Below are 57,671 nucleotides of genomic sequence, written 5' to 3'. Positions count from 1 at the left end.
TATCAACTTCAGGTATGGAGAGAGCACCTTTAATAGTTTCCGGTGTTTCATTATGTTTATTCTGTAAATTGGATATGATATGCTCGTTTAAGGTCTGGTCTTTAACTAAATTATCTATATAAATAATAGTAATATTGGGTGGAATTGATTTAATGATTAAATCAAATGGATTGTTAGTAGCATCTTTTATCTGCTGAATAAAACCATCCTTTGAAGGAGTAATCATTTTTCCATCTACAATAGATTCTTCTACTATTATTGGCATTTGCTTCTTATTGAAAGGTAGTTTAAATTTCATCCTGAATATTAGTCTCCTTCCATTTGTTTACTTTCTTTATAGAATAGGCTTTAATGGGTTAATCTATACTTTTGTCATTAACTTTTAATATTTCTGGATTTATTGAATAACGCTAATATAAAAAACCAAACGCTTGAGGCATCTAAAAAATACCTCAAGCGTTTTTTGTTCTTTTATATAATGTTTATTTACACAATTCCTCTGCATACGTTAACTGCAATAAAAAAATAACGAAAACCAATAATAATATATTGATAAACGATAAATTTTTTGTTATTATAAAAATTATATTAAATGTAGGAGGTACTTTTTATGAAACGAGGATCAACAATTTTCTTAAAGTTAGCTGTTATTCTTATGGGAATCCCCGTTCTTGCTATGTGTATTTTTTTATTGCCTCAAATAGCTGGTGAAGCACATGAAGCAATAGAGAAGGGATCAAAATTAGCTTATGTCGTATACGGACTTTTAACGGTAATGTACATTTCGGCAATCCCATTTTACTTAGCTTTATATCAATCTTTTAAACTTTTAAGCTTTATTGACAAGAACCAAGCTTTCTCAGAGTTATCAGTCAGAACTCTGAAGAAAATTAAAACATATGCAATCATCATTAGTGGCTTATATGTAGTTGCTCTACCATTTGTAGCTATCATGGCGGAAGTAGATGATGCCCCTGGGTTAATAATAGTCGGAATGATCCCTATTTTTGCTTCCTTGGTGATAGCTGTATTTGCGGCTGTTCTTCAAAGACTTTTGAAAGAAGCTATAGATATAAAAGAAGAAAATGATTTAATAGTCTGAGCTGAGGTGAATAATATGGCAATTATAATCAATATTGACGTGATGCTCGCTAAGCGAAAAATGAGTGTAACGGAACTTTCAGAAAGAGTTGGAATAACGATGGCCAATCTTTCAATCTTAAAAAATGGAAAGGCAAAAGCGTTGCGATTATCCACATTAGAGGCAATATGCAAGGCTTTAGAATGCCAACCTGGTGATCTGTTAGAATACAGAAATGAGGAAGATAACCAGGAATAATTCAGTGGCTAAAATTATTATCTAAAGAGATTTAAGGTGTGGATTATGATCAGAGAAAAAACGGTTTATCTCCTTTTAACTGATACAGGTACTATTTTAACAAGGATAATTAAAACCTATACTAAAAAACCCTATAACCATGCTTCCATAACTTTTGATGATGAATTGATCGAGACATATAGTTTTGGTAGAAAAACAGCTAAAAATCCTTTTATCGGAGGATTCGTTAGAGAAGATATTCATTCTGTATTATTTAATCAAGCATACTGTGCCATCTATTCCTTAACTATAACGAATGATGAATATCAAAAGATGTATCAATATATCCAAGAAATATCTGCCAAAAGGGAATATTATCGCTATAATTTTATAGGATTATTTGGTGTAATGTTTAATAAACCAATAAATAGGAAGAATGCATTCTTCTGCTCCCAGTTTGTTGCATCAGTTCTTAAGGAAAGTCAAATCATTGGTTTTGAAATAGACCTTTCACTGGTGGAGCCTTATGACTTGCCACATTCCGCAAATTTTCAATTGATTTATGAAGGAAGACTAAGTGATTATAAAGATAGTATTAAGAACAAAAAAGTACATGTGCCTTATCCAATAGTCACTAGTTAAATTAGAAAACTACGAGTTATTATATTCAAATGCTTTATCAAAGTAAAAGTCCAATTTCTCCTTTGTAGGATAGAGAAATTGGGCTTTTTATGTAGAGAATTTTATCTGCATGCTAAATTGAAATTGAGTGAGTCAATTTCATAATTACTAGTTTCATTTAAAAATACGAATGTTTACTTAATATCGATATATATTATTCGTTTTATTAAAGTGACTCCGTTGATTGGAGTGGTAGCGGCGACTCCACCGGGAACAGCGCGAGCTGAAAGCCCCGCGGGTACGTAGTGACGAGGAGATAGAAGCCGTGCCCGCGGAAAGCGTCCCCCTAGACCGGAAATCAGCTTGTTCGGATTTAACTATATAGTATTCTTTATGAAATTGATTCAAGTAAGCAAAAATATAAAATAGAGTATTTGAGTTATTTTTAACATTGTCTGATCAACGTAAAAGTGGGAGCGAATTAATATTATAAGCATTATTAAATACAATTAAAGGAAAAGGTGCAGTTAGAGGTTTTATAAAGAAAGTAAATGAAATAAATATCGAATATCAGTGGTATACTTATTAGAACAATTGATATAAACAATTTGCTATAGAATAATTTCAGAATAATGAATCAAATTTTATCGAATAGTCAATATGTCTGGCAAGTAGCGCTTTAGTTTCAAACTCCACTAACATAACAATACTAAATAGAAAGAATGGATAGGATATCATAATATGAAAATAAAACAATTGATTGCAAACAATATCAATAACTTAAATTCACTACTACCAGTAGATAAATCATTAGGAATTGCTGGTTTATCTGGTTCTGGTAAAACAACTTTTTGCCAAACAATTGGGGAGGAATCCAAGAAACGTCTCGTTTCATTATTACCAAAGGCTGAATATCAGTATTTATTCCCTACTATTATGGAAACCAATTTTAGTGCCATCAAGATGGAAGAAATGCCTTTGGTCCTTTTTCTCGGAAAGTCATCCATTTCATCCAATCCACGTTCTACCATTGGCACTCATACTGGTGTGTTTAAAGAGATTCGAGATACTCTTGCTGAGCAATTTAATGTATCTCCAGAAGTTTTTTCATTTAATAATGAATTAGGCTGGTGTACCGCATGTAAAGGACGTGGTACTACCAAAAACATTGTATGTAAAAAGTGTGATGGTATGCGCTACAATTCAGAAATTCTTCAAAAAAGAATAGTATTATTGGATCAACCCCACAATATTTCAGACATTAACAACTTAAGTATCGAAACGATTCTTGCATTATCTAAAGATTTACAAATTAGTGAAGCGAAACAACATATTCTTAAGAATATTATTAATATGAACATTGGTTACTTGACATTAAATCGTATAATGGGCACATTGTCAGGCGGGGAATTAACACGTCTTTACTTAGCAGAATTTATGGCAGCAAGTGAAAATACCGTCATAATTATAGATGAAATCTCCGTAGGGCTTGACCAACAAACACTATTGAAAATTTTAGAACAGATTAAACAATTGGGTTATAAAAATCAAATTTGGCTTATTGATCACTCAGATACAGTGCTCGACACAACCGATGAGCAGTTGTACTTTGGACCTGGGAGTGGAAAATACGGCGGAAAAATTGTTCAAGAATCTCCGCGTCCTGAGCCAATCACTCGTGAACGAAATGAAGAAATGCCAACAAAATTCTATCATTTTCACGATCTATATAGTCGTAATATACAAATGGCTGAAATCCAAATTCCACAAAATCGAATTGTTACTTTTACGGGAGAGTCAGGGTGTGGTAAATCTACACTGGTTAATGAATGTATAGCCAAAGATTTTGTAAAGCGATATCCAAAAGATAAACTTGTAATGGTGGGGCAAAATCGAAACCAATCAATTACAAGTCGGTCAACAGTTGCGACTTTTCTTGATATAAAAAGAAAACTTACAAAATATAGTGAAGATATCGATGATATTTTTCTGCGCTCGATTGAAGATATTATTGATGAACTGCCAAATGAAGATATCGTTCATAAAAGATTGAGCTTATTGATCAAGCTTGGTCTTGGTTATTTGACGTTGGAAAGAAAAACACAGTCCTTATCGAATGGTGAATTTCAATGTGTTCATTTAGTTTCTGAGCTGTTTGCCAATACAAGAAACCCACATACGCTTTTCATATTTGACGAGCCTTCAAAAGGATTATCACAGAATATATTAAATCAATTCATTGATAGCGTTAGGATCATCCTTGATGACGAGTCTGTTTCTATCATAATGATAGAACATAACTCGTACATGCTTGATAACTCAGATTTTATCGTGGATTTTGGTAAAAGACAGCATTCACCTGTAGAACATCTTGCTGTTGAGAGTAATGATGAATACTATCTTAAGCAAAACAATGAAGATAGCATTGATTCATTACACATTGCTTCTAAGGTCCATCAACAAACTGGGATTAACTACTTAAACGAAAATCAAATCGCTTATTTTAAAGATGCTGAAAACGTCTATAAGGGAGGAATATTAAAAAGCCTATCCTCAATGGCACGTTTGATATACGGTGAGTACGAATCTGATAAAATTGCACCGGTCATCGCCATTGATCTAGAACGTCATTTATATAGCCAATATAGTTTCCTTTATGAAATTGGGGGACTGATCAACCATATAGTAGCATCACATCCCACCAATAAAGATACGAGAAGTTTCGATTTTTATTATCAAGACAATCATTGCCCGAGTTGCTCGGGACGCGGGGCAATAGAAGAATTTGATTTTGATGTGGTTATTCAGGATAAAACAGTGCCATTCTGGGAGGGCCAATTGCATCCTGATGTAATGGAAGTATTAAAATACTACCAATACCCAAAATTAGAGTTTTTATTTGGAGAGATAAAAAATGAACTTGGTCATGATATAAGTAAAAGTTATAATGACATGTCAGAACAAGAAAAGCATACATTTTTGTACGGATACTGGGACAAGTCATTTTATGATAAAGCAGGCAAGACACAAAGAACATGGCAAGGCTTTAATAACATAATTGGGATGTATATGTTCATTTCGAAATCGATTATAAAAGAGCATATGAAAGCATCTAAAGAAATGATTACTTGTCCTATCTGCAAAGGCTCTATACTTAAACATCATAAACAGCTCAAATTTGGCGATGTGGACATTAGAGAGATTATTAAACAACCGCTTAACAAAGTTATAAAAACAGTAGGAGAACTACCTGAACTAGTAAAATTAAAAGCTATTGTTGGAAGCGAAATGATTTTGACAGAAGATGTCTCAATGTTGCCTAGAGAAACACAAGTATCCCTTAAAATGCTTGAATTAGAACTTGCAAGCTTTGCTGGTTATGAAATTGTACTACAAAATGTATTACCATTCTGGAACAGCATTAAGGACAATATTGAATCTATTAGTAACAATAATAAGGTAACCATCTGTGATTTTGACAATATTAATGAAACTAGAGAAACTATCATTGATAAGTATTTCACTAATGGAAAATACAAAAAACTAACTTATGTATACGAAGCATTCGGATACAAAAAACTTGTTACCCAAACTAATAAGATAAAGAAAAGTCATCCATGTCCATTCTGTAAAGGAAAGAAAGTCATAGCTGAAGATAATCTACATGACGGCGTGCATAAATTAACGATACCTTGTGTAAGTTGTAATGCTACTGGTATCAATGTTGAGGGACTAGAGGAAGTTGTGGAAGGAGTATCAGTTAAGACTTGGCTTACCGGAAAAGTTAGTGATGTTGTTAATGAAAGTACAAGTCTTAAATCTGTTACAGATCTTTTAATTTTCAAGCGTATTCGCGAGTTAAACAAAAAGGAAATGATGGCAATTTACCAATACCTTGAGCAAAATAATTAAATTGGGACAAAAATTTATAGCTAGTGATAAAACTCATTTGCATTAATTGCGAATGAGTTTTTATGTTATTCAGGAGACGGTCTTCTGTTAAAATGTTGTTAAGTATGTTTTAACAGAACATGTTAATTGAGGAATAATTATGTTTATTAATATCTTAATATTTCGTTTTTTAATTATAAGAAAACTTTATTATAGGAGGAATTATTAGTGACTATTATTTTTAATAAGTTTTGCAAAGAAGAATTAACGATTAGTGATATACAAGATGCAATGGAAAAAGGGGACCTAACATCAAAAGAATTGGTTATGTATTACCTATATAGAATCGCAAAGTATGACCAAGATGAACCAAACATAAACTCAGTACTTGAGATAAACCCAGATGCTATTTTCATAGCTGAAGCAATGGATCATGAAAGAAAAATAAAAGGTATTCGAGGACCATTGCACGGAATTCCTATATTGTTAAAAGATAATATTGAAACATGTGACTCAATGCATACGAGTGCAGGTACTCTTGCTTTAGAGAATTATACTGCAAGCAAAGATGCATTTCTTGTTGAAAAGCTTCGTGAAGCAGGAGCAGTCATTTTAGGTAAAACTAATATGACGGAGCTAGCTAACGGTATGTCAAGTAAAATGTGGGCAGGTTACAGTTCAAGAGGTGGACAGGTATTAAATCCTTATGGAGATTCAGACCTTTTTGTTGGCGGTTCTAGCTCTGGGTCTGCAGTCGCTGTTGCTGCAAATTTCACTGTTTTATCCGTTGGTACAGAGACAGATGCTTCCATTCTTAGTCCGGCAGTTCAAAACTCAGTTATAGGTATTAAACCAACAGTAGGCTTAATTAGTCGAAGAGGAATTATTCCTTTTACATACTCTCAGGACACAGCAGGCCCATTTGCAAGGACCGTTAGGGATGCTACGATTTTACTTACGGCTCTATCTGGTATGGATAGGTTTGATTCTGCAACATATAAAAGTGAAGGTAGAGTCGAACAGGACTATTCTATTTATCTAGACTCCAATGGTCTTAGAGGAGCTAAGATAGGTGTATTTAATAACGCAACTAGTGATTTTCTTAACTCAGATGAGTACGATGATGAATTATTTAATAATGTTATAGATTCGATTCGTGACCAAGGAGCTGAAATATTTAAAGATATTGATATTCCATCATTTCATAGAAATTGGAAGTGGGGAGTAACTCTATATGAGATGAAACATAGTTTAAATAATTTCCTTTCACAGCTACCACCTAGTCTACCTGTTCACTCAATTACTGAGTTAATTGAATTCAATAAAGGTATAAAAGATAAAGCACTTAAATATGGACAGAATAAATTAGAACAAAGAGAACCTCTCTCTAATACACTAAGAAGTCCAGAATATTTATTAGCAAAATTGGAAGATATATATTATTCACAGGAACAGGGAATCGATCTTACTTTGAAAAAATATGACCTCGACGCCATTCTTTTTCCGTCTTATATAGGATCAACAATTTGTGCAAAAGCAGGATACCCATCTATTGCTCTGCCTGCTGGATATATGAAAAATGGAAGACCTTTTGGCATCACATTTGCAGGTACTGCATTTAGCGAAGGAAAATTAATTAAACTAGCATATGCATTTGAGCAGGCGACAAAACTAAGACTAAGTCCGATATTGCCATATGCTTAATACTTATACTTCAAGTGAATTGTTTTTATCTATGAAAATCAAACATATTTATCCAAACTCACCATTTTTCAGGTAAAAGTGTTATACTCAAAATATATTTATTAAAGGAAAGAGAGGGGTTCTAATGGCTTCTACAACTCTAATGAATCTAAGTAGCACTGCTTTATATATATCTTTTATATTATATTTAATCGCTATCCTTCCTTTTGGACTATCTATTAAGTCAAAAACAAAATCTTTTGTTTATACTGGAATAAGCTTAACATCGTTAGGTTTTATATTTCAGATTTTCTACTTTATTTCCAGGTGGTATGTAATTGGCCATGCTCCGGTAAGTAATTTATATGAATTTATGACTTTCTTCGGCATAATGCTTATTGCAAGTTTCCTCATTTTGTTCTATATGTACCGCCAATCTATTATCGGTCTTTTTACTCTCCCAGTCGTACTATTAACTTTAGGCTTTGCAAATACATTTTCGAGTGACGTAACACCATTAATACCAGCATTACAAAGTGAATGGTTAACGATTCATGTGCTAACTGTAGCCTTTTCAAGCGCGGTATTATCTATTTCTTTTGTTACCGGTATAATTTATCTTTTAAAAGTAATTGCTCTAAATGAAAAAAGTATACGAGCATTCTTTTTAGAATTAGTTATGTATTTTTTAGTTACAGTCTTTGGTTTTATAATAATTACAGGTATATTTAGTTTTACGGATTACACTAAAACAATTACATTTGAGGATACTAACTCAATTCAAGAAACATTAGAATACAATTTGCCTATAATAGTTGCTCCATCAAATATAATAACAGAACAGGAAGGACTTACTGACGTTCCACTTTGGGTAAATGCAAAAAAACTAAATACAATTCTATGGTCATTCTTTGTAGGAACTGTACTCTATTTAATAATACGTCTTGTTACACGCAAAAGAATTATCTCACTTTTAAAACCACTCACAAATAAAGTAAATATTGACTTGATGGATGAGATTACGTATCGAGCTGTTGTTATTGGATTTCCTTTATTCGCTCTAGGAGGATTAATTTTTGCGATGATTTGGGCACATATTGCTTGGGGAAGATTTTGGGGATGGGATCCCAAAGAAGTTTGGGCTTTGATAACGTTCCTTTTCTACGCTACATTCCTACATCTGCGATTCGGTAAAAACTGGATTGGAGAGAAAAGTGCATGGATGGCCATTGGAGGATTTGGTATTATTGTCTTCAACCAAGTTTTTGTAAACTTAGTTATTGCAGGACTCCATTCCTACGCTTAATGATTTATTAGAAATAAATACGACTACGAATTTAAACTTGGATAATACTTTTGTTAAATATTACGATATTCCGGAATTTAAGTTATCACAAAGTAAATAAAGCCTAATTTCTCAATGCCGAGAAGTTAGGCTTTTTCAATTTATGTTCCTTAATTTTATAGATCCACATTTTCCAGACGCTTAAATTTCAATCCTAAGGTGCATAAGAATTCGGTCTTGAGATGTACTAATAATTTTTAATTATCTGTTAAATTTGTTGTATGAAAGTAAAACGAATATGGAGGTGACTTATGTATAACAGAATAATATGGAATGACATTTTAAAAAGCAAATTGATAACGTTGACTACAATGATATTTGTTGGTGCAGCTGCTATGCTTGTTTCGCTAGCGGCAATACTCGTCTTTAATCTTTCTGGCTCGTTAGATACACTTATGAAAAATGCTAAAACTCCTCATTTTATGCAGATGCATTCTGGTGAAATTGATACTGTGCGGCTTGAGTCCTTTGCTAAGCAAAATAGCAATATCAATAATTATCAGGTGGTTGAATTTCTTAACATAGACAGTGCCCAAATCATATTGGGCAATAATTCGCTTGCTAATAGTATTCAGGATAACGGCTTGAGTGTACAAAACGAACAATTCGATTATCTACTAGATCTTAGCGGTAACATCATCCATGTTTCCGACGGTGAGATTTATGTTCCAATATCTTATATGAGGGATAACACTACAAAGATAGGTGACCATGCAATCATAAGCGGGAAGGAATTTGTCGTAGCGGGATTTCTCCGTGACTCCACTATGAATTCATCGCTCTCTTCATCAAAACGATTTTTGATAAGCACCAATGACTTCGCAGAAATTAAAGACCTTGGAAGTATCGAGTATCTTATTGAGTTTAGGTTAAAGGATTACTCGGCGATAGGTGAATTTGAAGCAGCTTATACTTCAGCAGGACTTGAAGCGAATGGCCCAACGCTTACCTATACGCTTTTCAAAACGTTGAACGCGATTTCTGACGGGATGATGATTGCAGTTATCCTTCTTGTAAGTGCACTTGTCGTTACCATCGCTTTTATGAGCATACGTTTTACGCTTCTAGCAAAAATTGAAGATGATTACCGTGAAATTGGTGTTATGAAAGCAATAGGGATTCATCTTTCGGACATCAAGAAGATTTATCTTGCTAAATATGCAGCTATTGCCGCGACAGGTAGTATTCTTGGTTTTATTATTTCGCTTATGTTTCAAGGAATTCTTCTTGAAAATTTAAGGCTTTTTATGGGCAAAAGTGAAAATTCTTCTTTTGCAATAGTTTTAGGAATCATTGGAATACTGATTGTATTTCTTGCAATTGTTGCTTATGTAAATGGAGTGCTCAAACGTTTTAGGAAAATCTCCGTTGCGGAGGCTATTCGCTTTGGTACTTCTCAGGAAAAAAAAGTTGTAGCTAAGCGTTTCTCCTTAGTTAGAAACAGACTGTATAGTACTAATATTTTTCTTGGAATCAAGGATGTCTTTACAAGAAAAAGACTTTACGCCACAATGCTTATGGTACTAGTGGTATCAACATTTATAATTATTGTACCGCAAAACCTGTTCAACACAATTTCTGAGAAAAGCTTCATCCAATACATGGGAATCGGCAACTACGATTTACGTATACAGACCAATACAGCTGACAAAATCAAAGATATTGTCAAGACAATAGACAGCGATAGTGCCATTTCAAAATATGTTGTTATGACAACAAAGACATTCAAAGTAAAAACGAGTAACGGATCTGAGGAAAACATTAAGGTTGAACTTGGTGACCATTCGGCATTTCCTATAGCATATTCTGTTGGCAGAGCCCCTGCAGCAGAAAACGAAATCTCTCTTTCATCGATAAACGCAGATGAACTGGGAAAAGAGGTTGGAGATGTTATGAAGCTGGTGATTGAAGGGAGGGGGAAGGATCTTAGAGTAAGCGGAATATATTCAGATGTCACCAATGGCGGCAAAACCGCAAAGGCATTATTCTCCGACAATACGACGAGTGTCATGTGGACTATCATTTGTGTTGAGTTTTCGGATAAATCTCTTGTCGATAGCAAGGTTTTAGGATATTCGGACAAATTCGATTTTGCAAAGATATCCGATATCGATGAATTTGTTTCTCAGACTCTAGGCTCGACAATAAGTTCAGTTCAAAAGGCATCCTTTGCTGCAATTGTTGTTGCGCTGATTATTACCGTAATAGTTACACTGTTGTTTATGAAAATGCTTATTGCTAAGGAGAGATATTCGATTGCCATCATGAAAGCACTCGGTTTTACAAACTCAGATATTAGGACACAGTATGCTTCTCGTTCTGTTTTCGTTCTCATTGTCGGAATTATTCTGGGTACTCTTCTCGCGAACACTTTAGGAGAAGAACTTGCTAGCGCACTTATCGCTTCGTTTGGAGCAGCAACTTTTAGTTTTACAGTTAATCCACTAACAGCATATTTTCTTAGTCCATTGATGATGTTAGTCGCGGTGCTTTTCGCTACAAAGTTAGGCACATCAGATGCTGGGCAAATAAATATTTCTGACAATATAAAGGAGTAGACATATGAAAAAGATTATTATCGGAGATCACATTGTGAAATCTTTTGGCGTGAAAGATGATCAGCGAAATGTTCTTGACGGAGTGTCTGTTGAAATAAATGAGGGTGAATTTGTTGCAATTATGGGACCTTCGGGATCGGGAAAATCTACACTGATGTTTGCTTTAAGTGGAATGGATAGCCTCACTAACGGTAGAGTCATTTTTGATGGTATGGATCTAACGGAGATAGGGGAGAAAGAGCTATCAGAAATACGTAGAATAAAAATGGGATTTATATTTCAACAGCCAACGATGCTGAAGTATCTAAATATAATTGATAACATTGTTCTACCATCAATGCGAAATAACAGGAAAAATGCACCGAAAATAGCTGAGAAAGCACGAAAGCTTATGCGAAGAGTAGGTATTGGAGATTTTGAAAAGCGGGATATAACACAGGTTTCGGGAGGTCAGCTTCAGCGAGCAGGAATTTGCCGAGCGCTAATGAATAACCCCAAAATCATCTTCGGTGACGAACCTACTGGCGCGCTCAACTCTAAATCTTCGGAGGAGATCATGGACATATTTTCAGAAATCAACATGGAGGGAACTGCGCTTATGCTTGTAACACATGACGCAAAAGTGGCTGCTCGATCAGATCGTATTATGTTTATGCATGATGGAAAAATTGTGAGCGAATTGAAGCTAGAGAAATTTAACGGGAAGGATATAGAAGATAGAATCAACGAAGTTACAGTTAAAATGAGGGAAGTAGGAATATGACTTCACTTTAGTCTTATTCTCTCCTCCAATTTAACTACTTTCGGTGGATTTCAACACTTAATTAAGAGGCTGTTGATTGACTCCCGCCACCTCCACATATCCGAAATTTCAAGAAGATGCCATATTATGTGCTTAAAGCATAAAGATGTCAGATTACATCTTTATGCTTTATTATTTGGTTGACAATCTTATGCTTTAGAAAGTAAAGTGAGTTTTTTAAAACTTGTGCTCTCAAATGTTTTAAGTATATTTAAAGCCCGTAAAATTAAGTGTGGCACTGCTATAGTGGCTTTATTTTAGAAAACTTTATAGTTAATTCTTTTGCGACTTTAAGTATATCTTTGCCATAATGGCAAGGGTATACTTAATTTTGTTTTAGGGACTCTGGAAGGAAGGGATTAACGTTTGTTTTGTTGAATTTATTATACTAATAGATCAAAATACAAAAAAATGATTGTAGTAAGACCTATAAATAGGTAGTCAGAAACCATTTGTTAGAGGAGTTTGTGAAATGTTTCACTTAAACTAACGAAGCAGGTTAGTTGAAGAGCGTTGTTTAACTTGTGTTCAAGAATCGGGCCAAATTGAAGGATTCTAGTACTTTATCTTATATTCATTCACCCCAAAAAAAATATATAAAACCAAAATGGACGGAGTTTATCTCCAATGGAGGGATAATTGTTTAAGAATATAATTAAATCAGTAAAAAAACACTGTCAGTTATCGACAGTGTTTTTCTATTCATTATTGTGCGCCTAGGCCACCATCAACTACGAATTCTGAACCACTTGAGTAGGACGATTGGTCGGAAGCTAAATAGGTAACAAGATGTGTTACCTCTTCGATTTTACCTGCTCTACGAATTGGTAAAGTTTGCTCCAGCTCAGGTGAAACTAAATTTCTAGTCATATCAGTTACGATAAAACCAGGATGCACAGAATTTACTCGGATATTATAATCACCAAGTTCTAATGCGGCAGCTTTAGTCATTCCACGAACTGCAAATTTTGAAGCTGTATAAGCCACTTTTTTATAAGCTCCAACCATACCTGCTAGTGAAGAAATGTTTATAATGGAGCCGCCCCCAGCTTTTTTCATAGATTCAACGACAGCGCGCATACCTAAAAATACAGAGTGTTGATTCACAGCAATGACTTTTTGATAAGTACTAAAATCGGCTCCCTCAAGATTAACCCCAGGTACATCAATACCAGCATTGTTTACCAATATATTTATATTACCAAAAGCTTCAATCGAAGCTTGCACAACATCTTTCCAGTCATCTTCATTTGTCACATCATGCTTAATAAAACGTACAGAATTACCTAATTCCTGTGCAAGTGCTTGACCTTCGTTTTCTAAAATATCTGTAAAGATAACTTTTGCACCGCCAGTAATAATAGCTACTTTACCATCTAATAATCCCATATCTATTTCCTCCTCAGTATTAACATTTATTTACTAAAGTAGACAACGGTGTGTCTTTAAATTATTCTATTATATGAAAGCGTTTTCCTCAATCATCAAAATTAGAAGGAATGTTGTATAGTGTACATTTATGAGTATAGTGTCGAAAAAATAATGATAGTTCTTGGAGGAATGTCAGTTGAAAAGTGTAGTTGACCCTCGTGTGGCTCGTACCCGCAGGTTACTTATGGACGCATTGGCAAATTTGATTACTTTAGAGGGGCATTCTGCTATTACAGTTCGTGAAATTGTTAGGAAAGCTGAGGTCAATCGTTCAACGTTTTACCTTCATTTTCTTGATAAGCAGGATATATTGACACAATTCCAAAATGATATATTGAATGAGCTGAAAGAATCAATGAAACTGACGGAATATTCCTATGAATCAGCTATAAATGAGTTCAAAAAATCAAATATACCGATTAAATCACACGTTACCATGTTTGAACATATACAGAAACAATCGTCTCTTTACAAAAAAATGTTAACTGAAAGTGAATTTCGTGGCCGTTTTACGAAAGAGATTATTAAACAGATTCTTCATTTTAGGGACAGTATTTTGGAAGCAACCTATATGGCAAATGGGGCAGTTGGAATTATTCTTTATTGGTTAGAAAATGGTATGAAGGAAACAGTCATAGAAATGAGTTTATGGCTTACAAAATCTATTTTGTTTCCTTTAGGAAAATTTGATAACTAAATTGTGAGTGGAAAGTATTTCGCAAATGTTACGAATAATATAAACGTCTATTTAATAGAGTGTTTTGCTAAGTTTGTGAAGTCTTCTACTTAAACTACCATGAAAATTAATTTCTTCAAGAAAAGAAAAATGAGAATACTTAAAAAGACCCCTGCTTAATCGTTTAAAAAAAGAGGAGAGCGAACATTAATAAGTCTATTGTTTTCGGTAGACTATTAGTATTGACTCAACTAACCATTTTCATTCTCTGTGGTGAAGCGCTGATTTTGCGCTTCATGGATGGCTAACGGGTGCTGTGCTTCAAGAAGGAGTAAACCCTTTTTTTCATATTGAACTAAAGCGGCAGTAATAACAACGTTCCAGTACATAGCAGAATATATAAAATCGTATATTAATATTTAGACTTTATTGTTTAACTAAAAGGTGTTGTTTATGATCTACAAAATTGTTTTTTTCGATGTTGACGGAACTATTACAAATTATCTGGATGGAACCATTTCGGATAGCACAAAGAAAGCAATAAAATTATTAAAAAACAATGGAATAAAAGTTGTAGCTGCGACCGGAAGACCCTTATCGATGTGCAAAGAGTTAGTTGAATTAGGAATAGATACTTTCATTACAGCAAATGGTGGCTATGTAAAGCATAATACAAAAGTGATTCATAAGATTCCGATGGATAAAAAGATGATGTTGGAAGTCATTGAATTTGCAATGAAAGAAAATCATGCATTATCATACTATACCGAGGATTTTAGCATGAATGGCATAAAGGATTTAAAAGTACTTAAAGCATTAAAGGAAACATTATCATTAAGCGAGTATCCTAATACGAACACGTTAATTTATGATGAAGAAGTTTATTTAATGTGCTTATTTGCCAACGATGACGATGTTTTGAAATACAAAAACACATTTCCTCATCTCACTTTTAAAAGGTGGCATCCATATGTAGTAAATGTCCTACAGCATGATGTCTCAAAATCAATAGCTATTCTTAGGGTTTTAGACTACTTTGGAATTGACCGGTCAAATTCTGTAGCTTTTGGGGATGGAGAAAATGATGTTGATATGTTGGAGTTAGTAGGGTTAGGTATTGCGATGGGGAATGGAAATGAAAAATTAAAGAGTATTGCGGATTTTGTAACGAAGAAATCCAGCGAAGATGGAATTGAATTCGCACTTAAGCAGTATGGATTAATTTAAATTAACTAAACTAAACAAGCTAGTTGTATAAAGATTCATAAACCATTTAGATTATCTTCATCTAAATGGTTTTTTTATTGAATTAGTTGTACGATTGTACTAAAATAAAATCATGAGTATAAAAATTAAATCAACTAACCAAAAAGAAATGTCGTTCATTGAAAAAGCCCGTAGATCTCAAATTGTGGAATGTGCAATTGAAACTATCGCTGAAATAGGTTACGCTCAAGCATCTTTAGGACAAATTGCAAAACGTGCAAAAATCAGTAAGGGAGTTATTTCGTATCACTTTGCAAATAAAGAGGAATTATTGGATCAAATAGCTATCGAATACTATACGGCTTGGCAATCTTATATTGCTCCACTAATAGAAGCTCAAAAATCTCCTAAAGAAATGCTTCGGGTTTATATTGAATCCAATCTAAAATTCATAGAAGAAAATCGGAAGCATGTTATCGCTGTTATAGAAGTGGTTTCTAATAAGAGAACTGCTGATGGTAAATTTGGGTTTGCTTCAGACCATGATGAAACTATTTTACTTCCTATTGAAAATATTCTCACCCTAGGGATGCAAGAAGGAATTTTTCGAGAATTTACCAGATCATCTTTAAGGGTGATGGCGTTAACAATAAGAAATGCCATTGACGGATTCACCCTTGAATTAATGAAAAAGTCTCATTTAGATGTTCAGGAATATACAAGAGAACTGGTTACACTCTTCGAAAAATCAGCTACAAAGTAAGGTGTTGTTAAGGAGGATAACAATGATATACTATGAGATACTTTGTTATAGTTGTAAAAGAACATTCAAAGAATACGAAGGTTCACTAAAATATAAACAGTTTAAGGAAAGAAAGAGTAAGATTTTTTGCTGCGACGATTGTAGTCATAAGATATGCATTGATGCAATTAAAAATTTCTTCAGATAGATATTTGGGGAATACCTTAATAGATTGTGAAATAATGTACTTAAATTAACGTTTGCTTTAGTGAAAAAACATGGCTGTGTTTGTTATAGCCTTTTCTTATTGTGCTAACGTACAATCGTCATTAGCTTTTTTTCAACAATCGGGCCAGATTATGGAGCAACACAGTCAGGACATTTTGCTAAAATTAGGTAGATATAATGAACAAGTGTACTTAAAGTAGAGGACAGGATCATTGAAAATGGAACCATATTTACAGTGTGAACATATTGAATTTGTTATACTTAATTATAAATTAGAAGTAAATGAAGAAGTAGAGAATGTTTATTAACTAATAAAAGGAGTGTAATCATAATGGTAGGAGTAGAAATTGATTTGGTTGTTACAGATAGTTTAAAAGCATTAGATTTATACGAAAACATATTTGAGATCGAACGTATTGAGGTTTCAGATTTACCCAAAGGAACAAATGAAGTAGTATTTACCCTCTACGGAGTACGCTTTCACATGTTGGATGAAAATGCAGAATTTCAATTGATAGCACCAACCAAAGATGACCCCAAAACAATTTGGTTTAACGTTTCTGTCCCTGATATCAAGGAAACATATACTAAGGCAATGAGTTTGGGGTGCACGGAGATACAACAGGTTACTGATCTACCTGATTATGGAGTGTCAAATGCAATATTTATGGACTCTTTTGGTTATGTATGGATGCTTCACCAAATCCACAAAGTAGTGAGTCATGAAGAGCGTATACGACTTTGGGAGGAAAAAAGGAATCATTAATATTAGATGTATTAAATAATTATGAACCTCTCAGGAATAAAGTCACGAGTGTTATTGGCTATTTAATAAAATCTAATAACTGGTACTTCAAGTAAAGGGCACTTTTCTTTAGTAAGAAGGTACCTTTTTTGTCTGCTCCTACACAAATAATTGTGTAGGTTTACACTTAAACTAGCGAGGGGATTTAGTTAAAGATTCACATTCCTAAATAATCATTTTTTTATAAAACCAAACTTAAATACTGGAAAAGAACCCTCTTTTTACCAAAATTGGTTCTTGTTATTTATGTATACTATAAAATTTTAAATCAACACTTAAATATACTCACCTAATAGTTCAGATTTCCACTTATGAATAGCATGGTTTTCTCTTGCAAACACTTTATTTATAACAATGTTATGGTTTAGAAATTCAAGTGAGTTATTTAAAACTTATGGTCCCAAATGTTTTGAGTATATTTAAAGCCCGTAAATTTAAGTGTGGCGCGCTTGCTATAGTGGCTTTATTTTAGAAAACTTTATAGTTAATTTTTTGCGACTTTAAGTATATCTTTGCCATAATGGCAAGGGTATACTTAATTTTGTTTTAGGGACTCTGGAAGGAAGGGATTAACGTTTGTTTTGTTGAACTTATTATACTAATAGATCAAAATACAATGAAAAATTGATTTTAGTAAAACCTATAATAGGAAGTCAGGACATTTGTTAGAGGAGTTTGTGAAAGTGTCGAAACAGGTTAGTTGAAGAAGGAATAATTAAATCTTTATTGAATATGAATAGGAGGATTCAATACAAGGGATGGTGATAATTGGCTTTTTTAAAGCGGAGGCCATAGTAAGAATATCAAAAAGATAGTTACAAATATCAAGAAGAATCGAGGAGATTACATAAATGAGTATACCTGTAATTCGAACTTATAAAGATTCAAGTGATTTAAAGCGAATGCAGAAACTTACACAAGCTATATGGTCACTGGAACCTAATTACCATATAGGCGATCTAGCTTGGCAACGCTACCGACACGCTGGACGCGAGGATGATTGGGATACTGCAATTTGGGAAATGGATGGGAAGCCCGTTGCTTGGGGATGGATTCAAAACCCTGGTGAGTTAATATGTCAAGTTGATCCTGATTTTCCTGAGGTGGCCAAGGATGTCATTGACTGGTTTGATAAAATAACTATAACCAATGAGCAAAAAGTGATTGTCCTAGAAAAGGAATCGCATCTTATTTCAGCCTTAGAAGATTCTTTATTCAACCCATTAGCAGAAAATCCAGAAGTCCTCACAAAAATTTCATTGGATAGTTGTTCATTCCCTGTTCAATTGCCAGATAAGTTTAAAGGGCGCCATATCAAGGGGTCTGAGGATTTAAAAAATCGTGTGGCAGTACATAAAGCTGCATTTCATGGATCCAGAGTCACAGAAGAAAGTTACTTGAACGTTATGAATACCTATCCTTATGATTCTTCTCTTGATTGGGTAATAGAATCCCCAAATGGTGAGTTCGTGGCATCTTGTTTAATTTGGTTTGATGAAGAAAACAAGGTGGGGTTACTGGAACCTGTTGGAACGGATCCGAGATTTAGGAGAATGGGGTTAGCCAGTTCAGTCTGTAAGCTTGCTCTTAATGCGTTGCGAGATAAGGGCGCAAAAACGGCAGTTGTTGTTTGTACTTCCCCTAAAACACATGAATTTTACAAGTCTATTGGATTTGAAACATTTGCTCAAACAAAATCATTTCATCGTCTTAAAAATGCTTGATAAACTTCGCTTTTCTTCTTCAACTAACGTGTTGCTTTACTTCAATATGGGGTAAAGCTTTTGTCCTATTAATCTAATGGTTCAGTTTTAGTATAAGAAGAGGTTAATATTATCTAAGTAGGTAGATAACAAAGGGTGATATTGAAACTATTGAGTATCACAAATAAGCTTAGTTATTCAACTAACGGTGTGCTTGTGCGGCCGAGCCTAGGTCGTATCATATAGCGGGTGGGATTCCCGTCGAGAAAGAACTAGCCATTCACTCGTAGCGAGTCTTGGAGGGCTAATGGTAACATTCGCCTTTAAGCGTAGACAGTTAGGTGGCGGGCCGAAAGCCAACTGGTTGAAGGGATTGAGCTCCATAATGTTAGTAAATCGAGAGGGCTGATGCCTTAAGCACAGCAGAAAGCTATATTTTATCCATCGTTAAAGGCAAGAAGGATAAAACCTCTCTGGAGTCAGAGACCTTGGCACGTCACACATCGATATGATACGGCAACTCGGGAGGCCCTACCGGTCTTTTCTTCTTATAGAAGAGTATGGTGTACAAGCGATAATAAGCGAGGAAACCAAATGCCGTGTAGGGAGTCGGATAGCAGCGTAGTACCAATGAAGTTGGGTAATGCCGATGGAGGAAAGGCTGCTACCAAATGATCACTCTCACTAGGGACACATTTACTACACACAGCGGTAGAAAAAATAATAAATGTAAACTAAACTATTGAGGATAGCAGAATCACCATTTTGTGAAGGATAATTTGGAGGAGCCGTGTGCGTAAATAGCGCAAGCACGGTTCTGTGAGGGGGTGGAACACAATATACCGTAAGGTAGAGAGGTTCCCTTCTACTCGACTACTTCAAGAAGTGGTAAAGCCTTTTTTTATTGAACTCCTTGAAAATTAATATCTTCGATTCAGAGAAAAAGGCAATACAAAATCTGACGCAGCTCAATAAATTTTTTAAAAAAGTGCAGCGCCTAAATGTGATTAAATTGTGGGTTGGACTAGGAAGCGTTAAGGGGGAGTTGCTGATTCTTTGAGAGCATGTTGTGTCCTCCGAACGGAAATAACGCCATGTTTTACTAAGGAGCGGTAAAAATATTTTACATAATGAAACCTTTTTGATAAATCCGCACTCTAAGTTATTAGGAGGGAATGCAATGGAACAGTATGTACTACGAGCACTTGCGAAGGATGAAGGATCGATTCAGCATTTAATAATGATATATAAGCCGAGATTACTCGCTAAAGCATTTACCTATGTAAAAAATAAGCAGGATGCGGAAGATATTGTGCAAGAAACTTTTATAAAAGCGTTTAGTGCGCTAGCTCAACTAAAGGAGCTGAAATATTTTAGTACATGGTTGCACAAAATATTAATTCGTGAAAGTTTTTATATGTTGAAGAAACAGGAACGGATGAAGATCTTAGAAGTAGAAATGCTAAAACAATTTCAGTTACTCTCTCAAGAAAATAGCGAGGATTACAGTGCATTACATAACGCAGTTGGAAGTCTTAAAAAAGACTATCAAATGGCAATTGTGTTGCATTATTACTATGACTTTAAAGTAGTTGAAATCGCAGAAATGCTCGAGAAGCCGCCCAATACAATCAAAATGCATCTGCATCGTGCTAGGAAAGCGCTTCGTGGAAAGCTAGAGCAAACGATGCAGCAATCATTACAACCAAAGGACGTGAAACGTATGTTAAAGGAACAGTTATTCGAATTAGCACAACAATATGCAAATGCGCCTACATACTATGAGCTCGAACTAGAAAATTACCTAGAGGATGGGATTTCTTCGTTCATGTGGAAAGGGCAAAGCAAGGATGAAGGGGTTTTTATTCGATTAGATAATAATGGACGCATCGAGGATTTTGCAAAAACGCCCACAAAAGACGGGGCACCTATTACAGAAGAGAAAAAGCTTACAATAGCCCATCAGCTACTGCGTGAGCAATACCCAGAAGCAATTGCCTATTATACACTAGTAGAACAACAAAAAAAGGAATCATCGACAGGCTTTAAGTATGTGCAAGTTGTAGATGGATTGCCTCTAGATGGCTATTATTGTCGAATAGAAGTAACCGATCCTGGTGAAATTATTCAGTTCACCTATACAGGCTATACGGAAAATCCACCGACAATGCCAAAAGAACTTTATCCTCCAGAGCATATTTTACATGCATTGAACAAGGGGGAATGGTCGCTTAGTGCGGAATGCTTTAATGAACAATATGATTCCGTTTCAGAGTCAGGTATATATGCAATTTATGAGTCGGAGCTATTAAGGCAGGCGTATGACGCGGTGACGGGTAAACCTTTATTTGACAATGACGATGAGCCAAAGCGAAGCTATGTGCCGTTCCCAAAAGTAGAAGCGTTGTCAAAAAAGGATACAATTGAAGAAATACTGGGCATTAGTGATGAATGGGAGCGATATGAAGAGGAAAGTATGGATGAAGAATTTGAAGAGGTAAACTGGCGTCCCAAATCTTGGAAGGATGAAGAGGGGAAATCATACGAGCATTACATGAGGCGTAAGTTTGAACATCGTATGAGAGCAAAGGTTGATAAACAGACGAAACAATTAAATAGCTTCATCTCGTTTACGAAAAGTGAAGGAGAGGCAAAGCTTTCTGAAGAGGAATGCTTACAAATTGCTATACAGTTTATTCAAACCTATTATTCAGAGTTCGCATCTTATTTATATGTAGAGATGAAAGAGGAAGAGGATATAGTGAAAAACCGTGCCTTTTTCCGATTTGTTGTTCAGAAGGACGGCTACTTTGTTGGGAATGAATTTTTTCACATGAATATAAGTAAAAAAACAGGTGCTATTTTGATGTTTTCATCACCGAATATAGCGATTGAAGAGATTGAAAAGTTTGAGCCAAAAACCATTAAACCTATTAAAGAATTACTACCACTAAAAAATCTGAAAGTACAAGTTGAATGGGATAAGGTTTATGGGGAAACGGAGCAGGATGGGGGCGAGATGCGGCTCATTTATCGTATTCAGACAACAGACGGAGCCTTTGTAAAAGGGATTCATGCGGAAAATGGTGAGGTTATTTATAGTGTAATCTAATCTTAAAGCAGTTTGCCATGAGAGTAGTACAGTTTTATTGGCGTGTCGGCGTGCGTGTGGAAAAATCAATACAAGTTGTTAAAACAACAGTTGATTAGTTGAATAAGAGAAAATTTTTATCTCGGAGGATATATAGATAGATATAGAAAAATGGATAATCATTATAGTATTAAAGTCAATAACAAATCTGTAAAAATAATTCGATCGTTGTTATAAAGAGTGCTGTATGAATTTTGTTCAACAAGTGGTCCATTTTGTGGAAAATCAGCAGAAACTTTTGATATCTTAATTAATATAGTAATTAATCTATTGAAGTTGTAAAATAAAGGTAAGAATAGTTCTGGGGGGATTTATATCAATTATAATGCTATTAATCTAAGCGAGAAACTTTCCAAATTCAGTGAACACTGGTCGCCTAAAGTTATTGGTGAAATGAATGATTATCAGTTTAAGTTAGTTAAGATTTTTGGGGATTTTGTATGGCACGATCATAAAGACACCGATGAGGCATTCATCGTGATAGACGGTGAGATGTCCATTGCTTTCCGCGATGGAGAGGTTAAACTTTCCAAAGGTGAAATGTATGTGATACCAAAAGGTGTGGAACATAAGCCTTATGCTGAAAAGGAATGCCATATAATGCTGGTAGAGCCCAAAGGTGTAGTCAACACTGGTGAAACTAATTTAAAACTTACCGCTGAAAATAACATATGGATTTAAACCAATAATTCAGTTACTTCCTTTGAATTAACATATAGTGGAAGAAGTTACGTATTTTCCGTAATCGGGAGCGATTCTTTAATAAGAATCGCTTTTCTTATTGAACTAACATTTAGATGGTCTATTCTTATGCCCAAAACATCAGGCAGAATTGTACGATTGTGAGATATTACACTTAAATGTAGAAGTAGTTTATTGGATGAAGACATAATCATATCAATGGAATAATAATATCTTTAGTATGTTTAACTACTTTAAGGTAGATCTGAAATAGAATGTGTGGTAAGTATAAAACAATACATCTCAACTCACATGAACATTATTTTAGATAGGCTTTGTATAAATACTAAGCAAAGATGTTCAATAGTAAGCAATAAAAGGAGTTGAGTAAAATTGGAAGTCAATAATGGACAGACTATTAGTATATTTGAAAGAATAAGTCGTGTTTTATTTATTATAATGGGAGCACTTATTACAGCTATCGGTTTAGAAGCGGTACTAATCCCAAACGATATAATCGATGGTGGTATAACAGGAATATCTATCCTGTTATCTCATTTAACAGGATTCTCATTAAGTTTATTCCTGTTCATACTAAATATTCCCTTCGTATTTATCGGATATAAGGTACTTGGAAAATCATTTGCATTTAGTTCGGTAATAGGTATCACTTTCTTGTCGATTGCTACTAGTTTATTGCATCACATTCCAACTATTATTTCAGGGGATACCATGTTAGTTGCAGTATTAGGCGGTATTATGATCGGTTTAGGGGTTGGTATTGTTTTACGAAAAGGTGGTGCTTTAGATGGTACAGAAATTTTAGCTATACTAATCGCAAAGAAATTCCCTTTATCGGTGGGGGAAGTTATTATGAGTATTAATGTCTTAATATTCTCATTCGCTATGTTAATTTATGGACTAAGGGGTGCCTTATGTTCGGCTATAGCTTACTTTATAGCTATGAAGGTAATAGACATGGTGCAAACCGGCTTTGACGAATCTAAAAATATTATGATTATTAGCAATAACTCACGAAAAATTGGTGACGCAATTCAAACACGTTTAGGTAGAGGAGTTACTTATGTGATTGGCGAGGAAGGACAAACCAATGCACGTGTTGAAATAGTTCTCTGTGTTATTAATAGGTTGGAAGAACCTGAACTTAGAACACTCATTAAGACAATTGACATAAATGCTTTCATAACAATTAATGGTATTGTGGAAGTGCGGCAATATTAATCTACTCTACAAAAGTGGCTATATAATCCTAATTTATCACTAGCAACTGGTTAGTTGAATCCATGAATTTGGTGGTAAGCTTAAAAAGTGGTATTGGAAGCTTGTTAAGAGCGATATAGGATCCTTATAAAAGTAATTCGACAATTATGTAGTTATTCTTCCACGATAATGAGAGGTGAGATTATATGGAAAAAGACTGGGACAAAGTTTTTTTATCTCTTTCCAAAATTAAAGTTTTTTCAAATGCAAATAATGAGCCTGTAACCATAAGTGGTGACCTTGATGACTTGAAGTGTATAGGTGTAGGGACAGATGCGGCTGTTTTTCAATCTCTTTCCGTCCCAGACTATGCATTTAAATTATATGCCAAAGACAAAGTAAACAAAGTAAAAGTTGAAGCAAATGTTTATCATATACTAGGGGATTCACCCTTCTTTTCAACATGTTTTGCTTCATACGACGAATACCTTGTTTTAAGCTACGAAGAAGGGAAAACTCTCTTTGACTGCATTCTACAAGGTATTCACATTCCAGAGCAGGTTGTAAATGATGTGGAGAATGCAAGAGAATATGTTCGAAATAAGGGCCTTAATCCACGTGATATTCATTTAAAAAATATTTTACTACAAAATGGAAGAGCAAAAATAATTGATGTCTCAGAATACGTGCTGCCTGGTAATGATTATCGATGGGAGCATCTAAAAAAAGGATATGAGCAATACTATCATTTAATAGATGGAAATTCCGTTCCTTTTTGGTTAGTAGAAACGATTCGAAAGTGGTATAACCAGCGGGCGGAGACTTCTTCTTCATTTGAAGAGTTTACAAAAAAGATTTTAAAACTTCTGTAGAAAAAATAGGTGAACTAGCTCTATTCAAAATATTGTACATGAATTTAGCTTATTGTACTCCATTGAAAATTAATAAACTATCAAAATCTATAGAATTGCATAACAAAATAGACTCAGAAAAAGATTTTTAAAAAAGTATAGTAAACCATTTAAATTGAAGTAATCAAGTATCAACTCCATTCTTGTTAAATTAAAGGTAGACTGGTGCAAAAACAGAGTAGGATGTGCTACTCGTAAAGAGTGCGACAGTCTGTGATGCCCCGGGGTCGTTGGAGTCAGACTAACGGATGGGCTCTAATGGCACCATAGTTCATCGACCTTCTTCGCCTGCCATACTATACCCATTCTGAAACAATTTTCATCCTCTGCGGTGCAATATCTTAAGTGCATGAAATATATTCAATAAGGAATGATTTAATGAAAAAGATCTATTTTATCCTCTTATCGGCAGCTGTTATCATGATAGTTTTTGTTTTAAACAATATAAATGAAAAGCAGAATCAAGCTATTTACGTATCTCTAAATGGAAATGATCAAAATGATGGTAAAAAATCAAAGCCATTTCGCACACTAAAAAAAGCGGCATCAGAAGCAAATGCCGGGACTACCGTTCTCATACGAAAAGGAACCTATAATGAAAAGCTTGTCGTTAAATATAGTGGGACCAAATCAAAACCAATTACTTTTAAAGCCTACAACAAGGAGAAGGTTGTTCTTAGTGGAAAGGATATAAATGATGTTGAAGGGGATACATCCTTAGTTACGATAAACAATAAAAACTACGTGACCATTAGCGGGCTAATTATACAGGATTTATCTACTGATTTAGCAGATGAAACTGTAATGGGGATATATGTAACAGGCTCTAGCAATCATATAACACTAGAAAATAACCATGTGCAACGGATTGAAACCCATGCAGATGATGGGAATGGCCATGGGATTGCTATATATGGAACTGGCACAATGAGAGATATAAATATTTTGAGTAATACGTTGGAAAACTTAAAACTCGGTTCAAGTGAATCTCTAGTTCTAAATGGAAATATTGACGGTTTTAAAGTAGAAAAAAATATAGTTCGCCGAAGTGATAATATCGGAATTGATCTAATTGGTTATGAAGGTACCTCTAATGATAAAAAAGTGGACTATGTACGAAATGGTATAGTAAAAAAAAATCAAGTTTATGAAATATCCTCTTACGGTAATCCAGCTTATGATGGAGATTATTCTGCTGGCGGAATTTATGTAGATGGTGGAAAGAATATAATCATTGAAAAGAATACCATTTATAAAAGTGATATTGGAATTGAAGCAACCTCTGAGCATGCTAAAAAATACGCTGATAACATTAAAATAATAAACAATATTATTTATGACAACTTTTACACTGGAATATCAATTGGTGGGTATGATAGGGATCGGGGAGGTACGATCAATTCTACTATCACTCAAAATATTCTATATCGAAATGACACGAAGGGGCTAGATGGGGGACAGCTATTATTACAACATGATACAAAAAACAATTTGATAGAAAAAAATATTTTAACCGCTGGACCATCGCGGATTTTTATCTCCAACTATTTTACAACCAATCAAGAAAATAAACTACAAAATAATGTATTTCATAAAGAAAAAGGAGAAAAGGGTATTTGGATATGGAAAGAGGAAGAATATACATCTTTTCCTAAATTTAAAAAAGCTTCAATAAGTGATGAGAAATCAATTTATTTAGATCCAAGATATCAAAATGCAAACAAATATGACTTTAGGCTGAAAAAGGATTCGCCTGTAAAAAAAATTGTAGACTAATTTTGTATTCTAATTATCTATCCACCCAGGAAAGGTCAATGACAACAGTCGTTTTGGTGTTTTTCAGATGGTGTTTAAATAGCTCCGTATCTTTTAAATTAAATTCATGGTATATAAATTTATCTTTTAAATGTGGATAAGAAAGAGAGTAGACAATTGCTTCTTTCTGTTCATAATCTATCAAATGAATGACGCAATTATTCATTACATGATAGATCGGATCTTTCTCATCCTGTACAGAGTTATTTAGGATGGAAAGTATTCCGTTCGCCACACCACCTGCACTTCCCAGTATTGTGATAATATGTTCATTTTTCTCCATTTCAAAACCCCGTTTAGTTTTATACATAGTCTATGTTTAAGAGAGAAAATGGTATAGGTGGTTTTCAGCTGTCTTTCTAAATATATACTTTCATGCTAATTCAAACACTTAAACTAAAGGTGCAGGTTAGTTGAACAAAGATAGTTAAATAAATTATCTTTAATGATGTAATAACTACATAAAGAGTGGTAGTATATAGAAAAATGAATGGGGAATGATATTATGGGGAATTTTACCGGTGTTGAACTGAAGCATTTTTCAAGTGAGCATATGATAGTATTGAACTCTTTTGTCCTAACAGAAGAACAAAAACAATTTTCTACATTACCAAACAAATTCGGGGAAGTTACAGAAGGACAGTATCGTATTGTTATTTTAAGTGAAAAAACACCTGTTGGTTTCTTTCTACTAAATTCAAATGAGCGAGTTAAGAAATACTCCACTAATCCGAACGCTTTGTTATTAACTGCACTATCAATTAATCATACAGAGCAAGGAAAAGGCTACGCTAAACAAGGGATGTCATTACTGATTGAGTTTGTTAAATCAGAATTCCCTAAATGTGATGAAATTGTATTAGTAGTAGATATAGATAATATTCCAGCTCAAAAACTATATTTGAATGTAGGATTTGAAGATACAAATGAGAGACAAATAGGACGTATCGGCGAAGAAATTATCATGAGACAATCCATAAAATAATGAAAAAGACCATAACTAAAAACAACTGCATTTTACACTATCAATTATACAATAGAAAAACGATTAGCTAATTACCATAAATTTTAAATAAATGCCCAAGAACCAGGATGATTCAATTTTATTATATCAACTATTTTTTGGCACTTAAAACCTATTCCCTCGGTGGTAACAATTAAATGGACTTCGAAATGTAAGAAAATTCATGATGTAAAAAACTCTATCTTTTTCAAGAGGGAGTTTTACTCTTTTAGTTTTGAAATAGAAGAGGAGAATGATATTAAAATATTTAGATTCATATAACCAGACAAATAAATTGAAGCAACCCGAGTTACTTAAGCAATGTAAGTAACTCTTTTATTGCATTATCAACAAATGATCGTTTTGGACGAGATTTCATTATTACAGTAAGTCCAATTAACGATACTATTAGTGCTTGTGCTAAGGCTTTAGAGTTTACATCGGTCTCAAGTTCTCCTGATTGTATACCTCGTTCAATGGTTTCTTGAAATATGATTGAAAGGTACATTTGATGTTCCCTTGTAAGAATTTCAAATTTCTCATCATGTGGCGCAAGTTCGACCATTGTATTAATGCAAAAGCATCCTCTACTGGGGCTTTCAGTGTATTCCTCAGCAACCACTTTTTCAAAAAAAGTGCAAAATGCTTCCTTTACTGATGGAAAGTTTTGAAGTCTTGTTCGGATATCTGAAGCATGGGACATCGTGTATTTGCGTAGAGCAGCTTCGAACAATTCTTTTTTCCCCCCAAAGGCAGAGTAAATACTGGGTCGTTGAATCCCCATTCTGGAAGTTAAATCACTTAATGAGGTTGCTTCATATCCCTTCTCCCAAAATAATTGCATAGCTGCATCTAATACTTTTTCTTCGTCAAATTCACGGGTTCGTCCCATAGTCAAAACCTCTCGTTTCTTTTTTTGTTTAATTATAACTAATCATATGAAACTGCCATTTGTCTTCTTTTTCTTACTGAACAGTATAATATAAATATATATTTTTCTCTTTATATTGTCAAATTTAGACTAAATAATCCTAACAAGAGATTTCCCAAAGAAAGATGACGTTATTACGGGGAATATAATTTATAAGTTGACAGAATTAGTTTCTATAAGTTATATTTACCAAGCAATATAACATACTGTTCGGTAAGTTATATTAGACAGTATTTAAAATTTATAGGAATAAGGGGGGTACTGAGTGGAGGAAGTTAAAGAAAAAATAGCAGTCAATGCAGAGTTAAAGGCGAATTCGAGTCAGGGAGCATTTATCCCATCTGATTCAATCCGTGTTACTTCTATGTCTCGTAATGTGTCATTATTATTTGCGGCTGCCTGTGGGATGTCAGTCGCAAATATCTACTTCGCACAGCCGCTACTTGATCAGCTATCTAGTGAGTTTGATATTGACTATTCCATCATCGGAATTGTTATTACCATTACTCAAATCTTTTATGGATTAGGATTGATACTGCTAGTGCCACTCGGTGATTTTCTGAACCAGCGTTTATTGATTATCGGCCAGATGTTATTAACCATAATAGTTTTGGTTATAGTTGGAACTGCTTCCAACAGCACGATACTATTTGCAGGAATGGCTTTAGTGGGACTTCTTGCAGTCGTAACTCAGACTCTTGTTGCATTCGCAGCATCTATTGCTGCTCCTGCTGAACGAGGGCGTGTGGTTGGTATTGTAACAAGCGGAATTGTAGTCGGCATACTTCTTGCGCGGTCCTTTGCAGGAATATTAACGGATGTTGCGGGGTGGCGTTCCGTATATCTAGTCTCTGCTGCACTAATGCTTTTAATGGTTTGTATGTTTTTTAGGGTATTGCCCCAAATTGAACGAGATGTAAAATCAATGTCCTATCCCCAATTGCTTAAAACGGTGTTTATATTGTTTAAACAAGAACGAATCTTACGCATCCGCTCTGTTCTTGCCCTACTTATTTTTGCTGATTTCAGCATTTTGTGGACTTCACTAGTACTGCCTCTTAGCACTCCGCCATTATCTCTTTCGCATAGCGCGATTGGAGCACTTGGTCTTGTAGGAGTGGCTGGTGCTTTATCTGCAGCGCGTGCTGGAAAGCTAGCTGATAAGGGTTACGGGCAGAGAACAACAGGCATTGCTTTGACTTTATTGTTGATTTCTTGGTTATTCATTAGCTATACAGAGCAATCGCTATTAGCATTAGTTATAGGTATTGTACTGCTTGATTTGGCGGTGCAAGCCATACATGTTACTAATCAAACGATGATTCTTCCATTGCGTCCGGAGGCACGGAGTCGGTTAACAGCTGGGTACATGGTGTTTTATTCTATTGGCAGTGCTAGCGGATCAATTGCTTCTACCCAAATGTACGCGCACTACGGGTGGGAAGGAGTATGCTTGCTTGGGGCGTCTGTTAGTGCTTTAGCTCTTCTATTTTGGGCAATGACAAGGAACCTAAAGTTTGTGCATTAAAGTATGCATATGTTTTAACCTACCTAAGATACCATCATGAATCTGAGATACATAGCAACCAGTCTAGAGGAAATCAATTTTAGTACAGAAGCTCTATTCGTTTATCGGCTTCAAACGAATACCATGCATTTACGGTAACAGCATTGAAATAAATATGGAGGTGCTCTTATGACACCAGAACAAATAATTAGAAAATTTTTTGAAGAAGTACGATCAGGAAAAAATCCAGACTACTCAAATCAATTAATGTCCGAACAAGTATTGGCTCATCAAATTGTATCCGAGGAAGAACAAACAGTTTTAAGGACGCCTAAAGATTATGCTGAACACGTAAGAGAAATGATTGAAGCCTATGGTAATTATACTTTAGAAATTCAAGAATTATTGGTACAAGGACATAAAGTATATGTGCGTTGGAAAGAAGTAGGTAAACACGTAGGAGTAGTCGATGGATATCAACCTACGGGACATTCAATAACTCAAATGACAAGTGCAGTATATAAGATAGAAGATGGGAAAATTTCCGAGTATTGGATTCAAATAGATAGATCTGGGGTTCAAAAACAATTAGAGTACAATAAACATATTAAATAGATATTTGAATTCTAATATGTTAGGATAATAGACTTTTTAAAACATCCAAATCTAAAAATTGAATAACAAAAAAACTCAGAAATTGTTTTTTAAAAAAAGGCTGAGCCTTCTGAATGTTTATATTAAGTTAACAGGTAAATCGAGAATTAACTCCATTCTTGTTAGAATAAAGGCATGCTGTTGCAATAACCAGAGTAGGAAACCTCCCATGAGTGCTACTCGTGTAGAGTGCGACAGTGTGTGAAGCACCGTGGTCGTTGGAGTCAGACTAAAGGATGGGCTCTATGGAACCATAGTTCATCGATCTCATTCGCCAGCCATACTAATCTATACCTGTTCTACAACAATTTTCATCCTCTGGGTGCAGCGTTTTTTTGTTGCATGGATGGCTACCGGGTGCTTTCGTAAAATTCATAGGGTCGCTTCGGCAAACTATTTATTCCTCTTAAACTAAAGCAGCAGTTTAGTTGAATAAAAGAAGGGGATTTTTTATGTAGCATTTGACACAAAAAGCGACACAAAAGAGAAGATAGTGGAAGCATACAAAAAGAAAAGCACTAGATTAGTCCTTTTCAAATGGAATGTCTAAATGCATAATATGTTGTTCGCCACTCGGTCCTAAGAAGATTTCATTGTGATCTATAAATCCAGTCTTTTTATAAAGATTGATAGCAGCCGTATTTCGTTTATTTACTCCTAATACTACTTCATTAACATTTTGAAAATTCTTCTTAACAAAACGGGGTAATAAAAGAAGTCCCTGCTTTGCAAAACCTTTTCCCTGAAAGTCATTATTAATAGAGAAAGCTGTTAATAATCTAGCATTCAAGTTGTTAGTATATTTCAGGACTTTTTCTCCATTTTCCAAGGCGAAATAGCCAACTGGAATATCTTTATTCAGTATTAAAATATGAATAATCTCATGTGATGCGGTTGGAGCCTTAATTTTTTCTAAAGGATAACAGGTGAATTGTAGCTTATCTGGTGGTAAGTGAAAATTTGAAATAAATGGCTCATATTTTTCTGTATATTTAACCAGCTGTACCAGATTGTTTTTAGTATTAGATTCCATGCAAATGCTCCTTATCTTATATGTATATGTAAATTATAGAATAAATCAAGAAAAGAAACAAATGTTCTGTACGCAAACTGTTTAATAGATTAAAATAATTCTTACTTTAGTTGTAATGGCAGCATCAGCATACGGCGTAATTACAAAAAATTTTCGTATGGTCCAATATCATCTTTTTTACTTGGAATTTTCATCGCAATTATAGAACCTGGTAAGTGCCTTAGCATTTATTGTAATATGGGATATAGAAATGGTTACTACAATTACAGCTGGAATTGGGTTGTTTTTTATTGGGATATCATTCATTTTTAGGGTGTATTAGTAAGTGGAGATAGTATGAGGGCTTAACTAGCGACTGAATCAGTCGGAGGTTGAATAAGAATTTTTGTTCACAATGAAGAAACAAGTCGTATTAGAACGAATGAAAAGTAGGTTTTAATGATGATAAAGGAAATGGATATTCGATGCCATTTTTATGGTGAAAATTCTCCCCAATATGGTGTGGGGAGCGGTTGAGTCAATACGTTTGTTAGTGTCACATTTCAATTAGCAAAAAGAATATTTCCAGCAAATGAAAGTATGAAAAGCAAAACTCTAGAATGATCAATTAAAGCTAAGAAAATTGATAAATACAAGTGTATGGAAGTTCTTATACACATATTTAAAAATTCTCTCTGATATCTCACTATTACTAGTATACTTATATTATGAAACGTAACTTAGTATAATATATATTATGACCACATCCCTATTTAATATATTAATTAATACACTCTTCTTTACTCCTTTTCTATTCTATATCTCCAGTTTGCATGTTTTACCTCATCTAAATTTATATAGTTCTCACTAGCTTCAATAACGTCATTTAAATTGAGCTTATTACTCTTTGCAAATGAGCGTAATGCCTCCAGTATTTCTTTATCACAAGTTGTACGTAATTCTACGCGATCTTTTGGTCTATTTTTCTTATCAAAGATTAATGAGCTTTCATTTAAAATATTCGTAAATCCATTTTCTAATATGTATCCTATATGCGAATTATTTTCTGCAGCCATTTTTTTTAGTTTTTTTATAAAACTTGAACTTATACGTGTTTTATATTCTGTTCTTGTTTGATCAACTGTTTGCACTAATTTTCCATTTATAATTTTCCACATACTACATTCCATCCATTCCTCAAATACATATTTTATTTCATTTTGAATATTGATCTAAATACCGATATAGCGTTGATTTACTAATGCCCGTTTCATCTTTAATTTGTTGAAGGGTAAATGCTTTACTTTCATACATATCAAATGCTTTCTGTAAATTATCGTCTGATTTTTTGGGTCTACCAATACTTTTACCTTGTTTTTGAGCTTCTCTAGCACTAAAAACTGACTGATGTCGCTTAATCTTAGTTTGTAAATCCGTTACTAAAGCTAGTAAATCTACTAACTTCATCGTTAGAATATCTGTACTTTTTATATTTTCTTCAACGAATGTAACTGTTACTTGATCTCTTTCAAATACGCGTAGTAGGTCTTGGAAATGAGATAAAGAATCCGCTAATACTACTATACTTTGAACATATAGCTCATCCCCACTAGTTAATCTCATAAGTAGTTCTTCCAATTCGTTCCTTTTTTTCATATTTGGATGATTTTCACTCCATACTTCTAAATAGGACATATCTTGAAGTTGTTTTAATCCCTTTTCATCATTTATTAAAGGTCTCTTATATCCGTATTTCATTTTATTCCTCCGAATTCCCAAAATCATTCCTTTTTAGGAAAAGTCATGTTATGATATGAAAAGCTTGTCCTAAAAGTAAGGCTTTTGGGACTTATTATTGACTATATCTGAAGGAGAAAGTTTATGCAAACATTACAACAACAATGGTTTGGAAATATTAGGGGCGATATTTTATCAGGAATTGTAGTCGCTTTAGCACTCATTCCAGAAGCCATTGCATTCTCTATTATTGCGGGTGTTGACCCTATGGTTGGACTCTATGCTTCATTTTGTATTGCTGTTATTATTGCCTTTGTTGGTGGTAGACCCGCTATGATTTCTGCAGCTACTGGAGCAATGGCGCTTGTTATGGTCAATTTGGTAGCCGATCATGGCTTGAACTATTTACTAGCTGCAACTATATTAACTGGTGTTATACAAATACTCTTGGGCGTATTTAAAATTGCAAAGCTTATGCGCTTTATACCTAATTCGGTTATGATTGGCTTTGTAAATGCGTTGGCTATTTTAATTTTTATGGCACAGGTCCCGCATATTTTAGGAGAAGGAATTATTACGTATATTTTTGTCGCTGTTACTTTATTAATCGTGTATACAGTCCCCCGCTTTTTTAAAGCTATACCGGCTCCACTAATCGCCATTATCATTTTAACTGCAATTACTTTTAATTTTGGAGTTGAATTAAAAACAATTGGGGATTTAGGGATCATTACACAAAGTTTACCAAGTTTCTTCATACCAAATGTACCTTTTAATTTGGAAACGTTTCAAATAATATTACCTTACTCTCTAGCTCTTGCAGTCGTAGGTCTTTTAGAATCTTTACTAACCTCCCAAATTGTTGATGATATGACTGATACTAAATCGGATAAAAACCGTGAAGCACGAGGACAAGGTATTGCCAATTTTATCACTGGTTTTTTCGGTGGTATGGCTGGCTGTGCGATGATTGGACAATCCATGATTAATGTTAAATCTGGTGGACGTGGACGCCTATCTACTTTAGTAGCTGGTGTATTCTTAATATTTTTGATTATTGTACTTGGTGACTTGGTAATAGATATTCCAATGCCTGTTTTAGTTGGAATCATGGTCATGGTTTCCATTGGAACATTTGATTGGGGTTCGTTTAAGTATGCCATAACAGCACCACGTGCAGATGCTATTGTGATGATTGTGACCGTTGCAATTGTTGTATACACAGATAATTTAGCAATTGGTGTCGTTGTTGGAGTTATCTTAAGTGCGCTTTTCTTTGTTGCTTCCATCTCAAAGGTTAAAATATCCGAACAGGATGGGACATATATTATTGAGGGTCCTCTCTTCTTCGCTTCAACTCAGCATTTTGTTCAAACAATCGAACAAGCAACTGCTGATCATATTACAATAGATTTATCAAGTAGCCATTTATGGGATGAATCCTCTGTTGGAGCAATCGTAAAAGTAGTAACTAAATTAGAAGAACAAGGGAAAAAAACTACTGTAAAAGGTTTAAATCCTGCAAGTGAAATACTTTATCAAAAATTAATAGGTATATCTACATCACATTAAGGAGGAAGTTCCATGTATCAACATATTCTTCTAGCAGCTGATGGATCAGAAAACTCAGTTCGAGCTGCAACTGAAGCGATTAAATTAGCAAAGAGCTCAAAAGATTCTATTTTAGAATTAGTAATGGTTGTGGATATTGAGAAATCTAAACAAGATGTTCTTCATTCCAGGTCCTCTGAATCCTTATTAATTGAACGTCGACGTAGAATTGCGAATGTTGAACAATTACTTATCGACGAGCATTTAAATTATAAGATAACAATATTAAGAGGTGCACCAGGACCAGAAATTATTCGCTATGCAAATGAACAGAAAGTAGACATACTTGTAATTGGAAGCCGAGGCCTGAATGGATTACAAGAAATGGTCCTAGGAAGTGTTAGTCACAAAGTGATGAAACGTGTGCAATGTCCTGCATTAATAGTTAAATAATTTTTCTCTTTGATGATTTTTGTAAATATCATGTATACTTTAATGATGAATAGCTCATAATAAATTTTGTAAGATAACTTCTATTCCAGAGTAGCTCAGTGGTAGAGCAATCGGCTGTTAACCGGTTGGTCGTAGGTTCGAGTCCTACCTCCGGAGTAAAAAAATGAAAAGAATGGTTAATCGTAAAAACATTACGATTGGCCATTCTTTTTTTAACGGTATTTTTTTAAACCTTCAGTATTTTTCTTTTAACACAAGTTTGGAGGAATTGTATCTGTATTGGCATTTATAACTGCTGGAGGTGTGTTGAAAATATTTGGTGGAGCTGGATTTAGTTTTGGCACGTCACCAAAAGGCACAGGAAATTCTACATAATTAAATACCCCTTCCCCGTCTGGAGCCATCCCATGAGCCCAAGGACCTGCTGCACTCGCATTCCCTTGAGAATAATTGAATAACGTATAAGCAACTTCTCTTTTTTCGAGACTTTTTGGGAATGTACTAGGTACAACAACATTTTCTTTTGATTCTAACTCTCTAATAGCAGCGATCCACTGGTTCTGATGCATTGTATCACGGGCGATTAACCAAGAAAGCATATCTTTAACACCACGATCGTTCGTCATTTCGTATAAACGACAAACCTGGAGCCTTCCCTGCGATTCTGCATTTAAGTTAGCTCGAAAATCAGCAAGTAAGTTTCCACTTGCAATAATATAATCTGCTGTCCATCTATTTCCTACACTATCTGCTGGCATAGCACCAAGTCCAGACACTATAGCATGTTGGGGATTCATGCCCCCGAGTATGGCTCCGATAATCGGATTCTTGGCAGCTGTTTCTAAATCACCAACAGGTGCGCCATCTAACAATCTAGCAATCATAGTTGCAAGCATTTCAATATGTGCTAATTCTTCTGTACCCGTATCCATTAACAGATCTCTATATTTACCATCACCTCTTACACTCCACCCTTGAAACAAATACTGCATAGCAACAGAAATTTCTCCAAACTGACCACCTAATACCTCCTGTAGTTGCGTAGCAAATATTGGATCTGGTCTCTCCGGTTTTGCGTGATACTGTAACTCTTTAACGTGATAAAACAATATATCTTCCCCCATTATGTTTTTCATCATTCCATCTATTTTATGAATAATTTATATACATGTTACTAATATAAGTAAGTAAATTAAAAAACTCCTTATAAATCTAGAATATGAGGCAATACTTAGTATAGCTATTTTGAATGGGAGGATAACGATGAATACTGAAAACAAAAAAGTATCGATTTTCGCATTAGGTGGAATAAATGAAATTGGAAAAAACATGTATGTTATTCAATCAGATGACGATATCGTTGTAATTGACTGTGGTTCTAAATTTCCTGATGAAACTTTACTAGGAATAGATCTAATCATTCAGGACATTTCCTACTTATTAGAGAACGAGGATAAAGTGAGGGCTTTAATCGTTACACATGGGCATGAGGATCATATTGGAGGTATCCCTTATTTCCTTAAACAACTTAATATCCCGATATATGCAACAAACCTAACATTAGGTTTAATTGAGATTAAATTGAAAGAACATGGTTTATTAAGAAATACACAACTTTTCTTAATAGACTCGGAATCCAAGTTAAGACTTGGAACAATAAAAACGTCCTTCTTCCGTGTAAGCCATAGTATCCCAGATTGTTTAGGAGTGGCTTTTCATACCTCTCAAGGAACAATTGTTCATACAGGAGATTTCAAATTTGACATGACACCTGTAGATGAACAAAATCCCGATATTCATAAAATGGCTGAACTCGGTCAAAATGGTGTATTATTACTCCTTTCAGAGAGTACTAATGCAGAAAGACCAGGCTCTACTCCTTCTGAGCGTAAAATTGCAGACCATGTAGAAGAAGCGTTTAGAAAAGCACCAAGAAAGATTTTCATCTCCACGTTTGCTTCCAATGTCCACCGGGTACAAACGATAGTAAATGCGGCTATCAAGACTAATCGGAAACTGGCTCTATTAGGTAGAAGCATGGTAAATGTAGTGTCTGTAGCTATGGAACGAGGATATTTAAGTATCCCCGAAGGAATGCTGGTTGATCAAAATGAAATCAATACAATGAATCCAGAAAATATTGTGATATTATGCACAGGAAGTCAAGGAGAACCTATGGCGGCTTTATCCCGATTAGCAAGTTCAAGCTTCCGTCAAGTTGAGGTCCTTCCTGAGGACACCGTCATTTTTGCTGCTGGACCAATCCCTGGTAATGAAAAGAGTATTACCAGAATTATAGACAACTTATATACGTTAGGTGCCCACGTTATCTATGGCTCAGGTAATGTCACAGGTATGCATGTTTCTGGACACGCTTGTCAAGAAGAGCTGAAACTTATGCTCACATTGATGAAACCAAAATACTTCATCCCAATCCACGGGGAATATCGTATGCTTCATCATCACCAGCTTTTAGCAGAATCAGTAGGCGTAGAACGTGATAATATTTTTATCATTCAAAACGGAGATGTAGTTGACATTGTTAATGAAGAGGCTATCCAAACTAGAAGTATTGAAGCGGGAAATGTCTTTGTTGATGGTTTTGGTATTGGGGATGTTGGCGAAATCATTTTACGTGACCGAAAATTACTTTCTGAGGATGGGATGTTAGTTATTGTTACTACATTAAGTAAGGCAAATGGCAAAATAATTTCTGGTCCCGATACGATTTCACGTGGATTTGTATATGGGCCTGAGTCAGAGGCACTTATTAATGAAGTAAATCAAAATGTTCGGTCTACCGTTTCAAAAACCAGAGATACAAACAGAAATCAACGTGTTTTGAAACAAAACATTAAAAAGTCACTTGAAAAACTTTTATACAGTCGTACAAAGAGAAAACCTATGATACTTCCTATAATTATTGAAGTGTAAGTAAATTGGAGGTAAACCAGTGGCTGATTCAGAAGAAAACTTTATTGAACAAGGTTATAAAAAATATTATGGGGATGAAATAGACATATACTTTCATCCTACTAAATGCACCCATGCTGCAAACTGCATTAAATACCTCCCTTCCGTTTTCAATGTTAATCATAAACCATGGATTTATCCAAATGGTGCTCTAAGAGAAGATGGCAAGCGTGTTGTTCATAATTGTCCCAGTGATGCCTTAAAATTTATAGATAAAAGAAACGTTCATTAGAGGAGTCTCTAGTGAACTTTTTTTATCTATATTATATTTGGGAAGATGATACGAACACTGGTTTCATGCTATTTAATAATTGAGTATTCACGTGATTTCGTGTCATCTTTTTTGGTGGCAACCTCTGCATGAATAGCTCCATACGTATCGGAAATTGACCACATTTCTATGTGACACTCTTCTATAAAGTTTTAAGCATTTTATCTCCAAGTTTTTTATTTTCAGAAAAAACATATTACTTTAGTGAGATTTGTTATAAAATGGATGAAGTGAGTCTATTTAAGTGGATTGTGTTAAATAGAGCTGAAAGCCCCGTAGAAATATGTCCACAGACTAAGTTACGCTAAATTGTCTGATAGCGCTTTCGTGGACCAACTTCCTGTTAGGCATGAAATTGAAGTAGCGCCAGCGGAAATTGCCCCACTATTTATGCATTACTACACTAGCTTCAAAACATGAAAATGGGCTGAAACAACAATTAATTCGGATATCACTACTAAAATCTACTTATAAAGGAGTTTCTATGTTAAATACTAAACAATTGAACGATATTGAAGCACTACAAAAAGAATGTGAAACACATGACAATATTCAGCTTAAGCTAAATTGGGATATGCTAAAAACTCGTTTCGACGATAATAATGATTTCCTGTTATATGAAAAGGATGAACTGATTGCGTTTCTGGGCCTATATCCCTTTGGAACGACCGTAGAGATTTGTGGCATGGTAAAACCACAGGAACGTAGAAAACACCATTTCTCTAAGCTATTTGAACAAGCTATATCTTTTGCTAGAATGCAAGGCTTTACAAAAATTTTGTTAAATGCTCCAGCTGGTTCTGAAGAAGCAAGAGCGTTTTTGAACGTCAATAAAGCCGTTTATAACTTTTCTGAGCATCAGATGAAATGGGAACAAACAGAATTAGAAGAAGTTCATGGATTTGATCTACGCTTAGCAGAACAAAGAGATCTACCTTTACGGATTCGTTTAAATGTTGAATCCTTTGGACTTAATGAACAAAGTTCCTTAGAAATAGAGAATAGAGTCGATCTCGAAAAAGACAATAGCGTGTATATCATTGACGTTCAAGAGAAATCGGTAGGTAAAATAAGAGTAAAGGTAGAGGATAACGAAGCCTGGATATATGGATTCAGTATTCTTCCCCACTTTCGTGGGAAAGGGATTGGACGTAAAGTACTCCAATATATAGTCAAAAAATATTCAACAAAAGGCAATACTCTCCATTTAGAAGTCGAAACAGAAAATGCACATGCTCTAAATTTATACAAATCAATGGGCTTTCAAATTGTCCATGCCCAGGATTACTATACGTATAAATAATAATGACCCTGATGTAACATTAGCTTTGTTACATCAGGGTTTTTTTACTTTTTCCAATCACTTGCTAGCATTCCATAAACCACATGATCGACATAATGGTCATATAACCACTCTGCCTGCCTTACACACCCCTCTTCTTTGAAACCTAATCTTTCAGGGATAGCTCTGCTTTTTTTGTTTTCCACTGCTGCCCGGATTTCCACACGATTCAATTGTAAATCCTGTAATGCATAATCTACAAATGCTTCAACTGATTTAGTCATTAACCCTAGTCCAACATAATCGTTCCCTAACCAATAACCAATACTGGTCGATTTGTTATTCCAATCAATTTTATGAAAGCCTATAACACCAGCGAGGCTTCCATCATACCAAATTCCAGCTTGAAAACCATTATTATCACAAAACTGTTTCATAGTCGATTGTATGAAATTTTTCGTGTCGTCAGAAGTTCTAGTAAAATCAATAAAAGGAAGCCACTCTCTTAATGTATCCTTAGACTGAATTGTTAATGCGAACAAATGTTCAGTGTCCCGTAAATTTAGCATTTTTAAATTCGTTTTGTCATCTAATTTGAATAAAAACATGTAATTTCTCCTAATTCCACAATTTTAGTTTACATAATATTAATATTTTAAACTATACTTGTTTTTGTACTTCTAATAATAGCTTATATTATTTTATCACGGAGCAACACCGCATGACTGTCTTATAACAAGTCTATGAGGTATTATAATTCGTTTAACAGGTTCATTTTCATTTTTTAATAGTTGTATTAAGCTACTTACGGCTTGGTAACCAAGTTCTTTAATATTAATATCAATCGAGGTAAGTGGTGGTCTGGACATTTCTGCGAACAATGCATTATTGAAACTAACGATAGATACCTTGTTGGGAATATCAATTTCCATTTCAGTGAGTGAATTCACAACACCAACTGCCATCAAATCATCCGTTACAAGCAAAGCTGTTGGTGGAATAGTTCTTCTCAGAAGTTCTTTGACCGCCTCTTGACCACCTTCTCGTAAAAAGTCTTCATGGATAATATAGTCTTCATTAAGTTCTATATTAGATGCTTTTAAGGCTTCTTTGTAGCCCTGAAGACGATCTATTGTAACGGTTAAACTTGGGCTCCCTCCAATAAATCCAATCTTATTGTGACCAAGTCCGATTATATAATCAGTTGCTTCTTTAGCGGCCATATAATTGTCATTATCTACATGGGTAATTTTATCAACAAGATCAAATGGTTTTCCTATTACAACGAAAGGAAAGTTTCTTTTCGATAAATATGAAATAATCTTATCGTCCACCATGGAGTACAGTAGGATAATACCATCCACTCTGCCTCCTTGAACCATCTGTACTACACCCTCGTAGGAATCGAATTCTGTTTTCCCACTAGTCATTTGTAGTGCATAGTGATTTTCATGTACACCCTCGCTTAACCCTTGTATAACCTCAGAAAAGAATGGATTTTGAAAAAACACGCCAGAAGAGTGAGGTAACACTAAACCTATCACTTTTGTTGATTGGCTCGCTAGACTCCGGGCGATAAAGTTAGGATGATATCCTAAATCATCCATTGCATCCCGTACTCGTTTCTTCGTGGTTTCACTTATACGGGGACTATTTGCAATCACCCGTGAAACTGTTGAAGGAGCAACATTAGCTTGCTTCGCCACATCTTTAATTGTAATTGCCATTAGAAAATCCTCACTCTCTTTCTTTTCTATATCCATTATAAATCACTTAAACAAATATACTCTTACTTCGTACGGTTTTAGAGATATAGCTTCTGATAGCTGCTCCGGTGCATCTATATAATTATATAATATTAGTTCTGTATTGCGTTGTGGAAGATGTTTTAATGTAAGTTCCGAACTATTTTCCCTGAAATTGCACAAAACAATTGTAAACTGATCTTCCATAGCTCGTGTATATATATATACATCCGGATGGTCTTCTTGTAATACATCATATTCTCCATAAACAAACACTGGATTTTCTTTTCTAACCTGAATCATTTTTTTATAGAAATGATAAATAGAATCATTATCCTCTAGCTGATTAGCAACATTAATCGTCACATAATTTGGATTAACTTTCATCCAAGGTTCCCCTTCGGAAAATCCACTATTTAACGAACTATCCCATTGCATAGGAGTTCTTGAATTATCTCGCCCATTCCTCCAAATTACCTCCATCACTTCTTGATGTGTGCGACCTTTCGAAATTTCTAACTCATAAAAATTCTTCATGCCAATATCATCATAATCATCAATGGATGGGAACTGAACATTTGTCATTCCGATTTCCTGCCCTTGATAGATGAATGGTGTTCCTTGCATTAGGAAGTAGCATGCTGCTAGCATTTTAGCACTTTCATTCCAATATTCTTTATCATTTCCCCAACTTGAAACACTACGTGTCTGATCGTGATTCTCAAGAAATAGCGCGTTCCAACCTTTTTCATGTAAACCTTTTTGCCATTTAGTAAGTGTTTGCTTTAATGCAATTACATCTACAGAATTATTAAGAGCCTTGTTCCAAAGACCAAGATGTTCAAATTGAAAAATCATATCAAATTTTCCGTTCTCTTCTCCAACCCACTCATCAGCTTCATCAATACCAACACCATTTGCTTCTCCAACTGTCATAATATCGTATTTAGCAAAAGTCTCTTCCTTTAACTCTTTTAAATACTCTTGTATACCAGGTTGGTTCGTATGCATGTCAAATGAGGAAACATATTTTTCTTTATTGGGATTTGGCATATTCGGCAATTCATCACGTTTTTTAATATGACTAATCGCATCTACTCGGTAACCATCGATTCCTTTATCTAGCCACCAATTCACCATTTTAAAAAGTTCTTTGCGAACGTCCGTATTTTCCCAATTTAAGTCAGGCTGCTTCGTCGCAAATAAATGTAGATAATATTGATCCGTCAGCTTATCATGCTCCCATGCGCTCCCAGAAAAAATACTTTCCCAGTTATTCGGTTCAAGCTCTCCAATGCCATCTCTCCATATATACCAATCCCTTTTAGGATTATCCTTAGAAGAACGTGATTCAATAAACCAAGGATGCTCATCGCTCGTATGATTAATAACTAAGTCAAGAATTAGTTTCATACCTCTTTTGTGAATTTCTGCTAAAAGCTCATCAAAATCATCAATAGTACCATACTGCTCTGAAATGCCCTGATAATCACTTATATCATATCCATTATCTGCATTGGGTGACTTATAAAACGGGCTGACCCAAATAACATCGACACCCAAATCCTTTAAATAATCTAGTTTTGTAATAATACCTCGTAAATCACCGATTCCGTCACCATTGCTATCCTTGAAGCTTCTTGGATACACTTGATAACTGACAGCTTCTTTCCACCATTTTTCTTTCATGATTGAAGTACCCCTCTCGTGCTGCTCTTTCTTCTATCTGTCTCGATTACCATTTTAAATTGAGCCTATTAATAGATCACTATTTCTACTTGTTTCGAACTAAACGGTTGAAAAGAACCAATAATAATAGAATAATAATCCCTATTAAAAAGCCTAAAGATAACCGATTATCTTTGTCACGATCAACTAATTCATATATTTCAGACTGTCCACTGTCTAAATGAATTGCATATCCATTCTTACCAGACTTAACTACCCCACCACCTATTAATCCTTGTAAATCCATTCCCAACTCTATCTCATCTTCTAGTACTACGCTTTGAGATTCTGAGGTATTATTAATTGCTACAATAAGCGTCTCATCAGCGTGGCTTCTCTTATAAATAGCTAAACCTGTATCGTCTACTAAAAGCTCCATATCTCCTCTTGTTAATGGTAGCTTCTGCTGTCTGACTGCTGCGAGTTTCTTTATATACTCAGTAAAGTTATCATCTGCATTGAAATCCATCATTCGACGATTATCTGGATCGTTGCCTCCATCCAGTGCGGTTTCTGTTCCATAGTAGATAATTGGAATACCAGGAGCAGTATACATATATGTTAAACCAAGCTTTAATTGCGTTATTGGATCCTGATTGTTTAGTACTGCTAAATTAGTGAACCGCTGCATATCATGATTGTCGATAAATTGCCCAAGCAATTCTGGACGCTTAAACAATTTATTATTTCGTTCATTATTTGAAAACAACCAACCCAGTGATTCATTTGATTTTTCAAATGCAGTTCTAAGACTTCCATTTTGGGAGAAATCCATGAAGCCATCGATACCGGTGTCCTGATAGCTAACGATGACATTTGGGTTATCATGCCAAACCTCTCCTATTAGAAAGAAGGATTCTTTCACTGATTTTACTCCTGCTGAGAAGTCGGTCCAAAATTCCTTTGGTACATGTTTGACAGTATCTAGTCTATAGCCATCGATATTTGTTTCTTGAATCCACCATTTTGCAGCATCTACTAAATACTTACTAACCTCTGGATTATCTTGATCTAAGTCGGGTAGGTCATATAGCCAGCCTGTTTCAACTTCTATTGGATCATTCCAATTAGAAATGGACTTATTTTCGTGAAACCAGTCTCTTTTAACAGGATCATTTAGCCATTCATGGTTGGGACCAACATGGTTAACGACAAAATCCAAAATAACTTTTATATCCCGTTTATGAGCTTCTTTTACTAACGTTTTGAATTCTTCCATCGAACCAAAATATTCATTGGTCTGATAAAAATCCTTTATCCAGTAGCCGTGATATCCTTTGTCCATATTCTCAAAAATTGGTGTTAACCAAATAGCTGTAAAACCCATTTCTTTAATATAATCAAGCTTTTCAATGATTCCTTTAAAGTCTCCGCCATGATATGCAAGTGGGTCGTTAAGGTTAGCATCGAGATCATTACTCGTATCACCATTATTAAATCGATCCACCATAATCATGTAAATGATCTCATCTTGCATTTTTCGTTCCTCACTAGCGAGAGCAGTCTGAGTACTTAAGGAGGAAATAACAAGCATTACTAGAATGAATACCGTAGCCCTTTTTCTCATGGTCACACCTACCCACTTCTTTCCGTTTAGGTAATTAACCTTTTGTACCACCAGCTGTGAGTCCAGAGATAAAATACTTTTGAAATGATAGGAAGAGTATTGTAATTGGAATTGCTATCAAAACTGAACCCGCTGCGAACGTAGTAAATTCATTTCCAAACTGCTTGGAAACTAATTCGTATAGACCGACGCCCATTGTGAATTTTTCTTCACTTCGAAGCATAATACGCGCAAGGATGAAGTCTCCAAAAGGAGCGATAAATGAAAAAAGTGCTACCACTGCTATGATTGGCTTTGATAAAGGCATAATAATTTGCCAAAAAATTCGTAAATGACCTGCCCCATCCATACGTGCAGATTCATCCAATTCTTTTGGAATTGTATCTAGGTACCCTTTCATTAACCAAGTATTCATCGGAATTTGGCCGCCAACATAAATAAGTATTAGTCCAGCATGTGTATCTAACAGATCCGTTCGTTGCGCAAGTACAAAAATTGCAATAAGCGCTGCGAAATTGGGTATCATTTGAAGGACTAAAAAGGTTAAAAGTCCATTTTTTCTACCGATAAAACGGTACCGAGAGAAAGCATACCCGGTAACTGCCACACTTAGTACTGCAAATACCATCGTTATTAAACTAATTTTCATGGAATTTAAGTACCATAAAACATAATTGGAGGTCTCTGTATCAAATAAGCTCTTATAGTGCTTGAATGTAGGGTTTTCAGGAAACATTGTTGAGCCTGAAAGACTTTGACCTGGGTTAAAGGAAGATCCTAATACCCATAGTAGTGGGTAAATAACGATTATTGCTGCAATCAGAAGAATAAGATAGGAAACTGACAGTCTGATTATTTTTTCAGTCTTATTAGTCATTACATCATATCCTCCTCTTTGAATGAATTAGTACGTTTAAATTGCCATAACGCTACAACTATTACAATCAGAGATAAAAGCATCGTAATTGCAGCAGCCTTCCCATATTGTCCAGAAGTCATCGTCAATTGATAAATCCAAGAGATTAGGATATCTGTTCCACCAGCATTTTGCCCTGGTATTGCAGGTCCTCCACCATTAAACAGGAAGATGACATTGAAATTATTGAAGTTAAATGTATATTGCGTAATAAGAATTGGGGCAGTTGCATACAGCACCATTGGTAAAGTGATACCTCGGAATTTCTGGAAAATAGATGCTCCGTCTACGTTTGCCGCCTCGTATAATTCTTCTGGAATAGATTGAAGTACTCCAGTTGTCATGGCAAATATAAATGGAAAACCGAGCCATGATTGTATTAAAATCAATGCTAATCTAGTCCACATTTCTTCTGTCATCCAAGGGATAGCATCGATACCCAACATACTAAGTATTTGTGTATTAATGACTCCAAAAGATTCATTGAACATACCCGAAAAGATTAAAATCGATACAAATGCTGGTACTGCCCAAGGTAAGATTAATATAGTACGAAAAAATGCTTTACCTTTTAAATCTTTTTGATTGATGACAACCGCTAAAAATACACCAATCGCAACTTGTAAGGTCGTTGCTCCAAAGGTCCAAACAATTGTCCAACCTAATACACCGAAGAATGTGGATCTCCAAAGATCTAATTTAAATATATCAATATAGTTTTGAATCCCTACCCAATCTACTAGTTTTGCAGGTGGAGAATGATATAAGTCATAGTTTGTAAATGAGAGAAGGATTACAAAGATAATTGGGAAAATAACTACGAAGATTAATAGTAAAAATCCAGGGGAAATCATTAGATATGGAAAACCATTATCCAGAAGATTATGATATTGCTCCCTCACACTGTTTAATAGGAACCCTTCATCCCGTTTTTTTCCATTGTTATATGCATCGTAAATATTGAATGCATAAATTCCAAGACCGATGATTGCTACCAATAATGCGATAATTCCATCGATTAATAAGAATATGGAATGATCAAGAATTGGAATTTCTCCAAGTGTGATCAAACCCCAGAATCCCCAATTTAGCGTTTGTGAGAAACTACTGAAGAATGCTACTGTTAATACTAAGAAAATGATCCCTTTTACAAACTGTTTATTATAAAATTGCCCAAAGCCTGGAATGATAGATAAAAACCCTGCATTTTTTCTATGTTTGGTTGTGACATTACTATCCATCGTAAATGTCGCCTCCTTCTTTCCTATCAAAGGAAAATACTCTCTTATTTTCGTGCAAATTTTCTTGTAATCATTATGTTTATATTAATATAGTAGCAAAGTCATGCTCCCTAATAGGAAACATGACTTTGCCTTGTTCATCAATTTGGGTGGTTTGTTTCTATATTTGTTTGAATAGTTTTTAGTGCATCATCCATTGCTGCTTTTGGTTCTGCTTTACCAGTAGCAAGCGTTTGTAGTGCAGATGCTGCTGGTCCCCATACTTCAGCCATTTCTGGAATATTTGGCATAGGTACTGCGTATTGAGATTGAAGAGCTACTGCTTTTGCCCCTTCGTTATCAGCAATAATAGGATCTTCAATCAATGATGTAACCGGTGGAATTTCTTGAGTTAATTCAAAACGAATTTTTGCATTTTCTTCATTTGTTAACCATTCCACTAACTTAGTTGACCAGTATTTATGTTCTGTAAAAGCTGATACATGCCACCCTTTAACTCCCATAAATGTTTTCATATGTTCGCCATTTGGTAATGTTGGCATTGCTGCGACTCCGATATCAATTCCAGCATCTTTCATACCTTGGAACGCCCAAGGACCATCCATCACGGAAGCAACTTTTCCTTCATTGAAAAGACCATCTTTAGCTGAACCGCCACTATCTCCAATAATTCCTTTAGGGAATAAACCTTCTGCATACCATTTTTGAATATATTCTGCTCCAGCGATAGCTCCTTCGTTGTTTAAACCAATATCATCGCGGTCAAGTGCTCCATCGTTCTCTTGGAATACATATCCGCCCATACCTGCGATGACACCATGTGCAAAGTAGAAGTCATCCCATTTTGCTAAAAATCCAAACTTTTTACCATCAGTAAAATCATTTGCAAACGTATATACTTCATCCATTGTCTCTGGCGCTTCCGGCATTAAAGCCTTATTGTAGATAAACACCGGTGTTTCTGTAGCCTTTGGTAGTCCGTAGAGCTTACCATTATATTTTTGTGCAGTCACAGCTGATTCACTAAAAGTAGAAAGTACTTCATCACTTACTTCGATTTCTTGAAGTAATCCTTCTGTAACAACTTGCCCGATTTGATCATGGGGTAAAGTTACTACATCTGCTCCAGTTCCCGAGGGACCATCTAAGCGCAGTTGATCACGCATTTTATCTGCCATACCTAATTCTTTAAATTCTACTTTAATACCGTATTCTTTTTCGAAAGATGCTATTGCGGGTTCTAAAGCGATAGACTTATCTGTATCTTCCCAAACAACAAGTTTTTCTGGTTTTGCTGGTTCTTCAGTTGATTCTGCTTCAGTTTCTGTTTCTTTTTCATCCGTGTTCGTTGGAGTTGTTTCCTCTCTTTTTGGCCCACATGCAACAAGTAGAGCAGCGGTAATAATGAGCATGAACAACAATGTTAATGACTTTTTCATCTTTAAACCCCTCCTATGTTCTGTATAATTACTACATATTCCAAGCTGGACAACCGTTTGCACAAAAATATAAAAGAAAGCGCTAACATAAAATTGCTAAAAAATAATCTTTTCCATCTACAATCAGTGTTTATATGTGATTTGAAGAATAATACTAGCTTTAATTCTATGAAAGCGATTGCACAACTTATTGTTTTATTATACATTTATTTGAGGAGGAAACAATCTATTTTTTATAAATTTTTTAAATATTTTATTTTCACATGCTCAACCCAGGCACTATGACACGTTGTGCACAGGTATTCACATTAATAAACGCAACCATGCGCGTTTAAAAAGGAGATGTATTATGGAAAAAACAGCTATTTTTCACCGATCGACCGATAACTATGTATATTTACTAGACGATCAAACACTTCAAATACGAATCAAAACAAAGCATAATGATGTAAATACTGTTTCTCTAATAATGGGTGATCCGTACATTTGGAGTAATGGACAATGGCAGTATTCAAAAATGCCCATGAATTTAGTTGGAAATGATGGTCTCTTTGACTATTGGGAAACAGAAGCCTTTGTTGCAACTAATAGACTAAGATATGGCTTTAAATTGGGTTCATCTACTGAAGAGGTAATTTATACTGAAAAAGGATTTTATGACAACATACCTGAAGATAGTGACTATTATTTTTGCTTTCCCTATTTACATGAAAATGAACTATTCCAAGCTCCAAAATGGGTAAAAGATACTGTTTGGTATCAAATATTCCCCGAACGCTTTGGTAATGGTGATCCTACCATTAATCCCGAGAACACAAAAAAATGGGGTAGCGAACTTCCCGCCGTGAATAATTTCTTTGGTGGTGATTTTGCTGGTGTTACAGCTCATTTGGATCATTTAACTGATATCGGTGTAAATGGTATTTATTTTACGCCAGTGTTTAAAGCACACTCAAATCATAAATACGATACCATTGACTATATGGAGCTAGATCCGCAGTTTGGCGATGCAGCGGCTTTAAAAGAGCTAATCACACAATGTCATAAGCGCGGCATTAAAGTGATGCTTGATGCCGTATTCAATCACAGTGGTTACTATTTCCCTCCTTTCCAAGATGTCCTGAAAAATGGTGAAAACTCAGTTTATAAGGATTGGTTCCACATCCACAACTTCCCGGTTGTTGGAGGAGATAAGCCTAATTACGAAGCTTTTGGATTTGTAGAATCTATGCCAAAGTTAAATACTGCTAATCCGGAGGTGAAAAAGTATCTGCTGGATGTAGGTGCCTATTGGATTGAGGAATTTGATATTGATGGATGGCGACTTGATGTTGCAAACGAAGTAGATCAGCCTTTCTGGCGTGAGTTTAGAAAAATAGTAAAAAAAGCAAAACCAGATGTATATATTCTTGGGGAAATATGGCATGACTCAATGCCATGGCTACGAGGAGATCAGTTTGACGCTGTAATGAATTATCCGTTTAAAACGAACGTACTGAATCTCTTAGCAAATAATAGTATTAATTCACAGCAATTCGTGGAGAACATGAGTAAGGTTTACTATAGCTACCCGAAAACTGTGTTTGATTATACATTTAATCTTGTAGGCAGTCATGATACACCTAGAATTCTTACCGAATGTGGGGATAATATTAATAAAACGAAGCAGGTATTTACAATTCTCTTAACATTCATGGGCACTCCCTGCATTTATTACGGGGACGAAATAGGTCTCACAGGTGGTCAAGATCCTGGCTGCAGAAAATGCATGGACTGGAACGAAGATAATCATGAGCTGGAGCTTAAAAACCATATACGCATTCTAAATACGCTTCGGAAAAAAGAAAAGTTGCTAGCTAATGAAGGTTTTGTAACATTCCTACATCCTACCGAACCTAATGGTATATTTGGGTATAAGAAATATACTGCTAATAAAACTATTTTAGTCTTACTTAATCCAAACTCTAGTAACCAAAAATTTTCGCTTGAGAAAAGCGAAAATTATAATATACTTTATAGTTCTAATATCGTAATAAAAGGTACTCAAGTTAACATAGATCCAGATGGATTTGGAATCATTGAATATAACGTATAACTATTCTTTCTAGGCAAGTACTTACACTTGCCTAGAAATATTTTAAATGTAATTTAGTTTACATAATAATATTATTGATTTTATTTGTTAATCAAATCCATCTCTTAAAATATTGATGACTTCACCACTAATCGATAGCCCCTATATAAATAATCGTTATATATTAAAACAAGTGAATCAGTTTCATAAATCCGAACAACGCTGACAAAGCTTCAATCTCCTCGTCACTACGAAAACATATGCTCCTGCGGTTACTCGACGCAAAGGCAGTGGTCAAACAAATTTTGACCACTGCCTTTTCTGCCTCGCTTTCAGCTCGCTCTGTTACCGCTGGAGTCGCCGCCTGCCTCTCCAATCAAAGAGATCGCTTTTTAAAAAAAGAATAATATATTGCGATATTAAGTAAACATTCGTATTTTTAAATGAAACAAGTATTCATGAATTTGACTCAAACTGAATACCAATACATATATTTTATTAATAATAGATGAAAGAAGCACCAATAAATGAAATGAAAAGGGGCTGACAGAATTACACCATATGAATATGAACAAAGAAAAAAGGACGTTCTTTCAATGGATAAATTTTTTAATTCCGTACTTTTATACAGCAGGAATCACACTTATAATATCGTGGATGATTGTTGCATCTATACTAATTGGTTTTCATACATGGAAAGATAATCCCCAGGCTTTTCTTCTACAGACTGAAAGCACAAACAATAGTGGTTCTACAATTAATACAGCAGAAACAGCGTTTTCAATAATTGTTAAGCCTTTCGTTGAATCCAATTTTAATCAAATCATTTTTCGAGGCCTTTTTTTGCTTTTCATATGGTTGCTTCTATTTCTTACTGTACCTGTTGCTTTTAAACGTTTAAAAAGATTCAAGTTTTTAAATCTTGAATTTGAAGTAGATAATATCGAGCAGGCTGCTATAGAAACTGTTGAGATCAGTGGAACTAAAGCAAGACTTATGGCATATTTTACTGGGGATGATGCTTCCGGAAGAACATTGGATTTTTTGACTCAATCTACAATAGACTTTAAAGAAGTACTTGAGTATTTCCTAGCTGAAACTCAACTAGGATACAAAAATCATCCGATCAATGGGGTCTTCACGTATGAAATATACAATGGTACTGCACCTGAAAAATTATATGAGTTAGTGGAGGAATCCAAAGAATCTGGGGAATCTGCAGTTTTTAACAAAATCAATGAAGAGAATTTGTGGAAGAAAAGCTATCTTGTGTATTATTTTGCTTTTAACCATAATGAATACATTACGGTAATAGAAAGTTATTCCTATTCCTTTGATATACTAGACAAGTATTTATTTGAGTTGCTTCATAAAACGATTAGTAAAAACCTGGAGAATATTGAGTATATGGTAGCTTTAACAGACACTGAAGAAGATACAAACAATGGTGATTACTGATCTTGACTATGTATTATAAAAAATCATATATCCTAGAAAAAAGGAGTCATGAATATGGTAAGTGCCAGAAATCCGATCAATACAGATGATGTTAGAGTGCGTGCAGCAGAAAAATTAAGTCGATTTAGTGCAAAACAAAAAGATAGAAAAGCTAACACAATTACAGGTGATATTGTTAAACCGATTTACCTTAGTAAATCAGAACCATTAGTAAAACGAATGACGTGTTTCCAAAAACATAATTAGTAAATACCCGCTTTCTTCAAAGCGGGTATTTTTTTTGGTGCTTTAAACTTTTGGAGTGTTTTTTGGCTATTTCTTGCATAATAGGTGAAGATCCAACCAAATCTGCTGCATGTTTTATAGGCAGTTTTCCTAGGTTTATTTCACTAATGCTTTTAAATTTTTCTCCCTTTAAATACCTTTTATAAATTTCTGTTATTTTCAAATTTTATTGCCCCCCTCTTCCACCAGCGAAACCGTATGCGTATATTGTAGTATATTCTCTTACTTCAAAAAGTTATAAATGAAAATGAAAATTATTCATATTTCGTCTTATTTCAGCAATTTTTCTACAAGTGAAACTAAATAATTCCATTGTATTTAGTTTACATAATAATATTATGTTAACCTAATTGGTTGAAAGGATTATTTTCTATTACTCTTTCAATTTCTTTATCTTCCACATGTGTATAAATTTGTGTAGTAGATACACTAGTATGACCTAAAATATGCTGTAGACTTCTAATGTCTGCACCACTTTTATACATAAGAGTTGCAGATGTATGTCTTAACTTGTGCGGAGTTAGTTTTTCTTTATTTAAACCAGAATCCTGGTTTATTTGTTTGATAATTTTTGCTACTGTTTGCCTTGTCAGTCTAGTTCCTTTTTGTGACAGGAATAGCGCTTGATTTGTAGATGCATCTTGAATGTATTGGCGTTCTTTTTCCATATATGTATGTAGAGAAACAGTACAAGCTCTGTTTAGAAAAACGGTACGTTCTTTATCTCCTTTACCTATCACATGCAATACATTATCCTGAATGGATGTAAGGTTTAAGCTACAAAGCTCCGAAACACGAAGACCTAGATTTAATAAGAACATGATCATGCTATAATTTCGATAGTAATGATTACTTTTTTTTATTCCTGCAATAAATATTTCTGCCTCTTTTTGATCCATATAAATCGGCTTTTTCTTACCGATTTTCGGCGTTTCCAATTCATCCGCTGGATTTTCGTCCAACATTCTTCTTTTCCCTTTCAAATATTTAAAAAAGGACTTAAGTGTTGCTGCCTTCCTAGCTCGTGAAGCAGCACTATTACTACGCTGTAATTCACAGTATTCCAAAAACAAATACATATCTTCTAGAGAGATTTCTCTTATAAAATCTATCGTTACATCTTTAATAGAAATTTCATCGATTTTTGATATATCTATATCATTTTCCACTGCTATTAGAAATCTTAAAAACAAAGTGATGTCATACTCATACTCTTTTCGTGTTCGTAAAGATTTCCCCTTTATAGTCGTTAAATAGACCAAAAAATCTTTTACTATTTTGGGTAATTCTTTTTGCATTGCTTCCACCTCTTCTACTCCCATTTTATCACAAATTAAGGTTCCCAAATATGAATTTGGGAACCTTATTGAATTTTATAGTGTTTTATCGTGAAAAATCCAATTTGGCGTTAATTTACTTCCAAATATTAGGACGCTTCAAATTCGCATTGAGAGCCTTTTAATTTTGATTTGATGAGTTGTTGTACGAAACTTACTTCTGTGGCCGCAAAACTCTATTATAATTAGACTATTTAGTTAATTGGGAATTTGCACTCTAAATTTATAACTTAAAACACATCTTCATTATTCCCAGACAAATTTAAACTCCTATAGTTATATCGAATAATAACAAAACAATTCATTAAACCAAATATGGCGAACAATGCTACTAAAAGTTCCTAAGAAATTTTGGATACACAAAAGGACCGAATAACTTTGAAACATTATTCGGTCCTTTTGTGTTCGGTAAATACACACCGTATTTACAAACTTATATTTCGATGACTCTATTTTATTAGTAACTCCATCCTTTAAGTACAGCAATTAATACAATCTCAGCATATAAAAAATTGAAAAATTCATGGTTAGCCATAAAACCCATAACTTCTGCACATATTCATCCTTTCAAATGCTGAAGCATCAAGTCAAGAATCTAATAAATTTGGACTTCTGAACTCTTCAAACCATTGTGCACATAAATATGTATTTTTCCAATCAGAATTATTATCATCTATTCCCCAACAAGCATATAAAATCGACATTGCAATTGCTGCTTTTAAAAGTCGATTTTTGTCCATTTGCATTTCATCACAAAGCAGGTTAACCCTCTGTTCTAGTACCTTTTTTGGATTTGGTTTATTAAACAATTGATTAATTAAGAATGAAGTTGTATCAAAATACGGATCGCCAGTTACTCCTTTTGGATCAATTGCTATCCAACCATGAGTATCCGAGTATAAAATATTTTCATGATGTAGATCACCATGTAGAAGCTCGCTGCCTTTTGAGGAATTAGTTATTTCCATAAAATAGGTTTTAGCAAGACAAATAAAATCATCTGAAATAAGTCCTTGGTTAGTTGGATTTGTTGCCTGAAAACGATCTAGTGACTCCATCCAATTGCCTATAGATGGATGGTTTGCGTTTTTTTTCACTGATTGCCTAAGAGCACTCCAAACCTTCGCAAAGTGACTGATTGAATTTAGTTCTTCTACTTTTGTAAGCATCGTGCCAGGAAGTATATGCTCAAGTAACATTGCCCCGTTTTCAGCATCTGACTTGATTATTGCTACACATCCTTTTCCCCCATAAGTTTCAAGTGTTCTTATTTCATTACTAAAATCGTAATTTGGAATACCGATTTTCAAAATGAACGGATTATCTTCCGCATCTTTTACTTTTACGACGTAATTATAAGATAGATTATCTACAGGGGCTACAAAGGTTAAGTTCCATTTTTTTATATAGTTTTGAACAATTGAATCCAATTCTTCTAGCCATTTTTCTCCAATGGCACCAAATGCACCGATTACTTTTTGACTGAACTGATCCGTGTACTCCATGATTTCCCCACCTTTAATCCTATGTATTCTCTCTATATCTACATTTTACATTAGACAACTGTATTTTGCAGGGGACGATCTAAAAATAATTATATGCTTTGTTTATAAAGGCTAATACAGTACCTTTTGCCGGTGGAAAAACTGGCATAATTTCTGTGGTTTCATACTTGTTTTCTTTATAGTATGATGAAAGATATTTGAATATTAAAAAGCTGATGTCTAAATAAATTATGACATCAGCTTTTTTTTAGTTCTGAGCAAAGTGTCCATCGACTTCAACAGTTTCAACAATATTTATAAATGCATGCTCATCATGCTTTCTTACAATTTGTTTAATTTGCATTGTTTCGTATCGAGTAACGACCATCATTAAAATATGTTTTTTCTCCAATGTGTAGCCACCATATCCTTCTGTAACTGTCACACCACGATAAATACTTGCTAGTAACTCTTGACGGATGGGTTCCCCAGCAGTTGTGATTATTTGCATTGTTAGTTTTTCATGATTCGTGTAAAGTGTGTCAATCGCTTTTCCAGTCAGATAGATCGATAATAATGTATACAATGCAATTTCCCAGTTAAATACGGCTCCAGAAATAAGTACGATTACACTATTCATCCCAGTAAGTAAAAGACCAACACTAAAATTACTTGAGCGAGAAATAATAATAGCTATTATATCCATTCCACCAGAAGTTCCTGAGTATTTCATAATAAGACCTATTCCAAGGCCACCTATAGCTCCACCAAATATAGCAGATAGCAATATATTATCTGAAATAGACTCCGCTGGAATTATATATAGAAAAACAGATAACGATAGTACACATACAAGCGTATTTAGCGTAATTTCTTTTCCAAGCTTGTAATACCCTAATATTAATAGAGGTACGTTCATAATAAAGTTAAGTATACCTGTGTCAAAAGGAGTTATAATTCCTAATAAAATAGCTATACCACTTATTCCACTGCTTAAAATTTCATGAGGTACTAAGAATGCATTAAATGCAAAAGCTATTACAAAGGAGCCCACAATTACAATTAGGTTTTTCAACATATGACTGCTCCTTTCTTCCATAAAAAAACTCGCCCATTAAGGACGAGTTTTTCTTCTACTAGAATTTTCTCTTCGCAAATGATATAAGAAATAATTTAACAAAGATTAACGCACTCGTCAATATATTGCTTGTATTTCTTTATTAATTTCCCTTTTTCAAAGAAATTATTCCATTATCAGTATTTATACTAATCTTATTCTCTCCATTACCAAAAACGGTCTTTTCATTCGAAGAACCAAATATATCGATTCTTCCATTATCTATTTCCGCTTGTATTGTTGCATTCTTAGGTTCAGATGTTGTACGAATATCAACAAGTCCATTATTCGTTTCTAAAGTAATTGATCGATCTAGATTATCGGTAACCATTGAAATTTGACCATTATCTGACTCCGCTTGTATATCTCCGGTCACATGATGAAGATCAATCTTCCCATTGTTTGTTTTTACATTGACCATCTTACTTTCCAAATCCTCTAATACGATTTTTCCGTTATTCGACTCAATTTCGATGTTTTCAAATTGTAGTTCCTGTACGAAAATTTGACCATTGCTAGTCTCCGTTGTCAGCTCATCGTATTTTTCATCTGGAACTGATACGATAATTTTGTTGCCGGAAAAACTGAATCCAAAGTCGAAGACATTAAATAGCTTCTTTTTCATTTCTACATGAAGAGTATCACCTTCCACGTATGCATTTAATTTATTGCTTGAGCTTTTTTTACTTATAAACTCAACTTTGCCGTTAGAAGCAGATGTTCGAACTACTTCAATAGCCGTGTTGTCCCCTGTAATATCTATCCGCGAGAACTCTTCCGCTAACTCAATTTTTTCTGTATTTTTGATAAACCCACCTGCAATATTCATCCCTACGTTTATAGCTGCTCCTAAAACTACAACTATTATTGCTATAATACCAATCTTTTTTAAACTCACTACTGTAACCTCCATTTGTTTACCTCTTACATTTCATTATAAAGAAATAAATACCATTTCCTATGGTCTTGAGATGGGAAGTTCTCTAAGCCTTAAGATGTATATCATTTAGGGATAAATTGACAACTAAAGCTAAAATAAATCGTATACACTTAAGAATAATAGAATTATAAATACTCAATATCCTATGCAAAGAAGTATATAAACCGTTTATGTATAA

50 protein-coding genes and 1 tRNA gene (1 of these 51 running past the window's edge) are annotated in these 57,671 nt (G+C 34.6%); 31 read left to right on the top strand and 20 right to left on the bottom strand.

Features of this window, described 5'->3' with window-relative positions:
- Window positions 1-298, bottom strand: the start of a protein-coding gene (locus tag MKY60_RS09695) for a spore germination protein (protein ID WP_340879658.1). The gene continues 1,223 nt to the left of window position 1, outside the view; 298 of the gene's 1,521 nt are visible here — the first part of the coding sequence; its start codon is at window positions 296-298; the stop codon falls past the left edge of the window.
- Window positions 299-610: 312 nt separating this feature from the next.
- Here MKY60_RS09695 and MKY60_RS09690 point away from each other — a divergent pair, with 312 nt between their 5' ends.
- The 8 genes from MKY60_RS09690 (at window position 611) to MKY60_RS09655 (ending at window position 12,179) form a co-directional block, all read left to right on the top strand.
- The gene (locus MKY60_RS09690; protein WP_340879657.1) at window positions 611-1,102 is read left to right on the top strand and encodes a DUF2975 domain-containing protein; all 492 of its coding nucleotides are present in this window, start codon (window positions 611-613) and stop codon (window positions 1,100-1,102) included.
- Window positions 1,103-1,117: 15 nt separating this feature from the next.
- A complete protein-coding gene (locus MKY60_RS09685; protein ID WP_093495745.1) occupies window positions 1,118-1,339 on the top strand; it encodes a helix-turn-helix domain-containing protein in 222 nt (73 codons plus the stop codon).
- A gap of 45 nt (window positions 1,340-1,384) precedes the next feature.
- Complete coding sequence (locus MKY60_RS09680) at window positions 1,385-1,960, top strand: hypothetical protein (RefSeq protein WP_340880842.1); 576 nt, start codon at window positions 1,385-1,387, stop codon at window positions 1,958-1,960.
- A 720-nt stretch (window positions 1,961-2,680) separates the two neighbouring features.
- Complete coding sequence (locus MKY60_RS09675) at window positions 2,681-5,851, top strand: ATP-binding cassette domain-containing protein (RefSeq protein WP_340929638.1); 3,171 nt, start codon at window positions 2,681-2,683, stop codon at window positions 5,849-5,851.
- A gap of 207 nt (window positions 5,852-6,058) precedes the next feature.
- The gene (locus tag MKY60_RS09670; protein ID WP_340929636.1) at window positions 6,059-7,534 is read left to right on the top strand and encodes an amidase family protein; all 1,476 of its coding nucleotides are present in this window, start codon (window positions 6,059-6,061) and stop codon (window positions 7,532-7,534) included.
- A gap of 124 nt (window positions 7,535-7,658) precedes the next feature.
- Window positions 7,659-8,819, top strand: a complete 1,161-nt coding sequence (ccsB, locus tag MKY60_RS09665; RefSeq protein WP_340929635.1) for a c-type cytochrome biogenesis protein CcsB — start codon at window positions 7,659-7,661, stop codon at window positions 8,817-8,819.
- Window positions 8,820-9,109: 290 nt separating this feature from the next.
- Complete coding sequence (locus tag MKY60_RS09660; RefSeq protein WP_340929634.1) at window positions 9,110-11,416, top strand: ABC transporter permease; 2,307 nt, start codon at window positions 9,110-9,112, stop codon at window positions 11,414-11,416.
- Window positions 11,417-11,420: 4 nt separating this feature from the next.
- Window positions 11,421-12,179, top strand: coding sequence for an ABC transporter ATP-binding protein (locus MKY60_RS09655; RefSeq protein ID WP_340879651.1), 759 nt, complete (start codon window positions 11,421-11,423; stop codon window positions 12,177-12,179).
- Window positions 12,180-12,923: 744 nt separating this feature from the next.
- Here MKY60_RS09655 and MKY60_RS09650 read toward each other — a convergent pair.
- Window positions 12,924-13,607 (bottom strand): SDR family oxidoreductase, encoded by a 684-nt coding sequence (locus tag MKY60_RS09650; protein WP_340929633.1) that lies wholly within the window; start codon window positions 13,605-13,607, stop codon window positions 12,924-12,926.
- A 178-nt stretch (window positions 13,608-13,785) separates the two neighbouring features.
- Here MKY60_RS09650 and MKY60_RS09645 point away from each other — a divergent pair, with 178 nt between their 5' ends.
- The 11 genes from MKY60_RS09645 (at window position 13,786) to MKY60_RS09595 (ending at window position 26,749) form a co-directional block, all read left to right on the top strand.
- Entirely contained in the window at window positions 13,786-14,346 is a 561-nt protein-coding gene (locus tag MKY60_RS09645; protein ID WP_340879649.1) for a TetR/AcrR family transcriptional regulator, read from the top strand.
- 432 nt (window positions 14,347-14,778) lie between these two features.
- Window positions 14,779-15,552 carry a Cof-type HAD-IIB family hydrolase gene (locus MKY60_RS09640; protein ID WP_340929632.1) on the top strand — a complete coding sequence of 258 codons (774 nt, stop codon included), beginning with the start codon at window positions 14,779-14,781 and terminating at the stop codon, window positions 15,550-15,552.
- Between the two features lie 112 nt (window positions 15,553-15,664).
- On the top strand, window positions 15,665-16,294 hold the full coding sequence (locus MKY60_RS09635; RefSeq protein ID WP_340879646.1) for a TetR/AcrR family transcriptional regulator: 630 nt from the start codon (window positions 15,665-15,667) through the stop codon (window positions 16,292-16,294).
- 22 nt (window positions 16,295-16,316) lie between these two features.
- Window positions 16,317-16,481 carry a DUF2197 domain-containing protein gene (locus MKY60_RS09630; RefSeq protein WP_340929631.1) on the top strand — a complete coding sequence of 55 codons (165 nt, stop codon included), beginning with the start codon at window positions 16,317-16,319 and terminating at the stop codon, window positions 16,479-16,481.
- Window positions 16,482-16,832: 351 nt separating this feature from the next.
- A complete protein-coding gene (locus tag MKY60_RS09625) occupies window positions 16,833-17,267 on the top strand; it encodes a VOC family protein (RefSeq protein ID WP_340879645.1) in 435 nt (144 codons plus the stop codon).
- A gap of 890 nt (window positions 17,268-18,157) precedes the next feature.
- On the top strand, window positions 18,158-19,030 hold the full coding sequence (locus tag MKY60_RS09620; RefSeq protein WP_340879644.1) for a GNAT family N-acetyltransferase: 873 nt from the start codon (window positions 18,158-18,160) through the stop codon (window positions 19,028-19,030).
- Window positions 19,031-20,189: 1,159 nt separating this feature from the next.
- On the top strand, window positions 20,190-22,121 hold the full coding sequence (locus MKY60_RS09615; RefSeq protein ID WP_340929629.1) for a sigma-70 family RNA polymerase sigma factor: 1,932 nt from the start codon (window positions 20,190-20,192) through the stop codon (window positions 22,119-22,121).
- A 354-nt stretch (window positions 22,122-22,475) separates the two neighbouring features.
- Entirely contained in the window at window positions 22,476-22,841 is a 366-nt protein-coding gene (locus MKY60_RS09610; RefSeq protein ID WP_090570931.1) for a cupin domain-containing protein, read from the top strand.
- 393 nt (window positions 22,842-23,234) lie between these two features.
- A complete protein-coding gene (locus tag MKY60_RS09605; RefSeq protein WP_340929628.1) occupies window positions 23,235-24,083 on the top strand; it encodes a YitT family protein in 849 nt (282 codons plus the stop codon).
- 185 nt (window positions 24,084-24,268) lie between these two features.
- Entirely contained in the window at window positions 24,269-24,934 is a 666-nt protein-coding gene (locus tag MKY60_RS09600) for a serine/threonine protein kinase (RefSeq protein ID WP_340929627.1), read from the top strand.
- Window positions 24,935-25,351: 417 nt separating this feature from the next.
- A complete protein-coding gene (locus MKY60_RS09595; RefSeq protein WP_340929626.1) occupies window positions 25,352-26,749 on the top strand; it encodes a right-handed parallel beta-helix repeat-containing protein in 1,398 nt (465 codons plus the stop codon).
- 13 nt (window positions 26,750-26,762) lie between these two features.
- On the opposite strand, the gene MKY60_RS09590 is transcribed toward MKY60_RS09595, so the two are convergent.
- Complete coding sequence (locus tag MKY60_RS09590) at window positions 26,763-27,071, bottom strand: hypothetical protein (protein ID WP_241599895.1); 309 nt, start codon at window positions 27,069-27,071, stop codon at window positions 26,763-26,765.
- Window positions 27,072-27,293: 222 nt separating this feature from the next.
- On the opposite strand from MKY60_RS09590, the gene MKY60_RS09585 reads away from it, so the two are divergent.
- The gene (locus MKY60_RS09585) at window positions 27,294-27,773 is read left to right on the top strand and encodes a GNAT family N-acetyltransferase (RefSeq protein WP_340879639.1); all 480 of its coding nucleotides are present in this window, start codon (window positions 27,294-27,296) and stop codon (window positions 27,771-27,773) included.
- A gap of 328 nt (window positions 27,774-28,101) precedes the next feature.
- On the opposite strand, the gene MKY60_RS09580 is transcribed toward MKY60_RS09585, so the two are convergent.
- A complete protein-coding gene (locus MKY60_RS09580; protein WP_090570910.1) occupies window positions 28,102-28,683 on the bottom strand; it encodes a TetR/AcrR family transcriptional regulator in 582 nt (193 codons plus the stop codon).
- 373 nt (window positions 28,684-29,056) lie between these two features.
- Here MKY60_RS09580 and MKY60_RS09575 point away from each other — a divergent pair, with 373 nt between their 5' ends.
- Together MKY60_RS09575 and MKY60_RS09570 are read left to right on the top strand one after the other, a co-directional pair.
- Entirely contained in the window at window positions 29,057-30,250 is a 1,194-nt protein-coding gene (locus MKY60_RS09575) for an MFS transporter (RefSeq protein ID WP_340931085.1), read from the top strand.
- A 168-nt stretch (window positions 30,251-30,418) separates the two neighbouring features.
- Window positions 30,419-30,844, top strand: coding sequence for an ester cyclase (locus MKY60_RS09570; RefSeq protein WP_340929625.1), 426 nt, complete (start codon window positions 30,419-30,421; stop codon window positions 30,842-30,844).
- Between the two features lie 562 nt (window positions 30,845-31,406).
- Here MKY60_RS09570 and MKY60_RS09565 read toward each other — a convergent pair.
- The 3 genes from MKY60_RS09565 to MKY60_RS09555 all read right to left on the bottom strand — a co-directional run bounded on the left by MKY60_RS09565 (window position 31,407) and on the right by MKY60_RS09555 (window position 33,653).
- Window positions 31,407-31,916 carry a GNAT family N-acetyltransferase gene (locus tag MKY60_RS09565; protein WP_340929624.1) on the bottom strand — a complete coding sequence of 170 codons (510 nt, stop codon included), beginning with the start codon at window positions 31,914-31,916 and terminating at the stop codon, window positions 31,407-31,409.
- A gap of 779 nt (window positions 31,917-32,695) precedes the next feature.
- On the bottom strand, window positions 32,696-33,073 hold the full coding sequence (locus MKY60_RS09560) for an rRNA methyltransferase (RefSeq protein WP_093494847.1): 378 nt from the start codon (window positions 33,071-33,073) through the stop codon (window positions 32,696-32,698).
- A gap of 37 nt (window positions 33,074-33,110) precedes the next feature.
- Window positions 33,111-33,653, bottom strand: a complete 543-nt coding sequence (locus MKY60_RS09555) for a recombinase family protein (protein WP_340929622.1) — start codon at window positions 33,651-33,653, stop codon at window positions 33,111-33,113.
- A 123-nt stretch (window positions 33,654-33,776) separates the two neighbouring features.
- Between MKY60_RS09555 and MKY60_RS09550 the strand changes: the two genes are divergently transcribed.
- The 3 genes from MKY60_RS09550 to MKY60_RS09540 all read left to right on the top strand — a co-directional run bounded on the left by MKY60_RS09550 (window position 33,777) and on the right by MKY60_RS09540 (window position 35,792).
- A complete protein-coding gene (locus MKY60_RS09550) occupies window positions 33,777-35,204 on the top strand; it encodes a SulP family inorganic anion transporter (protein ID WP_340929621.1) in 1,428 nt (475 codons plus the stop codon).
- A 12-nt stretch (window positions 35,205-35,216) separates the two neighbouring features.
- Window positions 35,217-35,636, top strand: coding sequence for a universal stress protein (locus MKY60_RS09545; RefSeq protein ID WP_340929620.1), 420 nt, complete (start codon window positions 35,217-35,219; stop codon window positions 35,634-35,636).
- 84 nt (window positions 35,637-35,720) lie between these two features.
- Window positions 35,721-35,792 (top strand) — tRNA-Asn (locus tag MKY60_RS09540).
- 92 nt (window positions 35,793-35,884) lie between these two features.
- Here the strand turns inward: MKY60_RS09540 and MKY60_RS09535 are convergent.
- Window positions 35,885-36,745 (bottom strand): manganese catalase family protein, encoded by an 861-nt coding sequence (locus MKY60_RS09535; RefSeq protein WP_241599921.1) that lies wholly within the window; start codon window positions 36,743-36,745, stop codon window positions 35,885-35,887.
- Between the two features lie 154 nt (window positions 36,746-36,899).
- Here MKY60_RS09535 and MKY60_RS09530 point away from each other — a divergent pair, with 154 nt between their 5' ends.
- The 3 genes from MKY60_RS09530 (at window position 36,900) to MKY60_RS09520 (ending at window position 40,183) form a co-directional block, all read left to right on the top strand.
- Window positions 36,900-38,570 carry a ribonuclease J gene (locus tag MKY60_RS09530; protein WP_340879595.1) on the top strand — a complete coding sequence of 557 codons (1,671 nt, stop codon included), beginning with the start codon at window positions 36,900-36,902 and terminating at the stop codon, window positions 38,568-38,570.
- Window positions 38,571-38,589: 19 nt separating this feature from the next.
- Window positions 38,590-38,841, top strand: a complete 252-nt coding sequence (locus MKY60_RS09525; RefSeq protein WP_241599882.1) for a (4Fe-4S)-binding protein — start codon at window positions 38,590-38,592, stop codon at window positions 38,839-38,841.
- 523 nt (window positions 38,842-39,364) lie between these two features.
- On the top strand, window positions 39,365-40,183 hold the full coding sequence (locus MKY60_RS09520; RefSeq protein WP_241599880.1) for a GNAT family N-acetyltransferase: 819 nt from the start codon (window positions 39,365-39,367) through the stop codon (window positions 40,181-40,183).
- A gap of 44 nt (window positions 40,184-40,227) precedes the next feature.
- Here the strand turns inward: MKY60_RS09520 and MKY60_RS09515 are convergent, their stop codons facing one another.
- From MKY60_RS09515 to MKY60_RS09485, 7 genes are all read right to left on the bottom strand, one after another.
- The gene (locus MKY60_RS09515; RefSeq protein WP_093494839.1) at window positions 40,228-40,770 is read right to left on the bottom strand and encodes a GNAT family N-acetyltransferase; all 543 of its coding nucleotides are present in this window, start codon (window positions 40,768-40,770) and stop codon (window positions 40,228-40,230) included.
- 96 nt (window positions 40,771-40,866) lie between these two features.
- Window positions 40,867-41,889, bottom strand: coding sequence for a LacI family DNA-binding transcriptional regulator (locus tag MKY60_RS09510; protein ID WP_093494875.1), 1,023 nt, complete (start codon window positions 41,887-41,889; stop codon window positions 40,867-40,869).
- A 42-nt stretch (window positions 41,890-41,931) separates the two neighbouring features.
- Entirely contained in the window at window positions 41,932-43,596 is a 1,665-nt protein-coding gene (locus MKY60_RS09505) for a glycoside hydrolase family 13 protein (RefSeq protein WP_093494838.1), read from the bottom strand.
- An 85-nt stretch (window positions 43,597-43,681) separates the two neighbouring features.
- Window positions 43,682-45,202 (bottom strand): alpha-amylase family glycosyl hydrolase, encoded by a 1,521-nt coding sequence (locus MKY60_RS09500; RefSeq protein ID WP_340929618.1) that lies wholly within the window; start codon window positions 45,200-45,202, stop codon window positions 43,682-43,684.
- A 34-nt stretch (window positions 45,203-45,236) separates the two neighbouring features.
- Window positions 45,237-46,079, bottom strand: coding sequence for a sugar ABC transporter permease (locus tag MKY60_RS09495; RefSeq protein ID WP_340929617.1), 843 nt, complete (start codon window positions 46,077-46,079; stop codon window positions 45,237-45,239).
- The gene (locus tag MKY60_RS09490; RefSeq protein ID WP_090561307.1) at window positions 46,079-47,359 is read right to left on the bottom strand and encodes a carbohydrate ABC transporter permease; all 1,281 of its coding nucleotides are present in this window, start codon (window positions 47,357-47,359) and stop codon (window positions 46,079-46,081) included. Before MKY60_RS09490 ends, MKY60_RS09495 begins: the two co-directional genes overlap by 1 nt.
- A gap of 140 nt (window positions 47,360-47,499) precedes the next feature.
- Window positions 47,500-48,798 (bottom strand): extracellular solute-binding protein, encoded by a 1,299-nt coding sequence (locus MKY60_RS09485; RefSeq protein ID WP_241599872.1) that lies wholly within the window; start codon window positions 48,796-48,798, stop codon window positions 47,500-47,502.
- Window positions 48,799-49,147: 349 nt separating this feature from the next.
- On the opposite strand from MKY60_RS09485, the gene MKY60_RS09480 reads away from it, so the two are divergent.
- The 3 genes from MKY60_RS09480 to MKY60_RS09470 all read left to right on the top strand — a co-directional run bounded on the left by MKY60_RS09480 (window position 49,148) and on the right by MKY60_RS09470 (window position 52,576).
- A complete protein-coding gene (locus tag MKY60_RS09480; RefSeq protein WP_340929615.1) occupies window positions 49,148-50,893 on the top strand; it encodes a glycoside hydrolase family 13 protein in 1,746 nt (581 codons plus the stop codon).
- A 540-nt stretch (window positions 50,894-51,433) separates the two neighbouring features.
- The gene (locus tag MKY60_RS09475; RefSeq protein ID WP_139219683.1) at window positions 51,434-52,330 is read left to right on the top strand and encodes a hypothetical protein; all 897 of its coding nucleotides are present in this window, start codon (window positions 51,434-51,436) and stop codon (window positions 52,328-52,330) included.
- Between the two features lie 54 nt (window positions 52,331-52,384).
- Complete coding sequence (locus MKY60_RS09470; RefSeq protein ID WP_340929614.1) at window positions 52,385-52,576, top strand: hypothetical protein; 192 nt, start codon at window positions 52,385-52,387, stop codon at window positions 52,574-52,576.
- A gap of 16 nt (window positions 52,577-52,592) precedes the next feature.
- Here the strand turns inward: MKY60_RS09470 and MKY60_RS09465 are convergent, their stop codons facing one another.
- From MKY60_RS09465 to MKY60_RS09445, 5 genes are all read right to left on the bottom strand, one after another.
- Window positions 52,593-52,778 carry a hypothetical protein gene (locus tag MKY60_RS09465; protein ID WP_093494832.1) on the bottom strand — a complete coding sequence of 62 codons (186 nt, stop codon included), beginning with the start codon at window positions 52,776-52,778 and terminating at the stop codon, window positions 52,593-52,595.
- A 178-nt stretch (window positions 52,779-52,956) separates the two neighbouring features.
- Entirely contained in the window at window positions 52,957-53,913 is a 957-nt protein-coding gene (locus MKY60_RS09460) for a tyrosine-type recombinase/integrase (RefSeq protein ID WP_340929613.1), read from the bottom strand.
- A gap of 626 nt (window positions 53,914-54,539) precedes the next feature.
- Entirely contained in the window at window positions 54,540-55,457 is a 918-nt protein-coding gene (locus tag MKY60_RS09455) for an aminoglycoside phosphotransferase family protein (RefSeq protein WP_340929612.1), read from the bottom strand.
- 247 nt (window positions 55,458-55,704) lie between these two features.
- Window positions 55,705-56,514, bottom strand: a complete 810-nt coding sequence (locus MKY60_RS09450; RefSeq protein ID WP_241599858.1) for a YitT family protein — start codon at window positions 56,512-56,514, stop codon at window positions 55,705-55,707.
- A gap of 142 nt (window positions 56,515-56,656) precedes the next feature.
- Window positions 56,657-57,466, bottom strand: coding sequence for a DUF4097 family beta strand repeat-containing protein (locus tag MKY60_RS09445; RefSeq protein ID WP_340929610.1), 810 nt, complete (start codon window positions 57,464-57,466; stop codon window positions 56,657-56,659).
- Window positions 57,467-57,671: the final 205 nt, after the last annotated feature.

Origin of the sequence: Psychrobacillus sp. FSL K6-1415 (genome assembly GCF_038003185.1) — a bacterium.
Classification (GTDB): Bacteria; Bacillota; Bacilli; order Bacillales_A; family Planococcaceae; genus Psychrobacillus; species Psychrobacillus psychrodurans.
This window is presented reverse-complemented; position numbering and strand designations above follow the sequence as displayed.

Excerpts from the sequence above, each read along its gene's own strand:
- MKY60_RS09565 (WP_340929624.1), bottom strand. The coding sequence starts at position 31,916 with ATGGAATCTAATACTAAAAACAATCTGGTACAGCTGGTTAAATATACA.
- MKY60_RS09530 (WP_340879595.1), top strand. The coding sequence starts at position 36,900 with ATGAATACTGAAAACAAAAAAGTATCGATTTTCGCATTAGGTGGAATA.
- MKY60_RS09445 (WP_340929610.1), bottom strand. The coding sequence starts at position 57,466 with ATGGAGGTTACAGTAGTGAGTTTAAAAAAGATTGGTATTATAGCAATA.
- MKY60_RS09570 (WP_340929625.1), top strand. The coding sequence starts at position 30,419 with ATGACACCAGAACAAATAATTAGAAAATTTTTTGAAGAAGTACGATCA.
- MKY60_RS09470 (WP_340929614.1), top strand. The coding sequence starts at position 52,385 with ATGGTAAGTGCCAGAAATCCGATCAATACAGATGATGTTAGAGTGCGT.
- MKY60_RS09515 (WP_093494839.1), bottom strand. The coding sequence starts at position 40,770 with ATGTTTTTATTCAAATTAGATGACAAAACGAATTTAAAAATGCTAAAT.
- ccsB (WP_340929635.1), top strand. The coding sequence starts at position 7,659 with ATGGCTTCTACAACTCTAATGAATCTAAGTAGCACTGCTTTATATATA.
- MKY60_RS09585 (WP_340879639.1), top strand. The coding sequence starts at position 27,294 with ATGGGGAATTTTACCGGTGTTGAACTGAAGCATTTTTCAAGTGAGCAT.
- MKY60_RS09580 (WP_090570910.1), bottom strand. The coding sequence starts at position 28,683 with ATGGGACGAACCCGTGAATTTGACGAAGAAAAAGTATTAGATGCAGCT.
- MKY60_RS09685 (WP_093495745.1), top strand. The coding sequence starts at position 1,118 with ATGGCAATTATAATCAATATTGACGTGATGCTCGCTAAGCGAAAAATG.
- MKY60_RS09675 (WP_340929638.1), top strand. The coding sequence starts at position 2,681 with ATGAAAATAAAACAATTGATTGCAAACAATATCAATAACTTAAATTCA.
- MKY60_RS09620 (WP_340879644.1), top strand. The coding sequence starts at position 18,158 with ATGAGTATACCTGTAATTCGAACTTATAAAGATTCAAGTGATTTAAAG.
- MKY60_RS09545 (WP_340929620.1), top strand. The coding sequence starts at position 35,217 with ATGTATCAACATATTCTTCTAGCAGCTGATGGATCAGAAAACTCAGTT.
- MKY60_RS09455 (WP_340929612.1), bottom strand. The coding sequence starts at position 55,457 with ATGGAGTACACGGATCAGTTCAGTCAAAAAGTAATCGGTGCATTTGGT.
- MKY60_RS09680 (WP_340880842.1), top strand. The coding sequence starts at position 1,385 with ATGATCAGAGAAAAAACGGTTTATCTCCTTTTAACTGATACAGGTACT.
- MKY60_RS09625 (WP_340879645.1), top strand. The coding sequence starts at position 16,833 with ATGGTAGGAGTAGAAATTGATTTGGTTGTTACAGATAGTTTAAAAGCA.
- MKY60_RS09600 (WP_340929627.1), top strand. The coding sequence starts at position 24,269 with ATGGAAAAAGACTGGGACAAAGTTTTTTTATCTCTTTCCAAAATTAAA.
- MKY60_RS09510 (WP_093494875.1), bottom strand. The coding sequence starts at position 41,889 with ATGGCAATTACAATTAAAGATGTGGCGAAGCAAGCTAATGTTGCTCCT.
- MKY60_RS09480 (WP_340929615.1), top strand. The coding sequence starts at position 49,148 with ATGGAAAAAACAGCTATTTTTCACCGATCGACCGATAACTATGTATAT.
- MKY60_RS09475 (WP_139219683.1), top strand. The coding sequence starts at position 51,434 with ATGAATATGAACAAAGAAAAAAGGACGTTCTTTCAATGGATAAATTTT.
- MKY60_RS09450 (WP_241599858.1), bottom strand. The coding sequence starts at position 56,514 with ATGTTGAAAAACCTAATTGTAATTGTGGGCTCCTTTGTAATAGCTTTT.
- MKY60_RS09615 (WP_340929629.1), top strand. The coding sequence starts at position 20,190 with ATGGAACAGTATGTACTACGAGCACTTGCGAAGGATGAAGGATCGATT.
- MKY60_RS09490 (WP_090561307.1), bottom strand. The coding sequence starts at position 47,359 with ATGGATAGTAATGTCACAACCAAACATAGAAAAAATGCAGGGTTTTTA.
- MKY60_RS09500 (WP_340929618.1), bottom strand. The coding sequence starts at position 45,202 with ATGAGAAAAAGGGCTACGGTATTCATTCTAGTAATGCTTGTTATTTCC.
- MKY60_RS09520 (WP_241599880.1), top strand. The coding sequence starts at position 39,365 with ATGTTAAATACTAAACAATTGAACGATATTGAAGCACTACAAAAAGAA.
- MKY60_RS09650 (WP_340929633.1), bottom strand. The coding sequence starts at position 13,607 with ATGGGATTATTAGATGGTAAAGTAGCTATTATTACTGGCGGTGCAAAA.
- MKY60_RS09590 (WP_241599895.1), bottom strand. The coding sequence starts at position 27,071 with ATGGAGAAAAATGAACATATTATCACAATACTGGGAAGTGCAGGTGGT.
- MKY60_RS09460 (WP_340929613.1), bottom strand. The coding sequence starts at position 53,913 with ATGCAAAAAGAATTACCCAAAATAGTAAAAGATTTTTTGGTCTATTTA.
- MKY60_RS09595 (WP_340929626.1), top strand. The coding sequence starts at position 25,352 with ATGAAAAAGATCTATTTTATCCTCTTATCGGCAGCTGTTATCATGATA.
- MKY60_RS09505 (WP_093494838.1), bottom strand. The coding sequence starts at position 43,596 with ATGAAAGAAAAATGGTGGAAAGAAGCTGTCAGTTATCAAGTGTATCCA.
- MKY60_RS09485 (WP_241599872.1), bottom strand. The coding sequence starts at position 48,798 with ATGAAAAAGTCATTAACATTGTTGTTCATGCTCATTATTACCGCTGCT.
- MKY60_RS09635 (WP_340879646.1), top strand. The coding sequence starts at position 15,665 with ATGAGTATAAAAATTAAATCAACTAACCAAAAAGAAATGTCGTTCATT.
- MKY60_RS09655 (WP_340879651.1), top strand. The coding sequence starts at position 11,421 with ATGAAAAAGATTATTATCGGAGATCACATTGTGAAATCTTTTGGCGTG.
- MKY60_RS09690 (WP_340879657.1), top strand. The coding sequence starts at position 611 with ATGAAACGAGGATCAACAATTTTCTTAAAGTTAGCTGTTATTCTTATG.
- MKY60_RS09550 (WP_340929621.1), top strand. The coding sequence starts at position 33,777 with ATGCAAACATTACAACAACAATGGTTTGGAAATATTAGGGGCGATATT.
- MKY60_RS09630 (WP_340929631.1), top strand. The coding sequence starts at position 16,317 with ATGATATACTATGAGATACTTTGTTATAGTTGTAAAAGAACATTCAAA.
- MKY60_RS09660 (WP_340929634.1), top strand. The coding sequence starts at position 9,110 with ATGTATAACAGAATAATATGGAATGACATTTTAAAAAGCAAATTGATA.
- MKY60_RS09640 (WP_340929632.1), top strand. The coding sequence starts at position 14,779 with ATGATCTACAAAATTGTTTTTTTCGATGTTGACGGAACTATTACAAAT.
- MKY60_RS09555 (WP_340929622.1), bottom strand. The coding sequence starts at position 33,653 with ATGAAATACGGATATAAGAGACCTTTAATAAATGATGAAAAGGGATTA.
- MKY60_RS09495 (WP_340929617.1), bottom strand. The coding sequence starts at position 46,079 with ATGACTAATAAGACTGAAAAAATAATCAGACTGTCAGTTTCCTATCTT.
- MKY60_RS09560 (WP_093494847.1), bottom strand. The coding sequence starts at position 33,073 with ATGTGGAAAATTATAAATGGAAAATTAGTGCAAACAGTTGATCAAACA.